52 protein-coding genes and 1 tRNA gene (2 of these 53 cut by a window edge) are annotated in these 56,738 nt (G+C 62.1%); 23 read left to right on the top strand and 30 right to left on the bottom strand.

Going from position 1 to position 56,738, the window contains the following annotated elements; translation table 11 throughout:
- The 9 genes from EGN72_RS10250 to EGN72_RS10210 all read right to left on the bottom strand — a co-directional run.
- Positions 1–313, bottom strand: the 5' portion of a protein-coding gene (locus EGN72_RS10250; protein ID WP_370323241.1) for an RNA pyrophosphohydrolase. Its footprint begins 176 nt before the window's first position; only the first 313 of its 489 coding nucleotides appear in the window; its start codon is at positions 311–313; its stop codon lies off the left edge, out of view.
- 64 nt (positions 314–377) lie between these two features.
- Positions 378–1,715: a S41 family peptidase gene (locus tag EGN72_RS10245; RefSeq protein WP_127047197.1), complete on the bottom strand. Its 1,338-nt coding sequence runs from the start codon at positions 1,713–1,715 to the stop codon at positions 378–380.
- An 8-nt stretch (positions 1,716–1,723) separates the two neighbouring features.
- Positions 1,724–2,842 carry a murein hydrolase activator EnvC gene (locus EGN72_RS10240; protein WP_127047195.1) on the bottom strand — a complete coding sequence of 373 codons (1,119 nt, stop codon included), beginning with the start codon at positions 2,840–2,842 and terminating at the stop codon, positions 1,724–1,726.
- Positions 2,839–4,356, bottom strand: coding sequence for a 2,3-bisphosphoglycerate-independent phosphoglycerate mutase (gene gpmI / locus EGN72_RS10235; protein WP_127047193.1), 1,518 nt, complete (start codon positions 4,354–4,356; stop codon positions 2,839–2,841). The genes EGN72_RS10240 and gpmI overlap by 4 nt, the downstream gene beginning before the upstream one ends.
- A gap of 108 nt (positions 4,357–4,464) precedes the next feature.
- Positions 4,465–5,445, bottom strand: a complete 981-nt coding sequence (locus tag EGN72_RS10230) for an Ldh family oxidoreductase (RefSeq protein WP_127047191.1) — start codon at positions 5,443–5,445, stop codon at positions 4,465–4,467.
- An 86-nt stretch (positions 5,446–5,531) separates the two neighbouring features.
- Complete coding sequence (gene rlmH, locus EGN72_RS10225) at positions 5,532–6,002, bottom strand: 23S rRNA (pseudouridine(1915)-N(3))-methyltransferase RlmH (protein WP_127047189.1); 471 nt, start codon at positions 6,000–6,002, stop codon at positions 5,532–5,534.
- Positions 6,002–6,487 (bottom strand): ribosome silencing factor, encoded by a 486-nt coding sequence (rsfS, locus tag EGN72_RS10220; RefSeq protein ID WP_199743731.1) that lies wholly within the window; start codon positions 6,485–6,487, stop codon positions 6,002–6,004. Before rsfS ends, rlmH begins: the two co-directional genes overlap by 1 nt.
- A 98-nt stretch (positions 6,488–6,585) precedes the next feature.
- Positions 6,586–6,930 carry a hypothetical protein gene (locus EGN72_RS10215; RefSeq protein ID WP_127047187.1) on the bottom strand — a complete coding sequence of 115 codons (345 nt, stop codon included), beginning with the start codon at positions 6,928–6,930 and terminating at the stop codon, positions 6,586–6,588.
- A complete protein-coding gene (locus EGN72_RS10210) occupies positions 6,840–7,160 on the bottom strand; it encodes a hypothetical protein (RefSeq protein ID WP_127047185.1) in 321 nt (106 codons plus the stop codon). The genes EGN72_RS10215 and EGN72_RS10210 overlap by 91 nt, the downstream gene beginning before the upstream one ends.
- 69 nt (positions 7,161–7,229) lie before the next feature.
- Here EGN72_RS10210 and EGN72_RS10205 point away from each other — a divergent pair, with 69 nt between their 5' ends.
- Positions 7,230–7,766, top strand: a complete 537-nt coding sequence (locus tag EGN72_RS10205; RefSeq protein ID WP_127047183.1) for a DUF2975 domain-containing protein — start codon at positions 7,230–7,232, stop codon at positions 7,764–7,766.
- Positions 7,766–7,981: a helix-turn-helix transcriptional regulator gene (locus EGN72_RS10200; RefSeq protein ID WP_127047181.1), complete on the top strand. Its 216-nt coding sequence runs from the start codon at positions 7,766–7,768 to the stop codon at positions 7,979–7,981. The genes EGN72_RS10205 and EGN72_RS10200 overlap by 1 nt, the downstream gene beginning before the upstream one ends.
- Positions 7,982–8,224: 243 nt before the next feature.
- Here EGN72_RS10200 and EGN72_RS10195 read toward each other — a convergent pair whose 3' ends face one another.
- Entirely contained in the window at positions 8,225–9,580 is a 1,356-nt protein-coding gene (locus tag EGN72_RS10195) for a mechanosensitive ion channel family protein (protein WP_127047179.1), read from the bottom strand.
- Positions 9,581–9,841: 261 nt separating this feature from the next.
- Between EGN72_RS10195 and leuC the strand changes: the two genes are divergently transcribed.
- The 6 genes from leuC (at position 9,842) to EGN72_RS10165 (ending at position 16,301) form a co-directional block, all read left to right on the top strand.
- Positions 9,842–11,245: a 3-isopropylmalate dehydratase large subunit gene (leuC, locus tag EGN72_RS10190; protein WP_127047177.1), complete on the top strand. Its 1,404-nt coding sequence runs from the start codon at positions 9,842–9,844 to the stop codon at positions 11,243–11,245.
- The gene (gene leuD / locus EGN72_RS10185) at positions 11,245–11,850 is read left to right on the top strand and encodes a 3-isopropylmalate dehydratase small subunit (RefSeq protein WP_127047175.1); all 606 of its coding nucleotides are present in this window, start codon (positions 11,245–11,247) and stop codon (positions 11,848–11,850) included. Before leuC ends, leuD begins: the two co-directional genes overlap by 1 nt.
- A 283-nt stretch (positions 11,851–12,133) precedes the next feature.
- The gene (locus EGN72_RS10180; protein ID WP_127047174.1) at positions 12,134–12,943 is read left to right on the top strand and encodes a hypothetical protein; all 810 of its coding nucleotides are present in this window, start codon (positions 12,134–12,136) and stop codon (positions 12,941–12,943) included.
- The gene (locus tag EGN72_RS10175; RefSeq protein ID WP_233587103.1) at positions 12,940–14,022 is read left to right on the top strand and encodes an endonuclease/exonuclease/phosphatase family protein; all 1,083 of its coding nucleotides are present in this window, start codon (positions 12,940–12,942) and stop codon (positions 14,020–14,022) included. The genes EGN72_RS10180 and EGN72_RS10175 overlap by 4 nt, the downstream gene beginning before the upstream one ends.
- Positions 14,023–14,100: 78 nt before the next feature.
- Complete coding sequence (leuB, locus tag EGN72_RS10170) at positions 14,101–15,210, top strand: 3-isopropylmalate dehydrogenase (protein WP_127047172.1); 1,110 nt, start codon at positions 14,101–14,103, stop codon at positions 15,208–15,210.
- 173 nt (positions 15,211–15,383) lie between these two features.
- Positions 15,384–16,301, top strand: coding sequence for a calcium/sodium antiporter (locus EGN72_RS10165; protein WP_127047170.1), 918 nt, complete (start codon positions 15,384–15,386; stop codon positions 16,299–16,301).
- A 16-nt stretch (positions 16,302–16,317) separates the two neighbouring features.
- On the opposite strand, the gene EGN72_RS10160 is transcribed toward EGN72_RS10165, so the two are convergent.
- The gene (locus tag EGN72_RS10160; protein WP_127047168.1) at positions 16,318–17,208 is read right to left on the bottom strand and encodes a DMT family transporter; all 891 of its coding nucleotides are present in this window, start codon (positions 17,206–17,208) and stop codon (positions 16,318–16,320) included.
- A 171-nt stretch (positions 17,209–17,379) separates the two neighbouring features.
- Here EGN72_RS10160 and EGN72_RS10155 point away from each other — a divergent pair, with 171 nt between their 5' ends.
- Positions 17,380–18,336 (top strand): DMT family transporter, encoded by a 957-nt coding sequence (locus EGN72_RS10155; protein WP_199743735.1) that lies wholly within the window; start codon positions 17,380–17,382, stop codon positions 18,334–18,336.
- 77 nt (positions 18,337–18,413) lie between these two features.
- A tRNA-Pro gene (locus tag EGN72_RS10150) sits at positions 18,414–18,490 on the top strand.
- Positions 18,491–18,773: 283 nt separating this feature from the next.
- On the opposite strand, the gene EGN72_RS10145 is transcribed toward EGN72_RS10150, so the two are convergent.
- Positions 18,774–19,187, bottom strand: a complete 414-nt coding sequence (locus tag EGN72_RS10145) for a hypothetical protein (protein WP_127047164.1) — start codon at positions 19,185–19,187, stop codon at positions 18,774–18,776.
- Positions 19,184–20,173 (bottom strand): asparaginase, encoded by a 990-nt coding sequence (locus EGN72_RS10140; RefSeq protein ID WP_127047162.1) that lies wholly within the window; start codon positions 20,171–20,173, stop codon positions 19,184–19,186. Before EGN72_RS10140 ends, EGN72_RS10145 begins: the two co-directional genes overlap by 4 nt.
- A 190-nt stretch (positions 20,174–20,363) precedes the next feature.
- Between EGN72_RS10140 and EGN72_RS10135 the strand changes: the two genes are divergently transcribed.
- From EGN72_RS10135 to EGN72_RS10090, 10 genes are all read left to right on the top strand, one after another.
- Positions 20,364–20,888 carry an invasion associated locus B family protein gene (locus EGN72_RS10135; RefSeq protein WP_127047160.1) on the top strand — a complete coding sequence of 175 codons (525 nt, stop codon included), beginning with the start codon at positions 20,364–20,366 and terminating at the stop codon, positions 20,886–20,888.
- A gap of 96 nt (positions 20,889–20,984) precedes the next feature.
- Positions 20,985–22,181: a 23S rRNA (adenine(2503)-C(2))-methyltransferase RlmN gene (gene rlmN / locus EGN72_RS10130; protein WP_127047158.1), complete on the top strand. Its 1,197-nt coding sequence runs from the start codon at positions 20,985–20,987 to the stop codon at positions 22,179–22,181.
- A 50-nt stretch (positions 22,182–22,231) separates the two neighbouring features.
- Positions 22,232–22,738 (top strand): ribbon-helix-helix protein, CopG family, encoded by a 507-nt coding sequence (locus tag EGN72_RS10125; protein ID WP_127047156.1) that lies wholly within the window; start codon positions 22,232–22,234, stop codon positions 22,736–22,738.
- 170 nt (positions 22,739–22,908) lie between these two features.
- Positions 22,909–24,114, top strand: a complete 1,206-nt coding sequence (locus tag EGN72_RS10120; RefSeq protein WP_127047154.1) for a winged helix-turn-helix domain-containing protein — start codon at positions 22,909–22,911, stop codon at positions 24,112–24,114.
- Between the two features lie 170 nt (positions 24,115–24,284).
- Positions 24,285–25,211 (top strand): AEC family transporter, encoded by a 927-nt coding sequence (locus tag EGN72_RS10115; RefSeq protein WP_127047152.1) that lies wholly within the window; start codon positions 24,285–24,287, stop codon positions 25,209–25,211.
- Positions 25,212–25,222: 11 nt separating this feature from the next.
- A complete protein-coding gene (gene fghA / locus EGN72_RS10110; protein ID WP_127047150.1) occupies positions 25,223–26,053 on the top strand; it encodes an S-formylglutathione hydrolase in 831 nt (276 codons plus the stop codon).
- Between the two features lie 6 nt (positions 26,054–26,059).
- Positions 26,060–26,512 carry a YaiI/YqxD family protein gene (locus EGN72_RS10105; RefSeq protein ID WP_127047148.1) on the top strand — a complete coding sequence of 151 codons (453 nt, stop codon included), beginning with the start codon at positions 26,060–26,062 and terminating at the stop codon, positions 26,510–26,512.
- Positions 26,513–26,561: 49 nt separating this feature from the next.
- Positions 26,562–27,575, top strand: coding sequence for a DMT family transporter (locus EGN72_RS10100; protein WP_127047146.1), 1,014 nt, complete (start codon positions 26,562–26,564; stop codon positions 27,573–27,575).
- Between the two features lies 1 nt (position 27,576).
- The gene (locus EGN72_RS10095) at positions 27,577–28,203 is read left to right on the top strand and encodes an HAD family phosphatase (protein WP_127047144.1); all 627 of its coding nucleotides are present in this window, start codon (positions 27,577–27,579) and stop codon (positions 28,201–28,203) included.
- Complete coding sequence (locus EGN72_RS10090; protein ID WP_127047142.1) at positions 28,200–29,114, top strand: ornithine cyclodeaminase family protein; 915 nt, start codon at positions 28,200–28,202, stop codon at positions 29,112–29,114. The genes EGN72_RS10095 and EGN72_RS10090 overlap by 4 nt, the downstream gene beginning before the upstream one ends.
- Positions 29,115–29,156: 42 nt before the next feature.
- Here the strand turns inward: EGN72_RS10090 and uvrC are convergent, their stop codons facing one another.
- The 5 genes from uvrC to EGN72_RS10065 form a co-directional block, all read right to left on the bottom strand.
- The gene (gene uvrC, locus EGN72_RS10085; protein ID WP_127047140.1) at positions 29,157–31,022 is read right to left on the bottom strand and encodes an excinuclease ABC subunit UvrC; all 1,866 of its coding nucleotides are present in this window, start codon (positions 31,020–31,022) and stop codon (positions 29,157–29,159) included.
- A gap of 311 nt (positions 31,023–31,333) precedes the next feature.
- Entirely contained in the window at positions 31,334–32,113 is a 780-nt protein-coding gene (locus EGN72_RS10080) for an SDR family oxidoreductase (RefSeq protein WP_127047138.1), read from the bottom strand.
- 1 nt (position 32,114) lies between these two features.
- A complete protein-coding gene (locus tag EGN72_RS10075) occupies positions 32,115–33,050 on the bottom strand; it encodes a calcium/sodium antiporter (RefSeq protein WP_127047433.1) in 936 nt (311 codons plus the stop codon).
- A gap of 13 nt (positions 33,051–33,063) precedes the next feature.
- Positions 33,064–33,264 carry a hypothetical protein gene (locus EGN72_RS10070; RefSeq protein ID WP_233587113.1) on the bottom strand — a complete coding sequence of 67 codons (201 nt, stop codon included), beginning with the start codon at positions 33,262–33,264 and terminating at the stop codon, positions 33,064–33,066.
- 2 nt (positions 33,265–33,266) lie between these two features.
- Positions 33,267–34,085 carry a S49 family peptidase gene (locus EGN72_RS10065; protein WP_127047431.1) on the bottom strand — a complete coding sequence of 273 codons (819 nt, stop codon included), beginning with the start codon at positions 34,083–34,085 and terminating at the stop codon, positions 33,267–33,269.
- A gap of 153 nt (positions 34,086–34,238) precedes the next feature.
- Between EGN72_RS10065 and EGN72_RS10060 the strand changes: the two genes are divergently transcribed.
- Positions 34,239–35,123, top strand: coding sequence for a LysR family transcriptional regulator (locus tag EGN72_RS10060; protein WP_127047134.1), 885 nt, complete (start codon positions 34,239–34,241; stop codon positions 35,121–35,123).
- A gap of 121 nt (positions 35,124–35,244) precedes the next feature.
- Here the strand turns inward: EGN72_RS10060 and EGN72_RS10055 are convergent, their stop codons facing one another.
- From EGN72_RS10055 to EGN72_RS10020, 8 genes are all read right to left on the bottom strand, one after another.
- Complete coding sequence (locus EGN72_RS10055; RefSeq protein ID WP_127047132.1) at positions 35,245–36,441, bottom strand: phenylacetate--CoA ligase family protein; 1,197 nt, start codon at positions 36,439–36,441, stop codon at positions 35,245–35,247.
- An 11-nt stretch (positions 36,442–36,452) separates the two neighbouring features.
- Complete coding sequence (locus EGN72_RS10050) at positions 36,453–37,277, bottom strand: ABC transporter ATP-binding protein (protein WP_127047130.1); 825 nt, start codon at positions 37,275–37,277, stop codon at positions 36,453–36,455.
- Positions 37,278–37,347: 70 nt separating this feature from the next.
- Positions 37,348–38,631: an ABC transporter substrate-binding protein gene (locus EGN72_RS10045; protein ID WP_127047128.1), complete on the bottom strand. Its 1,284-nt coding sequence runs from the start codon at positions 38,629–38,631 to the stop codon at positions 37,348–37,350.
- A gap of 49 nt (positions 38,632–38,680) precedes the next feature.
- Positions 38,681–39,757 (bottom strand): branched-chain amino acid ABC transporter permease, encoded by a 1,077-nt coding sequence (locus EGN72_RS10040; protein ID WP_127047126.1) that lies wholly within the window; start codon positions 39,755–39,757, stop codon positions 38,681–38,683.
- A complete protein-coding gene (locus EGN72_RS10035) occupies positions 39,757–40,035 on the bottom strand; it encodes a hypothetical protein (protein WP_127047124.1) in 279 nt (92 codons plus the stop codon). Before EGN72_RS10035 ends, EGN72_RS10040 begins: the two co-directional genes overlap by 1 nt.
- Position 40,036: 1 nt before the next feature.
- On the bottom strand, positions 40,037–41,023 hold the full coding sequence (locus tag EGN72_RS10030; RefSeq protein WP_199743730.1) for a branched-chain amino acid ABC transporter permease: 987 nt from the start codon (positions 41,021–41,023) through the stop codon (positions 40,037–40,039).
- Positions 41,024–41,059: 36 nt separating this feature from the next.
- Positions 41,060–41,884 (bottom strand): ABC transporter ATP-binding protein, encoded by an 825-nt coding sequence (locus EGN72_RS10025; protein WP_127047120.1) that lies wholly within the window; start codon positions 41,882–41,884, stop codon positions 41,060–41,062.
- Entirely contained in the window at positions 41,881–43,845 is a 1,965-nt protein-coding gene (locus EGN72_RS10020) for a long-chain fatty acid--CoA ligase (RefSeq protein ID WP_127047118.1), read from the bottom strand. Before EGN72_RS10020 ends, EGN72_RS10025 begins: the two co-directional genes overlap by 4 nt.
- Positions 43,846–44,047: 202 nt before the next feature.
- Between EGN72_RS10020 and EGN72_RS10015 the strand changes: the two genes are divergently transcribed.
- Positions 44,048–46,006 carry a PAS-domain containing protein gene (locus tag EGN72_RS10015; RefSeq protein ID WP_233587102.1) on the top strand — a complete coding sequence of 653 codons (1,959 nt, stop codon included), beginning with the start codon at positions 44,048–44,050 and terminating at the stop codon, positions 46,004–46,006.
- Positions 46,003–46,713, top strand: a complete 711-nt coding sequence (locus tag EGN72_RS10010; RefSeq protein ID WP_127047116.1) for a response regulator transcription factor — start codon at positions 46,003–46,005, stop codon at positions 46,711–46,713. Before EGN72_RS10015 ends, EGN72_RS10010 begins: the two co-directional genes overlap by 4 nt.
- 110 nt (positions 46,714–46,823) lie before the next feature.
- Here the strand turns inward: EGN72_RS10010 and EGN72_RS10005 are convergent, their stop codons facing one another.
- The 4 genes in view from EGN72_RS10005 to EGN72_RS09990 are tightly spaced (at most 4 nt apart) and all read right to left on the bottom strand, a layout consistent with a single transcriptional unit that may run on beyond the window.
- Positions 46,824–47,468: a 4'-phosphopantetheinyl transferase superfamily protein gene (locus tag EGN72_RS10005; RefSeq protein WP_233587101.1), complete on the bottom strand. Its 645-nt coding sequence runs from the start codon at positions 47,466–47,468 to the stop codon at positions 46,824–46,826.
- On the bottom strand, positions 47,468–52,018 hold the full coding sequence (locus EGN72_RS10000) for a MupA/Atu3671 family FMN-dependent luciferase-like monooxygenase (RefSeq protein ID WP_127047114.1): 4,551 nt from the start codon (positions 52,016–52,018) through the stop codon (positions 47,468–47,470). The genes EGN72_RS10005 and EGN72_RS10000 overlap by 1 nt, the downstream gene beginning before the upstream one ends.
- A 1-nt stretch (position 52,019) precedes the next feature.
- Entirely contained in the window at positions 52,020–53,021 is a 1,002-nt protein-coding gene (locus tag EGN72_RS09995) for a glycosyltransferase family 2 protein (protein WP_127047112.1), read from the bottom strand.
- A 4-nt stretch (positions 53,022–53,025) separates the two neighbouring features.
- Positions 53,026–56,738 carry the 3' portion of a type I polyketide synthase gene (locus EGN72_RS09990; RefSeq protein ID WP_127047110.1) on the bottom strand. The gene runs 2,641 nt beyond the window's last position, so the window shows 3,713 of its 6,354 coding nt (coding positions 2,642–6,354); its start codon lies beyond the right edge, outside the window; its stop codon occupies positions 53,026–53,028.

Genomic DNA, 56,738 nt, shown 5'->3' with positions numbered 1-56,738 from the left:
TTTGCCGCTGGCCGCGATATTTGCCGCCCCAAACCTTGCCCAGCAATTCGGGCGGCAGGTCATAAGTCACCCAGTCCTCGGTTTTGGCCAGCTTCTCCACCAGATCCGCCGTCACCCCGGTTTCTTCCCATAATTCGCGCAGCGCGGCCACGCGCGGCTTTTCGCCGGCATCAATCCCGCCTTGCGGCATTTGCCAAGCCGCCACCCCGGCAGGGGCATCCAGCCGCTGCCCGGCGAAAATCTGGCCTTGGGCATTGATCAACATCACACCCACACAGGGGCGGTAGGGAAGGTTGCTTGCTGTCGTCATCATTCCGCGTCCCGGTAAACAAAAGGGGCGCACGGTTGCGCGCCCCTTTGACGTGTTTCTGCCCCGATCAGGGTTTCACGGCCAAAGCGTTCAGGCCTTTCAGAATATCCACGGCATAGGCCAGTTGATAATCTTCTTCGCGCAGCTTGGCGGTTTCTTCCTCGCGGGCGCGATCTTCTTCCAGCTGCTTGCGCTCATCCTCCGACATCGAGTCGTTGTCCAAGGCCCCGCGCAAGGATGCCTCGGTCCGGGCCTGAACCGCGCTTGCGGCTTCCTCCTCTTCGGTCACGGGTTTGCGCGGCGGCTGGTTCACGATGATATCGGGGGCCACGCCCAGCGCCTGAATAGAGCGGCCCGACGGCGTGTAATAGCGCGCGGTGGTCAGGCGCATCGCCCCTTCGCCGCGCAGCGGGATGATGGTCTGCACCGAGCCTTTGCCAAAGCTTTTCGTCCCCACGATAATCGCGCGGCGATGGTCCTGCAAAGCGCCCGACACAATTTCCGATGCCGAGGCAGAGCCGCCATTGATCAGCACGACCAAAGGTTTACCCCCGGTCAGATCGCCCGGCGTTGCATTCACCCGCTCACCGTCGCTGGCCTCACGCCCACGGGTCGAAACAATCTCGCCTTTGTCCAGAAACGCATCCGACACCGCGATGGCCTGATTCAGCAAACCACCGGGGTTGTTGCGCAGGTCCAGCACAACGCCGCTGACATTGTCCCAGCCGCCCAGTTCCTCGGATGTTTTGGCAAGCCCCTCTTCCAGCCCCGGATAGGTCTGATCGTTGAAGGTGGTCATCCGCACCACGATGGTGCTGCCCACAGCGCGGGTGCGCACCGCCGTCAGCTTGATCGTGTCGCGGATGATCGACACGTCGAACGGCTCTGCCGTGCCTTCGCGCACAACGGTGATGATGATCTCGGACCCGACCGGGCCGCGCATCAGTTCCACCGCCGCATCCAACGTCAGGCCCAGAACCGACTCACCATTCACATGGGTGATGAAATCACCCGCCTCGATCCCGGCGGCATCCGCAGGCGTGTCATCCATCGGAGAGACGACCTTCACATAGCCTTCTTCCTGCGTCACCTCGATGCCAAGGCCGCCAAACTCGCCCCGCGTCTGCACGCGCATGTCGTCGAAATCCTTGGGCGCAAGGTAGCTGGAATGCGGATCAAGCGAGGTCAGCATGCCGTTGATCGCCGCCTCGATCAGCTTGTTGGTATCCACTTCCTCGACATATTGGCCGCGGATACGTTCAAAAATATCGCCGAACAGGTCAAGCTGCTCATAGACGGTGGCGCTTTTCTTGGTTTCCTGCGCCAAAAGCGGGCCTGCGATCTGCGTTGTCAGCAGAACGCCTGCAACGGTGCCGCCCAAAGCAGCCATAGCGAATCTCTTCATTGCCTGTCTCAATCCCTTGTTGCGGCGAACCATGGCGCCGGATCGACCGGCTCGGTGCCTTTTCTGATCTCAATATAAAGCGTTTCTGTCTCGCGAATACCACCCACATCGGCGGCACTGGCCAAAAACTCTTCGTTTATCTCATCGCTGCCACCGCCCATAAGGCCCAAAGGCGCACCGATTCCCACCACTTCCCCGACTTCGCCGTAGACTGTGCCCAGCCCGGCCATGATCATAAGATAGCCGCCTCCCGGCTCAAGGATAATCACATTTCCGTAGTCGAGCAGCGGACCGCGGTAGCGGATGGTCCCTGCCCAGGGTGCGGTGATCAGCGCGCGGGCGCGGGTGGACAGGGTGATACCGGGGCGGCGGGTGCCGCTGGCATCGGCTTCACCCGCGCGCAACAGCAAACTTCCCAGCGTCGGCAGCGCCAGTTTCCCCTCGGCCGAGGCAAAGCTGCGCAGGCTGTCGCTGCCTTCTGCGTCCAATTCCAACCCGTCGGCAAAGGCGGCCAGCGTGTCGGCGCTTTCCAGCAAGCTGCGCAGGGCTTCCGGGTCTTCGGTAAAGCGGCGCGGCAGGGTCGTGCGGTCTGAAATCGCTTGGCTCAGCGCGGTGCGCGCCGATTGCGCCACGGTCAGCCCATTCGCCAACACCTCGCCCGCTGCGACCTGCAAGGCGCGCAGATCGCGCAATTCGGTCAGTTCCGCCTGCAAGCGCGCCACTTCGGCCTGCAAGGCGGGTGTCACCTCGGAAATAATCATGCCCGACCGCGCAGTGCCCAAAGGCCCGGACGGGTGCAGCAACAGCAAGGGGCCGGGGGTTGCCTCCAACTGGCCCAGAACGCCCAGCAATTGCCCGACGCGGTTGCGCTCGGATTCGAATTGCAACAGCAGTGACGCCTCGCGCACCTTGGCTTGCCGCAACCCGTCGCGCAGCGCGCTTAACCCTTGTTCATAGGCCTGAATGGTGCTGGTCAGCGCCGATACCCGGTCGCGCGCGCTTTCCGCTTCTTCCATCCCCGCCACAGCCTTTGCCAAAGCGGCAGCGGCATCGGTGGCCTGCTGTGCCGCGGTCTGGGCCTCGGCGGCAGTGCAAAGCATGAGGGACAGAAGAGCGGCGCGGATCATTGGATCAGGCTTTGCCCCGTCATCTCGGCGGGTTGGTCCAGCCCCATCAATTGCAACACCGTGGGGGCCAGATCGGCCAGGCGACCGCTGCGCAAACGCGCACCCGCAGGCCCGCCATACAGGATCACCGGCACCAGATTGGTGGTATGCGCGGTATGCGGCCCGCCTGTCACCGGGTCCACCATGGTTTCGCAATTGCCATGATCGGCGGTCACGATCATCGCCCCGCCCACCTTTTCCAGCGCGGCCAAGGCCTGCCCCAAACCATTGTCCACCGCCTCACAAGCCTTGATCGCAGCGGCCAGATCGCCGGTGTGGCCCACCATATCGGGGTTGGCAAAATTCACCACGATCAGGTCATAGCCATGCTCGATGGCCCCAACCAGCTTTTCCGCGACCTCGGGTTCCGACATTTCGGGCTGCAGGTCATAGGTTGCCACCTTTGGCGATTTCGGCATCGCGCGGTCCTCGCCGGGGCTGGCTGCCTCTGCGCCACCATTCAGGAAAAACGTCACATGCGGGTATTTCTCTGTTTCCGCGAGGCGAAACTGCGTGCGCCCCTGCTTGGACACCCATTCACCCAACGTATTGTTCAGCACGGGCTTGGGATAGGCCGTCAGCATATAGGCATTGTGATGGGCCGAATAATCCACCATCCCCAGCATCGCCTCCCATTTCGGGCGGGCGCTGGCATCGAACCCGTCAAAGGCCGGATCACCCAATGCCGCCAGAATTTCGCGGGCACGGTCGGCGCGGAAATTCAGGCAATAGAAGCCGTCGCCTTGCTTGGCACCAGCATAGCCCGCCATCACCGTCGGCGCGATAAACTCATCGGTTTCACCGCGCGCATGGGCGGCGGCAATGGCGGCTTGCGGGTCGGCTGCGGCCTCACCCTTGCCGGCCACCATCGCGTCAAAGGCGCGGCCAACGCGGTCCCAGCGGTTGTCGCGGTCCATCGCCCAATAGCGGCCAATCACGGTGCCAATCTGCACCCCCGGCGCCAGACCTTCGATCAGCCGGGCCATATGCTCGGGTGCGGAACTGGGGGCGACATCGCGGCCATCGGTGATGGCATGGATGACCACCGGCACGCCTGCCCCGGCCACGGTATTGGCGGCGGCGATCACATGCGCCACATGGCCATGCACCCCCCCGTCCGAGATCACGCCCATCAGATGCGCCACCCCGCCACTGGCCTTCAGCCGCGCGATGAAATCCATAAGCTGCGGGTTTTTGCCAAAGGTGCCTTCCTCGATCGCCAGATCAATCGCGCCCAGATCCATCGCCACCACGCGGCCCGCGCCGATATTGGTATGGCCCACTTCGGAATTGCCCATCTGCCCGCGCGGCAAACCCACATCGGGGCCATGCGTCACCAGCGTTGCATGCGGGCAGCTTGCCATCAGCCGGTCAAAATGCGGGGTTTTCGCCAGAACCGGGGCATTTGCGCTGGTGTCTTCGTTCAGCCCCCAGCCATCCAGAATGCACAAAACAACGGGTTTCGGAACGGTCATAGCAAGGCGCCTCCTTTGAATTGCCCCCGGTTTACGCCTTGTGCAGACCGCGTTCAATCGGTTTCAGGCAGGCTTGCGCCCCGCCTACCCCCCCGTCAGCCCACCCCGTCAGCCCGCCGCCAGGCCCGTGACCAGTGACCACAGCGCATCGGGCACCTCCACCGGGTCCAGCCTGCGCGGGCGGCTTCCGGGCAGCCGCGCCTCCGGGTCCTCGGCCACCGCTGTTTGCAGCCGCTCCAACCGGTCGAAAAACCCTGCGTTCTGCGCCGGGTCGATCAGCAGATAGACCTGCCCCAGATCATGCGGCTTGCCCGTCGGTGCCTTCAGCGGGGCCACGTCGATGGAATTGAGCGACCCTGTCAGCCCCGCCACCAACACTTCGGCCATCAGGCCAAAGCCCCAGCCCTTATGCCCGCCCGCCCCGACCAATGCGCCTTTCAGCGCGGCATTCGGGTCGGTCGTGGGCTGGCCCTGCGCATCCACGGCCCAGCCCAGCGGTATGGATTGGCCTGCCGCCGCCGCCATGGTGATCTTGCCCAACGCCACCCCCGAGGTGGAAAAGTCGAAATGCAGCGCCCGCCCCCCGGCGCGGCCCGGCACTGAAAACGCTATCGGGTTGGTGCCGATCAGCCGCTTGGTGCCACCGGGGGCGGCGACAATGGGGGTCGCGTTGGTCATGCCAATGGCGACCAAGCCTTCGGCGGCAATCTGTTCGGTGAAATAGCCCAGCGAGGTGCAGGTATGCGCATGGCAAATCGCGTAAGTCGCAATGCCATTGGCCCGCGCCGCCGCAACCGCCGCAGCCAATCCGCGCCGAAAGGCCGCTTGGGCAAAACCGAACCCGGCATCCACCTGCACCACCCCCGGACGCGGGGCGGCGACAACAGGTTCCACCGCGCCTTGCACCCGACCGGAGCGTAACTGCACACAATAGCTTTCAAGGTAATACAGCCCGCAGATCACATTGCCGGTTTCCTCGGCCCGGCGCACGGCGCGGGCAACCTCTGCCGCGATCCAGTCTTCGGCCCCATGCGCGCGCAACGCCTGCACGGTTGTGGCTTCGATATCGTCCAAGGATACTGTGGTCATACGCGGCCCCCCCGTGGTTCGCGGGTAGCCTAGGCAGCGAAACCGCGCCCGACAAGTCTCATTCCCTCGCGCTTATTCCCCCGCGCCTATTCCCGGTGGTAGGGGCTGCCCGCCAGAATGGACGCCGCACGGTAAAGCTGTTCGGCCAACATCACCCGCACCAGCATATGCGGCCAGACCATCGCGCCAAAGGACAGCGCGAAATCGGCACTGTCCCGCAAGGACGGCGCCAGACCATCGGCCCCACCAATGCAAAAGGCCACATCCTGCCGCCCGGCATCGCGCCATTTCGCCAGTTGATCGGCAAATTCAGGGCTGGTCAGGCTGCGCCCGCGTTCATCCATCACCACGGTCAGCGCACCCGATGGCACCGCGCGGGCCAGCAGCGCCGCTTCGGCCTCCATCCCGCCACCTTTGCGGTCCTCGACCTCGGACAAAGCAAAAGGGCCAAGCCCCAAGGCCCGGCCCGTCCGGTTGAACCGGGTGACATAATCGTCGATCAGATCACGCTCGGGGCCGCCACGCAGCCGCCCCACAGCGCACAGATGCACCCGCATCAGTCGTCCTCGCGCACGCCTATGCCCATATGGCCGCCGGGCAGCCACATCTTTTCAAGGTCATAAAACTCGCGCACTTCGGGGCGGAAAACATGGACGATCACATCGCCCGTATCAATCAGCACCCAATCGCCGGTTTCCTTGCCTTCCATCTTGCAGATCAGGCCAAAATCCTGCTTCAGACGGTCCGCCAGCTTTTCGGAAATCGACGCCACCTGACGCGAGGACCGCCCCGAGGCGATCACCATGTAATCGGCCATATCGGACCGGCCGCGCAGGTCGATCTGCACGACCTCTTCGGCCTTGTCATCGTCCAGCGATGCCATGACAGCCGCCAGAAGCGTCTCTGAGGTCAGATCAGCGGAAGGGTTTGTCGGGGCCGTCATGCGCGCGGCCCGTGGTCCGACCGGAAGCCCGGTCGCAGGATCAGAATGAGACAGGACATTGTCCTCCAGAATATCACGCGCCAGACCATCCAAATGCATCGCACACCCCCGACGCCGGGTGTTGCGGACAGGGTAGCACCCTGCGGCGCAAACCTCAATCACAGCGGGCGCGGCTTCGCAACCCTTGACGACAGGTTTTACTTGGCACCGGGACAGGCCGGTATCTGCGCCATAACCTCCGGCCCCAAGACGGAGGTCAGCCGGGCACGGCGCAACAAGGGCCGGAACGCGCCAGCCGGATCGTTGCGGATGTAGAACGAGGCAACGGCATCCGGCGCGGGCCCTGCGCCCAGTTTGCAGGCATCCAGCCCAATCCCAAAGCTGCCTTCGCGCTTGCCTTTCAGGTCCGGCCCTTCCCATGCGCGCACGCGGTCTTGCAAAGCCCGCATCTTCACGACATCGGCTGGCCTGATGCCATAAAACCGTGCGCTGGCCCCGTCCTCGCCGCCAAAATCGGCGGCATTGGCGGGTGTTTCGGCCAATTGTAAATGCCGTGCAGCGCCTCGCCCGTATCAAAGCGTTTCACTGTCACCTCCAGCCGCGCGCCATCCTTTTGGGCGCGCAACCCTTCGGGCAGCACAAGCGCCACGGTCAGGGTCGCCGGATCGGCATCAATCGGGGACTGGCCCGCCAGCCATGCAACCGTGCTGGGCACAAGTGACGCGTAGGCAGACAGGGTCAAACCCATAAGCAAGGGGGCAAGAAGGCGCATAGCGAATCTCAAATTGACAGGTATTTTTTATTGTATTACATTAAATTATCATCTTGAAAAGAGGTTTTCATGTCAAGCCAAGCGCGCATCGCCAAAGTTTCCAACCGGCTTTATTGGCTGGTATCCGCCGTGCTATTGGCAGCGCCGGTTGGCGTGATCTGGGCGTTTGGCTATGCCTTTGCGCACCCGGATTTTCTGTTGACCACCTTCCCAAACCTGCCGCCCGAAACCCAAATCACCCCGCTGAAATCCGGTCTGGTGATCGCTTTGGGAGCGTTCACCTTCTTGCCCTTGCTCATGGCCTTTGTGCATATGCGCGGGCTGTTCGGGCGCTATCGCAGGGCCGAGATTCTGACCAATCCTTGCGCCCAACACATCACCCGTATCGGCCAATGGCTGATGGGGGCGGCGGGCATGGCGCTTGCGCTGCCGACGCTGCAAGGCTTGGCCCTGACCTTTGACAACCCGCCCGGCGCGCGGGTCTTGTCAATTTCGGCCTCCAGCAACACCGTGGCGGTTTTCCTGATCGCGGGGCTGCTGACGGTGATCGGCTGGGCGCTGCGCGATGCCGCCCGCATTGCCGATGAAAACGCAGGTTTTGTGTAATGGCGGTCGAGATCATTGTGCGGCTGGATGTGATGCTGGCCCTGCGTAAAATGCGGTCGCGGGAATTGGCCGAGGCGGTGGGGATCACCGAACAAAACATCAGCCTGCTGAAATCCGGCAAGGTCAAAGGCATCCGATTCGAAACACTGGCCCGGATTTGCGAGGTGCTGGATTGCCAACCCGGTGACATTCTGGAGGCGGTCAAGACCGGCTGACATGCGCGCCGTGCAACCCGGCTTGCCGTTTTTGGCGCTGGTCAAAGCCGCGCGACCAGCCCAGATAGCGCAAGGGGGGAAAGACATCACAAGACGGAGCGTATCCATGTCCTTTTTCGCCCAGCTTTTTCCACGCGGTATGACCCGGTCCGAAGCGGAACGCGCATATCTGAACGGCTCCGTCAGCCGCTATGATCTGGAATGCCGCGAGCGCGATATCGCCCGCGGAAAATTTGCCGGCTATTACGAACCCATGCCCTCGGCAGCCCCAAAGGCCGCGCGCCGCGACTCTGCCGGATCGTTGAGCAGCTTGACCTCGCGTTGGGGGAAGGGGATGGAAATGTTGTTTTCCTTGAAAATGTCCCACAGCGCCAAGTAAACATTGCCCTTGATATTGGTCAGACCATCGGTCGGGTCCTTGATCCAGAAGCGCAGGATATAGTCGACCGAGCTGTCGCCAAACCCAACGATATGGCACACCGAGGGGCGGTCTTTCAGGACGCGGTTCACGCGGCCCGCCGCCTCGATCGCCAGCTTGCGCACCAGATGCGGATCGTCGCTGTAGGCGGTGCCGAAAAACAGATCCAGCCGCACAAATTCGTCGGAATGGGACCAGTTCACCACTTGGCCCGTAATCAGGTCTTCGTTCGGGATCAGGTATTCCTTGCCATCCCGCGTGACGACCGAGACATAGCGCGCGCCAAGGCTTTCGATCCAGCCGAAGGTATCGCCAAGGCTGATCACATCGCCGGGCTTGATGGATTTATCCAGCAGGATGATGATGCCCGACACAAGGTTCGACACCACCTTTTGCAGGCCAAACCCAAGGCCCACACCAATCGCCCCCGACAAGACGGCAAGCCCCGTCAGATCGAATCCCACCGCTTTCAGCCCGATGAAAATCGCGCCGCCGAACAGGAACAACTGTATCCCCTTGATCGCCAGCACCTGCATCGAGGGGCTGATATCGGGGTTCTTCCTGATCCGGTTGGTGGCCCCCCGCGTCAGCAGCCGCGCCCCCGTCACCAAAATCCCGGTGACGATCAGCGCCTTGATCACCGTCAGCGCCGACAGCCGGAAATCGCCAAAGGTCACGGCAAGGCTGTCAAGGAAAGACAAGACACCTGTGTCGAACCCCAGAATCAGGGCAACGACCCAGATGCTCGCCCCCCAGGTCACAATCCGCCCGATAAAGCGGTTGCCAATCAGCCGCCCGGCAACACTCACGATCAGCAAGGCAATCCCGATGCTGGCCGCCACCTCAAACAACTGACTGCGCGAGGGCCATGTGACCCTCTGCATGACCCAGAACACCATCCAGTTCAGCAGCGTAAACAACAGCAAGGTCAGATTGCGGTCAAAGATGACGATGATCCGCAACTGCCATTTCTTCATGCCCTCTTGCGCCCGCGCCCACGCCATCAATCGGCGCGAGACAAAGCCCCGCATCACCCACGCCAGCACCAAAATCGTGATGATGCCGCCAAGCTGATACAACCGCCACGGCACGATCAACGACATGATGAAGGCTTCGGCCTGTGACAAAAGCCCCTGCGTGGCGTCCAATATCTCGGGGTTGATCTGGTTGATGGGGTCCATAGGGGGCCTTTGCCTTCTGCAATCGGGTCCCTGAGCATAGAGCCCGCGCCCCATGATGCAAATCACATTGCCCAATAGGCCTGAAACGCGTATGACAACGCGCATGATACGCTTTTTTGACATGGATGATCGCGCGCGCTTGCCCTGGCGGTTTTTCGGCCAGTGCCGAACCGTGCTTGCGCGCCTTTGATCCGGCGCGGATGCCTGCCGCCAGTTGCGCGGCCCTACCCCATAATCCTAGCTATATGAGAGATCAGAGCCATGAAAGCTCGCACGCTTTATGATAAAATCTGGGACGACCACGTCGTCCATCAAGCCGAAGACGGCACCTGCCTGCTGTATATTGATCGCCATCTGGTGCATGAAGTCACCAGCCCGCAGGCCTTTGAAGGGCTGCGCATGACGGGCCGCAAGGTGCGCGCGCCGGAAAAAACCATCGCCGTGCCGGACCATAACGTCCCCACCACGCTGGACCGCGCCAAAGGCATCGACAACGAAGAAAGCCGTATTCAGGTCGATGCGCTGGACAAGAACGCCAAGGATTTCGGCGTTCACTATTATCCGGTGTCCGATGTGCGCCAAGGCATCGTGCATATCGTCGGCCCCGAACAGGGCTGGACCCTGCCGGGCATGACCGTGGTTTGCGGCGACAGCCACACCGCCACCCATGGTGCCTTTGGTGCGCTGGCCCATGGCATCGGCACCTCGGAGGTGGAGCATGTTCTGGCAACCCAGACCCTGATCCAGAAGAAATCCAAGAACATGAAGGTGGAAATCACTGGCAAGCTGCGCCCCGGCGTCACCGCCAAGGATATCACCCTCTCCGTAATCGGGGCCACCGGCACCGCAGGCGGCACCGGTTACGTCATCGAATATTGCGGCGAGGCGATCCGCGATCTGTCGATGGAAGGCCGGATGACCGTGTGCAACATGGCCATCGAAGGCGGCGCCCGCGCGGGCCTGATCGCCCCGGATGAAAAGACTTACGACTATTGCAAAGGCCGCCCGCACGCCCCCAAAGGCGCCGCATGGGAAGCCGCCGTCGCCTATTGGAAAACCCTGTTCTCGGACGAAGGCGCGCATTTTGACAAGGTCATCACCTTGAAGGGCGAAGATATCGCGCCGGTCGTCACTTGGGGCACCTCGCCCGAGGATGTTCTGCCGATCACCGCCTCTGTACCTGCCCCCGAAAGCTTCAGCGGTGGCAAGGTCGAAGCAGCCAAGCGCGCGCTGGACTATATGGGCCTGACCGCGGGGCAAAAGCTGACCGATATTCAGATTGATACCGTGTTCATCGGCTCTTGCACCAATGGCCGGATCGAGGATCTGCGCGCCGCTGCCGCGATCCTGAAAGGCAAGAAGATCAAGGACGGGATGCGGGCAATGGTTGTCCCCGGTTCGGGCCTTGTGCGCGCGCAGGCCGAAGAAGAAGGTCTGGCCGATATCTTCAAGGAAGCGGGCTTTGAATGGCGGCTTGCGGGCTGTTCCATGTGCCTTGCCATGAACCCCGACCAATTGGCGGAAGGTGAGCGTTGCGCCTCGACCTCGAACCGGAACTTTGAAGGGCGGCAAGGCTACAAAGGGCGCACGCATCTTGTGTCGCCGGCCATGGCTGCCGCAGCAGCGATCACCGGTCATCTGACCGACGTGCGGGAGATGATGTAATGGAAAAGTTTACCACCGTCACCGGCATCGCCGCACCCATGCCCTTGGTCAATATCGACACCGATATGATCATCCCCAAGGTGTTTTTGAAAACCATCAAACGGTCGGGCCTTGGCGTGAACCTGTTTGACGAAATGCGCTATGACCGGCAGGGCAATGAAATCCCGGATTTCGTGCTGAACAAGCCCGCTTACCGCGATGCGCAGATCATCGTTGCGGGCGACAATTTCGGCTGCGGCTCCTCGCGCGAACATGCGCCTTGGGCGCTGGCCGATTTCGGGATTAAGTCGGTCATCTCCACCTCTTTTGCCGATATCTTTTACAACAACTGCTTCAAGAACGGCATCCTGCCGATCATCTTGCCGCAAGAGGCTGTGGATGTGTTGATGAAAGACGCCGAAAAAGGCGCCAATGCCCGGATGGAGATCAACCTTGAGGCACAGACCGTCACCGCATCGGACGGGCAGGTCTTTGCCTTCGAGGTGGACGCTTTCAAAAAGCACTGTCTGATGAATGGCTTGGACGATATCGGCCTGACGATGGAAAAGGCCGCCAGCATCGACAGCTATGAGGCCAAAGCAGGCACCCTGCGCCCTTGGGTCTGATTTCAGCCCAACACACAACATCTAGGGTCGCCCGCGTGGCGGCCCTTTTTTTAACCATAATTTGATGCAATCTAGCGACACATTTTCCGCTAAACGGCCATAAACTTTTGATTTCTTCACAGCAATGGTTGCTTGGGAAACCGAAAGAAGGCACAATTTGGGCAAGATTAAGGCAATCCGCCACAATTGGCGGGAAATTCTGGGGATAAAGGTTCGGCATCGTATCGAACCTGCCTCACATGAGGGTAGAGCAGCAGTGCTTTCACAATTCACGGGCGCGCTTATGCGGGCCTTTATGGTTATGGTGTTGATCGCGACGCCTTCGGTGCTTTTGCCGGGGGTAACGGCGGACGGCAAGCAAATGGTCGCCTTGGTGGCGCTGTTTGTCGGCGTGCTGACCTTTGTGGAATATAATGCAACCTATCCCGGCCTGATCGAATTCCGCGATGCCCCGCCCTATAACCGCACGCGCTTTCTGATGCTGCTGTCGATCGTGTTCTTCCTGTCCATCATGGCCCGCAGCGAGGTGATGCCCTCCACCCTTGCGCGGTTGTTTGAGGCGGTGGGCATTCTGATCGGCAAATCGCTGGATTTCCCCTATTCCCCCGTGCGCCTTGTCACCTTGACGCTGGCAGAGAACAGCACGCCCGCGCAGGTGATAGCGGTGCGGTCTGCGGCAGGGGTGGCCTATCTGTTTTCGCTGATCGCCCTGTCGATCTTTGCCCTCATCCTGCGCTTGCGCGACTGGCCGTCGACGAATGGCGCGTTCAATGTCTGGATCAACCTGCCCACCTTTGACCCGACAGCGGGCGGCGATGTGGTGACCCGGCTGGAACGCGACGCGCGTTTCAACCTTGCGATGGGCTTCTTGCTGCCCTTCCTTATTCCGGCGGTGGTCAAGCTGGGCGGTATGGGTCTGGGCGCGATTGATCTGAATTACGCCCCCACGCTGGTTTGGGTGATTGCAACCTGGGCCTTCTTGCCCGCCTCCTTGTTCATGCGCGGCATCGCCATGATCCGCATCGCCGGCATGATCCGCAACAAAAGAGAGCGCAGCACCGAACAAGGCGTGCCGGGCTATATCACCGCGTGAAGGTCTGGCTGACCATTGCCCTGCTGATGGCGATGGCGCAGCCCGGTTTCGCGCAAGACCCTGCAAGCCTGCGTATTGCCACCTATAACGCCGCGCTGGGGCGCAAAGGCCCCGGCCTGCTGCTGCGCGATATTCTGTCGGGCAAAGACGCACAGATCGCCGCCGTCGTCGAAACGCTGCGGGTGCTGGATGCCGATGTGCTGGTGCTGACGGATGTCGATTTCGACCATGATCTTGTCGCGCTGACGGCACTGGCGCAGGCGCTGGAACAGGCGGGCGCGCCCTATCCGCACCGCTTTGCCACCCGCCCCAATACCGGCATGGCCACCGGGCTGGATATGGATGGCGATGGCCGCAAGGGCGGGCCGGGGGATGCGCAGGGCTTTGGCTTTTTCGCAGGCTCGGCGGGTATGGCCCTGCTGTCCCGCCTGCCGATTGATGCGGCAAACGCCCGTGATTTCAGCGGTTTTCTGTGGCGCGACCTGCCCGAAAACCGCATCGGTGACAGCCTGACCGAACCCGCGCTGGCGATTCAACGCCTGTCTACCACCGCGCATTGGGATGTGCCTGTTCTTTTGCCCGATGGCGCGCCGCTGCACCTGTTGGTCTGGCACGCAACGCCCCCCGTCTTTGACGGGCCAAAGGATCGCAACGGCCGCCGCAACCATGATGAGGCCGCCTTCTGGCTGCGGATGCTGGACGGCACGCTGCCTTTCCCTGCCCCGCCTGCGCCCTTTGTGCTGCTGGGTGATGCCAATCTGGACCCCGTCGATGGCAATGGCCGCGCGCAGGCGATCACCGCCCTGCTGACCCACCCGGCGCTGCAAGACCCCGCCCCAAAGGGCCAGAACCCGCGCCAGGATGTGGGCCAAAGCGGTGATCCGGCGCTGGATACCGCGCTATATGATGACCCCGGCGGTTTGCGGGTGGAGTATATCCTGCCTTCTGCCGATCTGACGGTGCTGGCCGCAGGGGTGCTGTGGCCCGATGATGCGGACCCGATGGCCGCCACGCTGGCCCGCGCTTCGCGGCATCGCCCGGTCTGGGTGGATATCGCCTTGCCCCACCCGCCGCAATAACCCTGCGCAGCTTGACCTTACGCGCCTGAAACGCTAGGCCAACGCCAACCCATTTTCCTTAAAATGCAGGAGCGTTCCTTGGCCAATCCTTCCCTTCTCATCCTCGCCGGTGACGGCATCGGCCCCGAAGTCATGACCGAGGTCAAAAAGATCATCGCATGGTTCGGCGATAAGCGCGGCGTGCAGTTCGATGTGTCCGAAGATCTGGTCGGCGGTTGCGCCTATGATCAGCACGGCACCCCGCTGCATGACAAAACGATGGCCCGCGCGATGGAAGTGGATGCGGTGCTGCTGGGCGCGGTGGGCGGACCGAAGTATGACAACCTCGATTTCAGCGTAAAACCGGAACGCGGCCTGCTGCGTCTGCGCAAGGAAATGGACCTGTTTTCCAACCTGCGCCCCGCGCAATGTTTTGACGCGCTGGCCGATTTCTCAAGCCTGAAAAAGGATATCATCGCCGGTCTGGATATCATGATCGTGCGCGAACTGACCTCGGGTGTCTATTTCGGTGAACCGCGCGGGATTTTCCCGGATAACGAAGGTGGCCGCGTGGGCGTGAATACCCAGCGCTACACCACCGAGGAAATCCGCCGCGTCGCCCGCTCGGCCTTTGAACTGGCCAAGCGGCGCAATAACAAGGTCTGCTCGATGGAGAAGGCCAATGTGATGGAATCCGGCATCCTGTGGCGCGAAGAGGTGCAATGGGTGCATGACAATGAATACCCCGAGGTAGAGCTGTCGCATATGTATGCTGATAACGGCGCGATGCAGTTGGTGCGCTGGCCCAAGCAGTTTGACGTGATCGTCACCGATAACCTGTTCGGCGACCTGCTGTCGGATTGCGCCGCGATGCTGACGGGCAGCCTTGGGATGCTGCCTTCGGCTAGCCTTGGCGCGCCGCAGGCCAATGGCCGCCCGAAGGCCCTGTATGAACCCGTCCACGGCTCTGCCCCCGATATCGCGGGCACCGGCAAGGCGAACCCGATTGCCTGCATCCTCAGCTTTGCGATGGCGCTGCGCTATTCCTTCGATCTGGGGGATGAGGCGACGCGGGTTGAAAAAGCGGTCGAAAAAGTGCTGGCCGATGGCGCCCGCACCGCCGATCTGATGGGCAAGGATGGCGGCACCCCGATCAGCACGGCCCAGATGGGCGATGCGATCGTGGCGGCGCTGGACGCCTCACTTTAAGACCGGATTGAGACAGCACCAAAGGGGGGCCAAACGGCCCCCTTTTTCGTATTTGCCACAACCCGACCGGCCCGCATTTATTTACAAAAGCCCCGCAAGCCCCCCTTGCGGCGGACCACCGCTCACCACCATTTAATCCCCAAGGCGGAACAACCGCCCGAGGGAGAGTTTCATTGGATTACATCTATGTTGTCGCCGGGCTTATCGGCCTGTTTCTTGGCGGCGAAGGGCTGGTGCGGGGCAGCGTCGGGCTGGCGCGGCGCATGGCCATTTCGCCTTTGCTGATCGGGCTGACGGTGGTGGGTTTTGGCACCTCGACCCCCGAACTTCTGGTATCGGTTGAAGCGGCATGGCGCGGCGTGCCCGATATCGCCATTGGCAATATCATCGGGTCGAATATCGCGAATATTCTGTTGATCGTGGGGCTGACCTGCCTTGTCTGGCCCATCCGCGTTTCAGGCTCCACCCTGAAGCGGGATACGGCGGTGATGCTGGCCGCCGCTGCTGTGCTGATCCCGCTGTTCGCCATGGGGCAGATCGGGCGGTTGGCGGGCGTGTTGCTGGTGCTGGGCCTCGCGGGCTATCTGACATGGGCCTATCTGCAACCGGGCAGCGCCGCCGAGGAAGATCTGGACGCCGCCCCAAGCTCTGCGCTGGTATCGGCGCTTTGGGTTGCGGGGGGCTTTGTCGCGCTGATCTTTGGCGCGCGGTTTCTGGTTGAAGGTTCCGTTTCCATCGCGCGCGGTTTTGGCGTGTCAGAGGCGTTTATCGGGCTGACCATCGTGGCGGTGGGCACATCGCTGCCGGAACTCGCCACCTCGGTCATCGCGGCGTTTCGCAAGCAATCGGAAATCGCGATTGGCAATATCGTCGGCTCCAACATCTTCAACGTGCTGGGCATCCTTGGCCTGACCGCGTTGATAAGCCCTGTGCCCGTGGCCGACAGGTTCCTGACCTTTGATCTGCCGATCATGATCGCGGCTTCGGTGGCGCTGACGGGGTTGCTGCTGACCCGCAAGATCATCGGGCGCGGTATCGGCGTGGCTGCTTTGGCGCTTTATGCGGCCTATATCCTGACGGCGCAGGGCTAAAGCGCCGCAAGGCGCGTCACGCCACCCGCGCCTTGCGACCGCACCAGACAACCACGGCCACGGCTGCGGCAAAACCCAGCATGACCGGGGTGATCTGTTCCCCCAGCAACAGCGCGGCAATACCAAGCGTGACAAAGGTTTGCAGCAATTGCACCTGCCCCACGCGAGCAATGCCACCCATCGCCAGACCGGCATTCCAGAAGAAGAACCCGGCGAACATGGACCCGAAGGCCAGATAGGCCAAGGCCCAAAGCGCCGGGCCTTGTGGCGCATGCACCCCGCCTGCCCATGCCCACCATGTGCCCAGACCCGTCAGCGGCAGGCACAGCACCAGCGCCCATGCGATCACCTCCCACCCCGGCAATTCCCGCGCCAACTTGCCCGACACCACATAGCCCAGCGCCGATACCATCGCCGCGCAGCCCAGCCACAGATGGCCGATGCCCGGCACAAAGCCGCCCCCCCGCAGCGTGAAGCCCAGCACCAGCGCCGCCCCTGCCACACCCCAAGCCCAAAAGGCAGGGCCGGGCCGTTCTCCGCCGATGAGGGCCGCGAAAATGGCGGTCAGCAGCGGCAAAACCCCCAGCACGATCCCGCCATGCGCGGCGGGCACGGTTTGCATCGCCACATTCACCAGACCGGGAAAGCCAAAGACCAGCGTCACCCCGATCATCGCAAAGGCGGCAAGGTGGCGTTTGGGCAGGCGTTTACGGGCAACGACCAAGGCAATGGCCGAGGCAAGCCCCGCCAGAAACGCCCGTGCAAAGGTGATGAAGGCCGGGTCAAACCCCGTCAGCGCCACGCGGGTCACAGGCAGCGTGGCCCCGAAAATGACCACCCCGACAAAGCCCAGCACAAGCCCCGCCAAAGGGTGATGTTTCTTGGTTGGGGTGGGTGCTGTGGTCATAGCCTTGGCATAGCCGCTTCGCCCTGCGCTGCCAATCGGGTTTTGCGCCCCCGTGCCTTTGGGGGGCAAAGCGGGCGATATGGCGGAATTTACCCGCTCTGCCCTTGCGCTACAGCGCTAACAGGCGCAATACCAAAGCGAACCCAAGTGCTTCCGAGACTGTCGATGCCAATTGTGAAATCAAACCTGCGCGGGGCGCTGATGGCGCTGATCGCTTTTGCCATCTATGCGACGCATGATGTCTTTGTGAAGTTTCTGGGCGGGCATTATTCGCCCGTGCAGATCATTTTTTTCTCGGTCACGTTCAGCTTTCCGCTGGTGGCGATGATGCTGATCGGGGACCGCAATGATGGCAATCTGCGGCCGCGCCATCCGTGGTGGACAGCTTTGCGCACAGTCTCGGCGCTGATTACAGGCGTTGCGGCCTTCTACGCGTTTTCGGTGCTGCCGCTGGCCCAAACCTATGCGATCCTGTTTGCCACGCCGCTGCTGATCACCTTGCTGGCGATTCCCATTCTGGGTGAAAAGGTGGGCATCCGCCGCGGGCTTGCAATTGTGGTAGGCTTGGCCGGGGTGATGATCGTGCTGCGGCCAACCGGGGCAGAGCTGGGCCTGGGCCATGCGGCGGCCTTGCTGGCGGCGGTTTGTTCCTCGCTCGCCTCGGTCATCGTGCGCAAGATCGGGCAAGAGGAACGCTCGGTCGTGCTGCTGCTGTTCCCGATGATTGCCAATTTCCTGGTGTTGGGCGCGGCGCTGCCCTTGGTTTACAAACCCATGCCAATTGAACATCTGGGCATGATCGGCGTCATCGCCGCCTTTGGCTTCGTCGCCAGCCTGTTCATCATCAGCGCTTATAAGAACGCCGAAGCGGTGATCGTGGCCCCGATGCAATACAGCCAGATGATCTGGGCGATCATCTTTGGCCTGCTGATCTTTGACGAAACGCCGGACCAGATCACCCTGATCGGCGCGGCTGTCATCATGGCCAGCGGGCTTTATATTGTGCTGCGCGAAAGCCGGGCGAAAGTATCCAAGCACAGCCCGGTTCTGGAATCGCGCACCCGGCATGAAACCGGCACCCTGCCGCGCATCAGCCTGCTGCTGTCACGCGACAGGGGAAACAAGTAAGCGCGGCTTTTTTGCTCAAACGCGCCTTCTGCCCTATTGCAAAAGCGCCGCGATGGGTTTAACCCCCGCCTCACGGTCGGAGCGTAGCGCAGCCTGGTAGCGCACCTGCTTCGGGAGCAGGGGGTCGGAGGTTCGAATCCTCTCGCTCCGACCAATTTCCCGCCTTCATCACAGATACGAAATCCGGGCCTTCTGGCCGCCTTTCGGGGTGTGGCGTCTGGTTTCGGCGCGGCGGGTGGCGGCGTTTTGAAATCACCGCAACAATGCCCCACCCTTGCCCAGATCCTGACACGAATCCCCGGCATACAGGCTTCAGTAGCGATTGAGATTGGCTCGGTGGTTCGGACTTATTGCCCCCACCCAGACCGGATTGCCGGGTCAGTCCGCTACACCTAAAAGAACGCCGTCAGCACCGGGTAAGGGGCTGGCGGCGTTTCTTACTTTGGGGCGCGGGGCAGGAACCAGCGACCTGCGATCATCGCGGCTTGGTCGCGCCCCAGCATGATCCGCACATGGTTTGAAATCGCCCGGTTTGCGGCCAGATCAAGCTGCGACAAGAAGGCCTCCGCCTCGGCGCAGGGGCCGCTGACAATGCGCTGCAAATAGGTTTCCACCTCGGCCCGTGACAGGCGGCCCAATTGATGCGGATGGTGCAGCGCGGCCCAAAGGAAATGGCAGCGCTGTTCATCCGCGCAGAGCACCCGCGCCTGTTCCGCGCTGACCGCAAAGGCTAGCGACCAAGAGACGATGCCGCTTTCCACTGGCATCTGAAATTCAAACCCTGTCGCCGTTTGCACCAGTTTGGGGGCCCATGCCCCCAAATCAAGCAAGACCGTTTCGGCTGCTGTCATGCAAAGCCGGGGGCAGCCCGCAGCGTGCCGGTTTCGATGTTGCGGCGGTTTCGATCCACGGTGTTAAGATATTTGCGGGTGGCCGGGTGTTCCGGGTCCAGCACACCTAGCTTGACCAGCAAGGCACAGATCGCCAGTTCCGCCCCGCGCGTGCCGCCATCGGTCACTTTCAGCGCGATACCCTTTTGCAATTCGGGGATGATGGCGACAAACACCGCCTCTGCCCCCGTCTTGATCGCCACCTTGCCCCCCATGGCGCGCATCAATTCGGTGCAGGCGCGCCCCTCGCCCGCCACCATTTCCGGAAAGGCCATCATACCGCGCGACAGCTTATACGCCGCATCTTGCCGGGCATCGCCACCCTCTTTGGCGGTCGCGAAAAATGCCATCGCGCGGGCCAGACCGTGAACCGAGGTGGAATAATTCGGGGCCGAGCAGCCATCAATCCCGTAACCACGGCTGGTTTCGCCCGTCACTTCCTCAAAGCTGTTGCGAATGGCGATCTGAATCGGGTGGTCGGCCTCCACATATTCGGAATGGCCGCCCATGTGTTTGTTGAGCATCAGAAAGCCCGCATGTTTGCCCGAACAATTGTTGTGATACTGGCAGGGGCTTTCATCGGTCTTGATCAACCGGTTGCGCTCTGGCCGGTCAGCGGGTTCCTGAATACCGCAGCGCAGATCCGCCTCACCCAGCCCCAGATCGGCCAGCCACGCGGCGACCGCCTCGGTGTGAATGGCCGCCCCGTTATGGCTGGCGCAAACAAGGCCCAGTTGCTTCTGCGTCAAATTCCGCCCTGCCCCGCTTTCCATCAAAGGCAGCGCCTGCACCATCTTGCAACTGGACCGGGGAAAGATGATTGCGTTCGGATCGCCCCATGCCGCCTCGACAGAGCCATCGGCCCCGCAAATCACGGCATGACCCAGATGCGTGCTTTCCAACTGCCCACCGCGCCAAAGCTCTGCAAATGCGACTGGTTGCGCCATTTTCTTCATCCCTCTCCCGTTTTCCGCATCAAACATGCGCGATTTTCTGCGCATGGGGCTTTTACGGACTGCCCTTTTTGCGTTATGCATGGAATATCGAGTTGAAACCACCCGCGCTACAGGAAAAGCTAGCACAACTAGTGACGTGGCAAGGGCCAGAGGCATCAAACAGCTGGAGGCTGTGAACGACATGACATCACGCATCATCGGGGCGTTTTTCGGCGCTTTGCTTGGGATGGGGGCCTCCGCCGCCTTCGCACAATCAGAAACGGAATGTGTTTCCGCCAAAACGGACTGGAGCGTTTGTGTCTGGCAACAGCCCAAGGAATGCTGGGGTGTGTCCAAGCCCAAGGAAACCGTGAACAGCCGCGACGGCAAGGTTGTCTCGGCACGGCGCGGCGACATTCTGATGTTCGTCACCTTCCGCCCCGGTGGCGGTGCCAAGGGTGAGGTTTCCTTTACCGGTGGCTACCCTTTCGCCTCCGGCTCGACCGTCAATGTCAATATCGACGGCAAAGAGTTTGAGCTGTTTACCGATGGCGAATGGGCTTGGCCGGCAAACACCTCGGATGACGCTGGGCTGCTGGCAGCCATGAAGGCCGGTTCCTCCGCCATCGTGACCGCGCGTTCAGGCCGTGGCACGCAGACAAAAGACACGTTCTCGCTGCAAGGCTTCACCGCCGCGATGACCGAGGCTGAACAGCGCTGCAAATAAGCCGCTACCTTTCGTTTCAGAACGCCTCGGTGCCGCGCGCGCCGGGGCGTTTTCTTTTGCCCGCGAATCCGGTATAGACCCGGCTTGCACAACAGGATGCCTCTCATGACCACTGCCCCGATCACCCAAGATGTTCACACCATTCCGCGCAAACTGCCGGAAGGGGGCAAGATCAACATCATCGGCCTGACGCGGGACCAGTTGCGCGCGGCGCTGATTGCGGCGGGTTGCCCGGAAAAGCAGGCCAAGATGCGGGTCGGGCAAATCTGGCAATGGGTGTATTTCTTTGGCCTGCGCGATTTTGCCGAAATGACCAACCTGTCCAAGGATTTCCGCGCCCTGCTGGCCGAAAAGTTTGAACTGGTGCTGCCCGAAGTGGTGACGCGCCAGATATCCGAGGATGGCACGCGCAAGTATCTGGTGCGCATCCAAGGCGGGCATGAGGTAGAGGTGGTCTATATCCCCGAAACCGATCGCGGGACGCTGTGCATTTCCAGTCAGGTCGGTTGCACGCTCACCTGTTCCTTCTGCCATACGGGCACGCAGAAACTGGTGCGCAACCTGACCCCGGCGGAAATCGTGGGCCAGGTGATGCTGGCGCGGGATGATCTGGATGAATGGCCCGTCAAAGGCGCGTCCAACGCCGACCCGGCCGCGCGGCTGGTCAGCAATATCGTGCTGATGGGGATGGGCGAGCCGCTGTATAATTTTGAAAACGTGCGGGATGCGATGCATATCGTGATGGATGGCGAAGGCATTGCCCTTGGCCGCCGCCGCATCACCCTGTCCACCAGCGGCGTGGTGCCGGAAATTGCGCGCACCGCGCGGGAAATCGGTTGTCTGCTGGCGGTGTCCTTCCACGCCACCACCGATGAGGTGCGCGATGTGTTGGTGCCGATCAACAAGAAATGGAACATCGCCACCCTGCTGGATGCCCTGCGCGACTATCCGGGCCTCAGCAATTCTGAACGGATCACCTTTGAATATGTGATGCTGGACGGGGTGAATGACAGCAAGGAAGATGCCTACCGCCTGATCGAGTTGTTGCGCGGCATTCCGGCCAAGGTGAACCTGATCCCCTTTAACGAATGGCCGGGCGCGCCCTACAAACGCTCCTCCGGCAACCGGATTCACGCCTTTGCCGATATCATCAACGCGGCGGGCTATGCCTCGCCCATCCGCAAACCGCGCGGCGAAGATATCATGGCCGCCTGCGGGCAGTTGAAATCGGCGACCGAGCGCGCGCGCAAATCGCGCAAGGAGATAGAGGCCGAGGCGGGCTTGGGCGGGTAAGGCGGCCCGCGTTAACCTAGCCTTTACCATGGTGGCGCAAAGTGAAGGGTATGGAACCCTTTGACCTCAAACTCCCGGTTGAAACCATCGCTGCCCTGACCCGGATCGCGGTGCAGGAGGATGTGTCCGTGGGCCAGTTGATCCGCGAAGCTATCACCCGCGACCTGCGGCGGCGCGAACAAGCGAAGACGCCCATCAGGGCGGATGAGCAGCTCGTCACTCCCTTACGGGCGCTCCTCGCGGATGATTTTGCCTATGCCGCGCATTGGGGTGATCTGCAAAGGCGGCTTACCGCCAAAGGCTATCGTCTGGCGGAATCCGGTGGTGGGTTGATCTTGCAAAAGGCGGCAAATGGCGAACGTCTGTGCAAGGCGTCGGAGCTTGGTTATAGCTATTACGCGCTCATGCGCAAATTCAATGCTCCCTTTCCGAACCATAGCCATAGCTGGATAGCGGGCCGCGTTCTGGATCGGGCCGCTGCCACGACACGGGGGCCCGAACAGCCCCCCGACACAACAGCGTCTGAAGCGAATCCCTATCTACCGCGATTTCCTTGAAACTGGCCGGAAAGGTCATGGCACAGCCTTGCCCGACAACCGCGATGCAGACCTTAATTTTCGGTTAAAAATTTTAATGTATTCTATTATTATCAATAGCATATCAAAAGAATCGCGTGCGATTCCGCTGGCACTTTCGCGGCAGGTCTGCGCCTGCTAATCTGCCCTCCATGACCCCGCAAACCCTTTCCAACAGCCTCGCCCGCCGCCTGTTCCTGCATCGCCATGCTTTGGGCGACGCCCCCACAGGGCCGGGCAAAGGCGAAGACTTGGCAGGGCTGATTGACCGGATCGGATTTGTGCAGGTCGACAGTATCCGCACCGTGGCCCGCGCGCATGATATGATCCTGTTTTCGCGGCGGCAGGCTTACAGGCCCAAGGCGCTCAAAGACCTGCTGGAACGTGACCGGGCGCTGTTCGAACATTGGACCCATGACGCCTCGATCATCCCGGTGCATCAGTTTCCGCAGTGGCAGCACCGCTTTGACCGCGATGCCGCGCGGTTGCGGAACGGGTGGAAACGCTGGTTCCGCGATGGCTATGAAGCGCAGTTTGACACCATCCTGCGCCGGATCGAGGCGGAGGGACCTGTCACCTGTTCTGATGTCGGGGAGGGCGAGGCGCGGGGCAAGGGCGGCTGGTGGGACTGGCACCCATCCAAAACCGCGCTGGAATGGCTGTGGCGGACGGGTGTGCTGTCCATCACCCGGCGCGAGAATTTTCAGAAAGTCTATGACCTGACTGAGCGCGTGATCCCCGCCGCTCATCTGGACGCGCCGGTGGAGAAGGCCGCGCATCTGGATTGGGCCTGCCGCGCGGCACTGGACCGCCTTGGCTTTGCCACCGCCGGGGAGCTGGCTGCCTATTGGGCCGCCGTGCCCAATGCAGAGGCGCGTGATTGGTGCGCGGCGGCGCTTCGGCGGGGAGAGATCATCGAGATCGCGGTCGAGGCCGCCGATGGCAGCCAGCGCCGCAGCTTTGCCCGCCCGGATGTGGTGACGGAAGCGGCGAACCTGCCGCCTGCCCCTGCCCGCCTGCGGGTCTTGTCCCCCTTTGATCCCGCGCTGCGCGACCGGGCGCGGGCCGAGCGGTTGTTCGGGTTTTTCTACCGGATCGAGGTTTTCGTGCCCGAGGCCAAGCGCCAGTATGGCTATTACGTTTTTCCGGTGCTGGAAGGCGAGCGCTTGATCGGGCGGGTCGATGCCAAGGCGTTCCGCGACGAAAGCTGTTTGCGCGTGACCGCCTTCTGGCCGGAAGCGGGCGTGCGAATGGGCCCGGGCCGCGTGGCACGGCTGGAGGCCGCCTTGGGCAAGCTGGCGCGGTTTGCGGAGTGTGACCGGGTGGCCTTTGCCGACGACTGGCTGCGGGACGGGTGACCGGGCGCGGGGGCTGTCTGCCCCCGAAGTCGCTTTGCTGCGCAAAGCGACACCCCCGAGGATATTTTTGCCGAAAAGAAAGCGCTGGGGCCTTGGAATTCCGGGGGTTGTCTTGCATCTGGGGCCGAGCCGTGGAAGCTAGAGCATGATCAACTGAAAGAGCCTGCTTGATGCTGCCCATCTTGTTCAAGACCTTGCCCTTTTTTGCGCTGATCGGGCTTGGCTATTGGGCGGGGCGGGTGCGGTTTTTCACGCCTGAGGCGACGGGCTGGCTGACGAAGTTTGTGTTTTATTTCGCGCTGTCGGCGATGCTGTTCCGCTTTGCCTCGAACCTGTCTTTGGCCGAGATTTGGGACGGGCGCTTTGTTGCGGCCTATCTTTGGGGCTGTGGCGTGGTTTATGCAATTGCCATGGGGGTTGCCTTTTGGCGCGGGATTTCGACCGAGGAAGCCGCGATCGAGGCGCAATGTGCGGTGATTGGCAACACAGGTTTTCTGGGCGTGCCGATGCTGGTGGTCTTGATGGGGCCACAGGCGGCGGGGCCGGTGTTGATGGTGCTTGCGATTGATCTGATTGTGTTTTCCACGATCATCACGCTGGTCATCACAGGCGTTCGCGAAGGGCGGATGAGCCTTGGTGTGTTGCGTGTGTTGGGGGTGGGGTTGCTGAAGAACCCGATGATCGTTTCGATGGTCTTGGGGCTTGGCTGGTCTGCCACCGGGTTTGCGGTGCCTGCCCCGATCAATGATTTCATGGCGTTGCTGGGCGGGGCTGCGACGCCGGGTGCCCTGTTCGCGATTGGGGCGTCGCTTGCCACCAAATCGGCGGAGCGGTTGGCGGTGGCGGGGTGGCTGTCGTTTTGCAAGCTGGTGTTGCACCCTGCCGCCGTGGCCTTTGCCGCGCTTGTGCTGTTCAAGGTGGAGCCCGGCCCTGCTGGTGTAATGATTGCCGCCGCCGCCTTGCCAGTGGCGGGCAATGTCTACATTCTGGCGCAGCATTTCGGGGTGGCCCCGCAGCGGGTTTCGGCCTCGATCCTGATATCAACCGCGATCAGCATCGTGACGGTGACGATTGTTATGGCCCTTGTCATGGGCTGAAGGGGAAGACGATGAAGACCATTTCTGAAAACCGGGCCTTTGGCGGTGTGCAAGGTGTGTATAGCCACGCCTCCGAGGTCTGTGGCTGTGATATGACCTTTGGTCTGTTCCTGCCCGAGGAGGCCGAGCATGAGGCGGTGCCGGTGATCTGGTATCTGTCGGGGCTGACCTGCACGCATGAAAACGCCATGACCAAGGCGGGCGCGCAAGGCTGGGCCGCCGAAAATGGTGTCGCGCTGATCTTTCCCGATACCAGCCCGCGCGGCGATCATGTGCCGGATGATGAGGCCTTTGATCTGGGCAAAGGCGCCGGGTTTTATGTGAACGCCACCGAAGGGAAATGGGCGCGGCATTTCAAGATGTGGGATTACCTGACCGAGGAATTGCCGCATCTGCTGTTCAGCGCCTATCCGTTGGACGAGGGCCGCCAAGCCATCATGGGCCATTCCATGGGGGGGCATGGGGCGCTGACGATTGCGATGTCTTTTCCCGGTCGCTTCCGCTCTGTTTCCGCCTTTGCGCCGATTGCCAACCCTTCGGCAAGTGACTGGGGGCGCAAGCAGTTCACCGCCTATCTGGGCGAGGATGAGGCGAAATGGGCGCCGCATGATGCGACCTTGCTGATGAAGAAGCGCGGCTTTGACGGGCCTATTCTGATTGATCAGGGCGCGGCGGATCAGTTTCTGGATCTGTTGAAGCCCGAAGCCTTGGCCGAGGCGATGATGGCCAGCCGGCAAAATGCGATGGTCCGCATGCAAAAGGGCTATGACCACAGCTATTACTTCGTCTCCAGCTTCATGGAGGATCATATCGCCTTTCACACCGAGGCGCTGTATGCGTAGCCGCGCATGACGGTGATCTATATCGACGCCGATGCCTGCCCGGTGAAGGCCGAGGCCGAAAAGGTGGCCACGCGGCATGGGTTGCGGATGATCCTTGTGTCGAACGGGGGCATTCGCCCGTCGCAGAACCCTTTGGTGGAAAGTGTGTTCGTTTCGGACGGGCCGGATGTGGCGGATATGTGGATTGCCGAACGCGCGGGTCTTGGTGATGTGGTCATCACGGGCGATATCCCCTTGGCCGCGAAATGCGTGGAGGCGGGGGCCAAGGTGTTGAAACACAATGGCGAGGAATTGCATGCCCGCAACATCGGGCAAGTGCTGGCCACGCGCGATCTGATGCAGGACCTGCGCAGCGCTGACCCGTTCCGGCAAGGCGGCGGCAAGCCGTTTTCCAAGGCCGACCGCTCGCGGTTTTCCGAAGCGCTGGAGCGGGTGACGCGCGCGGCAAAAGCGCTGTGATGTCGCGCAGGGAACAGACAGGGCCGCTTGTGCCGTGTTGCCTTGCCGGATGACCGATCATTCCGCCACTGACCGCCGTATCCTGCTGCTGGGCATTGCCTCGGCCATGGGGGCCTCGTGTTTCTTTTCCATCAATGACAGTTCGATCAAGTTCTTGTCGGGCGGCTATGCCTTGCATGAGATTGTGCTGATCCGGTCTTTGATCGGGCTGACGGTGATGATGGTTTTGGTGCTGCCCACGCGCGGCGGATTGGCGGCGTTTCGGACGCGGCGTCTGGGCCTGCATCTGCTGCGCGGTGGCTTTGTTGTCACCTCTAACTTCTGTTTCTTTCTGGGGCTGGCGGCGATGCCGATTGCCGATGCGGTGGCGTTGTTCTTTGTTGCGCCCTTGCTGATTACGGCGCTGTCGGTGCCGATGCTGGGCGAAAAGGTGGGCCCGCGCCGTTGGGCCGCTGTGGGGGTTGGGCTGATCGGTGTGATCATCATGCTGCGGCCGGGGATGGGGATATTCCACCCCGCCATGTTGCTGCCGCTGTTTGCTGCCTTTTGCTATGCGATGCTGCATATGCTGACGCGCCGCATGGGGGCCACGGAAAGTGCGGTCACGCTGACGCTTTATGTGCAGATGACCTTTGTCGCGGTCTGTATCCTGAGCGGGTTGGTGCTGGGCGGCGGGGCCTTTTACTCTGAGGCGAACGCCTCATTGGCCTTTCTGACGCGCCCTTGGGTCTGGCCCACGCCCGGCGACTGGCCGATTTTGGCACTGATCGGGCTGTCGTCGGCGATTGGGGCGCTGTTGATCACCCATGCCTACCGGTCTTGTGAGGCGGCGGTGGTGGCGCCGTTCGAATATATCTCCATGCCGTTGGCGATTGTGTTCGGGCTGGTGATTTTTGGCGAATGGCCGGACCCGATTGCATGGCTGGGCATCGCGCTGATTTGTGGCGCGGGGCTGTATGTGGTGTGGCGTGAAACCCGTGCCAATCCGGTGGATCCGCCCCTTGCATCCGCCCCCGGAAACCTGCGATCTTCGGCGCTTGGTGGGACGGAAACGGATAGCTGAGATGCAGACCCCAGAGGCGGTGATCTTTGACATCGGCAATGTGCTGATCGAATGGCAGCCGGAACGCTATTACGATGCCCGCATTGGCGAAGCGCGCCGCCGCGCCTTGTTTGCCGAGGTGGACCTGCACGGCATGAACGAACGCGTCGATGCAGGCGGGCTGTTCCGCGATACGATCTATGACACTGCCGCCGCCCATCCGAAATGGGAAGCCGAGATCCGCTGGTGGTATGACCATTGGATCAACCTTGCCTCTCCCCGGATTGAACTGTCGATCACCTTGCTGCGGCGGTTGCGGGCCAAGGGCATCCCGGTTTTCGCGCTGACGAATTTTGGCGATGATGCCTTTGCCTATGCGCAAACCCAGTATGAGTTTCTGAATGAGTTTGATCGCGCCTATGTCTCGGGCCGGATGAAAGTGACCAAACCCAGCCCCCGGATCTATGAGATGCTGGAGGCGGATTGCGGCATCAGCCCCGCGGCGCTTTTGTTTACCGATGACCGCGCGGAAAACATCGCCGCCGCCGCCGCGCGCGGGTGGCAAACCCATCTTTTCACCGGCCCGCAAGGCTGGGCCGATTGCCTGCACACCGCAGGACTGCTTACCCCACAGGAGGCCATGCCATGACCATTGAAATCGTCCCCGCCGAGGCGGAAACCCTGCTGAGCTGGCACAGCCTGACCGATGCGCTGGAGGCGGGGCACCGCTTGCCGCGCGCCGAGGTGGCCGACAGCTTGCTGTATCGGGGCAATGATACATTGCTGAACCGTGCGGCATGGATTGATGGCTTGGGCCAGTTGGTGAAATGCGCGACGGTATTTCCCGGCAATGGCGCGCATGGGCTGGCCTCGGTCAATGGGGCTGTCACGCTTTACGCCGATCAAACCGGCGTGCTGGAGGCGTTGGTGGATTTTCACCTTGTCACCAAATGGAAAACCGCCGGGGACAGCCTGCTTTCGGCCAAGAAACTGGCGCGGCCGGATAGTCGGAACATCTTGCTGGTGGGCGCGGGCACGGTTGCGGCGTCGATGATCAGCGCCTATTCCAGCCTGATCCCGGATGCGCGCTTCACCGTCTGGGGCCGCAATCCGGTGGCGGCCAAGGCCTTTGCCGACAGCCACGGCGTGCAGGTCGCCACAGAGCTTGAGGCCGCAACCCGCGCCGCCGATATCATCTGCACGGCCACCATGTCGAAAGAGCCGCTGATCATGGGCGAATGGTTGCAGCCCGGCCAGCACCTTGACCTGATCGGGGCCTATAGGCCCGACATGCGCGAGGTGGATGATGCCGCCATGGCCCGCGCCCGCGTCTTTGTCGATGCCCGCGCCACCACGCTGCACCATATTGGTGAGTTGATGAAACCACTGGCCTCTGGCGCGATTACCGAAGGCGATATCGAGGCGGATTTCTACGATCTGTCCAAGGGCACCTATGCCCGCCGCAGCGAGGATGAGATTACCATCGCCAAGAACGGCGGCGGCGCGCATCTGGACCTGATGACGGCCTCCTACATTCTGGCGGCGTGGAAAGGGCGGTAAAGGCGGCGGCTTGCGCCTGATATCAGGTGCAGGCAGGCGGCCTTAGCCCTTGGCGTTGAAGAAATCGCTGATCTTTTGCGCCAAGGGCTCGGAAATTCCGTCCACGGCCATCAGGTCAGGAATGGCCGCGCGGCTGACCGCCTTGGCCGAGCCGAAATGCGCCAGAAGCGCGCGTTTGCGGGCCGCGCCAACACCCGGAATATCATCCAAAGGCGTGGCGCTGACGGCTTTGGCGCGCTTGGCCCGATGCGCGCCAATGGCCCAGCGATGCGCCTCATCGCGCAGACGTTGCACGAAATACAGCACGGGGTCATTCATCCGCAGAGCAAAGGGGCGCTGGCCGGGGCGGTGGAATTCTTCCTTACCGTGATCACGGTCCACCCCTTTGGCGACACCGATCATGGCAATATCATCGACGCCGAGTTCGGCCATGATCCCTTCTACCGCCGAAACCTGCCCCGCCCCGCCGTCGATCAGCAACAGGTCCGGCCAGGCATCGGTTTTCCGATCGGGGTCTTCTTTCAGCAGGCGTTCAAAGCGGCGGGTCAGCACCTCTTTCATCATGCCGAAATCGTCGCTGTTGGCGCCCGCATCGGATTTGATGTTGAACTTGCGGTATTGCGATTTCAGGAACCCTTCGGCCCCCGCCACGATCATGCCGCCCACAGCATTGGTGCCCTGAATGTGGGAGTTGTCGTAAACCTCGATCCGTTTGGGCGGGGCGTCCAGATCAAAGGCTTCGGCCAGACCGGACAGCAGTTTGTTCTGCGTGGCACTTTCCGACATTTTCCGCGCAAGGCTTTCGCGGGCGTTGCGGGCGGCGTTTTCCACCAGCTCGGCCTTTTCGCCGCGTTGGGGCACGGACATTTCCACCTTGCGGCCCGCGCGTTCCGACAAGGCCTGCGCGACAAGGTCATCATTATCGACAGGATGCGACAGCAACAGCAGGCGCGGCGGTTCCTTGTCGTCATAGAACTGGGTCAGGAAGGCTTCCAGAATCTCCGGCTCCTCGGCCCCGGCCGGGGTGCGGGGGTAGAAATCGCGGTTGCCCCAGCTTTGATTGGCGCGGATGAAGAACACCTGCACACAGGCCTGCCCGTTTTCCAGATGCAGCGCGATCACATCCGCCTCGGCCACGCCACGCGGGTTGATCCCTTGCGCCGATTGCACCTGCGTCAGCGCCTTGATCCGGTCGCGCAGCGCGGCGGCGCGTTCAAACTCCATCTCCTCGGATGCCCGCGACATTTCAGCGGCCAGATTGGCCTGCACATCGGTGGTCTTGCCTTCCAGAAAGCGCTTGGAATCGGCCACGAGGCGCCCGTAATCCTCGGCGCTGATCTTGTCGACGCAAGGCCCGGCGCAGCGCTTGATCTGATATTGCAGGCACGGGCGGGTGCGGCTGGCAAACATCGCGTCTGAGCAGTTGCGCAGCAAAAACACGCGCTGCAACTGGTTCAGCGTCCGGTTCACCGCGCCTGCACTGGCGAAGGGGCCAAAGTAATGCCCCTTTTCCGACCGTTTGCCGCGATGCTTCTTGATCATCGGGAAAGGGTGATCGGTCGGGATCAGGATATTGGGAAACGATTTGTCATCGCGCAGCAGCACGTTATAGCGCGGTTTCAGCTGCTTGATCAGGTTCTGTTCCAGCAGCAGCGCCTCGGTTTCGGTGCGCGTGGTCAGGAACATCATCGACGCGGTTTCCGAGATCATTCGCGCAATCCGGCCCGAATGTCCCGAAGGCCGTGCATAGTTGGAAACCCGGTTCCGCAGGTTGCGCGCCTTGCCGACGTAAAGCACCTCGGACGCCGCATTCAACATCCGGTAGACCCCCGGAGAGCCATCTATCGTTTTAAGATAGGCCTGAATGACGCCATGCCCGGTCGGGATTTCTGCTCCGTCTTCTGTCACGCGCTAAACTTCCGTCTGAGATACGTTGATTCCCCTGATCGCTGCAATGAACCACGGGCCGGGGCAAGAGGAAACCTATCCCCGGTTTCTGTGGATAACTCTGTTAGGAATAATCTGCCAGTCCGGAATTTCCCTTGTATTTGGCCCCTTTCCAAGCATTGCCTAAAAAATGGGCATATTTGCAAATATCTGATTTCAAACAATATTTTATTATACGCATGGCAAATAACTGAAAAGAAAGGAGAAATAGTAACGATTCTGTAACGAACCCGTGTGCGGTGCACAACTTGTCGCAGGGTCAAGGCCGAAACCTACTGATCGCCGATAATATCCGGTGTTTTCCAGCTGAGATGTTGGCCGCCATCGACGCAAAGCACCTGCCCGGTAACGGCGGGCGCATCGAGGAAAAACCCGAGAGCGGCGGTGATATCCGACGGGTTCGCGCCCCGTTGCAGCGGGCTGTTGGCGCGCTGGCTGGAAAAGTGGTCTTGCGTCTGGCGGGTGCCGATCATGGTGGTGCCGGGGCCAATGCCATTGACGCGGATCTGCGGTGCAAGCCCCTGTGCGGCGGTTTGGGTTAGCGCCCACAGCCCCATTTTCGCCAGCGTATAGGTCATGAATTCGGGCGTCAGTTTGCGGATGCGTTGGTCCAGCATATTGACGATCAGCGACGGGGCAAGCGCCTCTCCGTTTTCGTCAAGGGTCGCGGGCAGGGCCTGGGCCGCGAAAGCCTGCGTCAGCAGAAAGGGCGCGCGCAGGTTAGAGCCGATATGCCGGTCCCAACTGCTGCGGGTGGCGCTGCGGATGCTGTCATATTCAAAGATCGACGCATTGTTGACCAACACGGTCAGCGGCCCGCCCAGTGCCTCTGTCGCGCGGGGGATAAGGGATGCGGTTTCATCCTCGTCCAGCAGATCGGCTTGCAGGGCGACGGCGCGGCGACCCATCGCCTCAATCTCGGCCACTGTCGCATCGGCATCGGCGGCGGAACTGGCGTAATGGATGGCGACATCATGGCCCCGTTTGGCCAAATACAGGGCCATCGCCCGGCCCAATCTGCGTGCAGCCCCGGTGACAAGTGCGCGTGCCATATTACACCACCAATGAAACGGTATAGACGGCATAGGCCGCCACAAAAAGCGCACCGACGGTGCGAGTGATATCATGCCGCATCAGGATAAACGGGATCAGCAGCAACGAGGTCGCCGCCATCACCCACAGGTCCGATTGCAGCATCGACGCAGGCACCGGGATCGGGCCGACAAAGCCCGCCACCCCGATAATGCCCAAAAGGTTGAACACGTTAGAGCCGATCACATTGCCCATCGCCACATCGGCCTGTTTCTTGAACGCCGCGATCACCGAGGTTGCCAGTTCCGGCAGCGAGGTGCCAACGGCGACCAGCGTCAAGCCGATCACGGTTTCCGAAATCCCAAAGATGCGGGCGATATTGGCGGCCCCTTCCACCAGAAAATCTGCGCCAAGGGGCAGGCCGATGATGCCAGCCAGCAGAAAGGCGATGATCTTCCACCACGGGGCGGACAGGTCTGCGCCTTCCAGATCATCGACCGAGGCAGCCGTGCGCGCCCCGCGGGCGCTGCGGATGTTGTCCAGGATCATCAGCGCCAAGCCAACCAGCAAAATCGCGGCATGCCACCAGGTGATTGGCCCCATGAAGCACAGCACGATGAACAATGCCGTTGCGGCCAGCATGGTGATAAACCCGCGCGACACGCCCAAGGTGCTGGAATGAATGGTCGTGATCATCGCGGGGACGCCCAGCACCAGCAGGATATTGGCGATGTTGGACCCCACGACATTGCCCAGCGCGATGCCCGGCACACCGTCCAGAATGGCGCTGACCGACACCAGCAATTCGGGCGCCGAGGTGCCAAAGGCCACCACCGTCAGGCCCACGATCAGCGGCGGAATCCCCAGCCGCAAGCTGAGATTGACCGAGCCGCGCACCAAGGCATCACCGGCCAGCACCAGCAGCACAAGCCCTGCAATCACATATACAACATCCATCAGCACAGCGCGGCTATCCCTTGTTTCCGGTGGATTTTTGGCAGTCACAGCCATGGGAGCCGATGATATGGCGGCCGCATTTCAGGCAGGTCACGGGCTTGCGCCGGGTGGCGTCGCGCATCCGCTTTGGCGCAAGGCTGCCCAGCCACCCCAGTTTGCCAAACATCGCCAAGACCACGATCACGACCAGAAAAAGAGAGACGAATTTAACCACGATCAAAGCCCGAACCGGGACCAGAGCGCGCGCTCTTCCACCTCGGCCATTGTTGCGGCGGCGATATCTGCGCCCATCTGGCCAAGGCCAAAGCGGCTAAGGAAGGGTTTGCGCTGCCCCATCGGGCGCAGGGCCACCTTATCGCCGTAAAGCGCCTTCATCTTTGGCACCAGATGCGCCACGCCATCGGCCAGCCCCAGTTCCACCGCGCCCTGCCCCACCCAGATATCGGCGTTGAACAGGTCGGTGGTGGTGCTGAGCCGTTGGCCGCGCCGGGCCTTCACATGGGCGATAAACGCCTCATGGATCGGTGCTTGCAGCGCCTTCAGGCGGGCGACATCTTCGGGCTTTTCGGGCAGGAACGGATCGGCCAGCGACTTAGAGGTGCCTGCCGTATGCACGCGCCGCTCTACCCCGTGTTTGGCCATCAGACCGGGGAAACCGAAACTGGCAAAAATAACCCCGATGGACCCGACGATAGAGCTGTTATCGACCCAGATATTATCGGCGGCGCAGGCCAGCCAATAGCCCCCCGAGGCGGCGACATCTTCGACAAAGGCATGCACGGGGATGCCCTTTTCATCCGCCAACCTGCGGATACGCGCGGCGATCAGGCTGGATTGCACCGCCGACCCGCCGGGGGAATTGATGACCAAGGCCACGGCGGTGGGTTTGCCACGCGAAAACGCGCGTTCGATCAGCGGGGCAAGGGCCGCATCGCTGAGGGCGGGGCTGAAACGGCTGCCGCCGCCGATGGCGCCGGACAGGCGGATCACCGGGACGAAGGCCGGCTTGTTCAGAAAGGGGATGTGTTTGCGCATGTGGCCGATGTAAGCTGCACTGCCCTGCCCGACAAGGCGGCTTGCGCTGGAAGTTGCGGATTTCTTGCGCTGCGTGGCATTTCCTGCAAGGTATCGCGCAGGTCTGGCGCGCAAAAGCCCTGCCAGCACAGGGGCGAAAACCGGGGGGCCGTGATGATCGACAAGCTGGAGATGTTTCTCGCCCTTGCGGCAGAGGCGCATTTTGGCCGCGCCGCTTTGCGCTGCGGCGTCACGCAACCCACGCTGTCTTCGGCAATCCGGCAGTTGGAGGATCAGCTTGGCGTGCAACTGGTGTTTCGCGGCTCTCGCTTTCAGGGGCTGACGCCGGAAGGGCAGCGCGCGCTGGATTGGGCGCGGCGGATCGTGGCCGATGCCCGTGCGCTGCGGGCTGAAATGCGCGCCGCCAAAGAGGGGCTGACGGGCGTGTTGCGCCTTGGCGTCATTCCCACCGCCCTGCCGGTGATCGCCGATCTGACCGGACCGTTTGCGCAAAAGCACCCCGGTGTGCGCTTGCAGATCACCTCGCACACCTCCACCGAGATTTTGGCGGGGATTGAGGCGTTGGAGCTGGATGCGGGCCTGACCTATCTGGACAATGAACCTTTGGGCCGGGTGATCTCTGCCCCGGTTTACACCGAGTTTTACCGACTGCTATGTGCCAAGGGGTCGCCCCTGTCGGGGCAGCGCCAAGTGACCTGGGCCGAGGTTGCGGCACAGCCTTTGTGCCTGCTGACCAGTGACATGCAGAACCGCCGCATCATCAACCAGCATCTGGCCGAGGCCGGAACCCGGGTTGAGGCACAGGTGGAAAGCAATTCCTCCATCGCGCTGATCTCGCATGTGCGCACCGGGTTCTGGGCCTCGGTCGTGCCGATGGGGCTGGCGCAGATGGTGACGGAAGGCGATCTGGTCGCCATTCCAATTGTGGAGCCAGAGGCAGAGCATCAAGTCGGCCTTGTCGCCGCCCCGCGTGACCCGCTGACCCCGATGGTCGAGGCGCTGTTTACGCTCGCGCGCCGCAGGGCGCGGCCGGGCTGAACCCGCCCGGCCTGACGATCCAACGCCAAGCGGTTGCCCGCTGCTGTCTGTGGCGGCGGGTGGTATCCGCCCCTTTGTTGTGCGGCAAAACCATGGCCCCTACCGTGCCGGGGGCGTGCGGTTAGTCGTATTGGCGCAGGTCTTCGATCACCTTGCCGTCATTGGGCAGCGAGCCCGGCGGAACCAGTTCAACCTTGCCCCGAAGCTTCAGCGTTTCAAGGACGGTCCCTTCATATAACGCCGGATTTGCCGCGCGGGTTTCAACCTTTATTGTCATTTCGTCCATTTCGCCGTTCCGGGTGGCAATAACCCGCGCACGGCTCACCTCTTCATGGGCGGCGACGAAGGCGGCCACTTGTTCGGGGCGCACGAACATGCCCTTGATCTTGGTGGTCTGGTCGGCGCGGCCCATCCAGCCCTTGATGCGGGTGTTGGTGCGCCCGCAAGGGCTGGTGCCTTCCATGATCGCAGACAGATCGCCGGTGGCAAAGCGGATCAGCGGGTAATCGGGGTTCAGCGTGGTGACGATCACCTCGCCCACCTCGCCCGGCGCGACCGGGTCGCCGGTGCCGGGGCGCACGATTTCAACGATCACGCCTTCGTCCAGAATCATCCCCTCCATCGCGGGGGATTCGTAGGCGATATTGCCAAGATCGGCCGTGGCATAGCATTGCAGCGTCTGGATGCCCCTGTCCGCGTATTCCTTGCGCAAAGACGGGAACAGCGCACCGCCGCCCACCGCCGCGCGGGTGATCTTCAACCGCTCGCCCGTGGCGTCGGCCTTGTCCAGAATGATCTTCAGGTAATCCGGTGTGCCCGCATAAGCGGTAGAACCGATATCCACCGCCGCGCGCACCTGCAATTCGGTTTGCCCGGTCCCTGCGGGGATCACCTTTGCCCCCACGGCCCGCGCGCCGGAATCGAAAATCATGCCCGCTGGCGTCAGGTGATAGCCAAAGCAGTTCTGCACGATATCCGCAGCACCAATGCCGCAGGCGTGCAGGAACCGGCCCATGCGCCACCAGTCATGGCTGGTGCCGCCGGGTTCATAGATCGGCCCCGGCGATTGAAAGATGTGGTGGATATTGGCGGTGGGGATGCCGCCAAAGGGCGGGTTTTCCTTTTGCCAAGTGCTCAGGTCCGATTTGCGCAGCACCGGCAGCTTGGCCAGATCGGCGAGCGTTTGCGGTTGCACATCGGTGATGCGGCAGGCCCCCGGCGCGGTCGCGACCCGCGCGATCTGGGCGCAAAGCTGGCGCAACTGATCGGCTTCGCGCTGATCCTGACTGCGGGTTTCCAAGGCGTCGAAATGGGTCATGGCTAAATCCTTCATGCCAGCCACCGCTTGCGGCGGCGATAGCTGCGGACATCCCGAAAGCTTTTGCGGCCCTTGTCGGACATGCCGAGGTAAAACTCTTTCACATCCGGGTTTTCGCGCAATTCTTGCGCGGTGCCTTCCATCACCACGCGGCCCGATTCCAGAATGTAACCGGTATGGGCATAGCGCAGGGCAACGTTGGTATTCTGTTCCGCCAGAAGGAAGGTCACGCCTTCGTTTTCATTCACGGCTTTCACAATCTCAAAAATCTGTTCGACGAGTTGCGGCGCAAGGCCCATCGACGGCTCATCCAGCAAGATCATCGACGGGCGGCTCATCAATGCGCGACCGATGGCGCACATCTGCTGCTCCCCGCCCGAGGTATAGCCAGCCTGCGATTTGCGGCGTTCGCGCAGGCGTGGGAAGTAGTTATACACCATCTCCAGATCGGCGCTGATCGCCCCTGCCCCTTGCGTGCGGGTATAGGCGCCCGTCAGCAAGTTTTCCTCAACCGTCAGATGCTCAAAGCAGTGGCGGCCTTCCATCACCTGAATGACGCCGTTGCGCACCATTTCGGCGGGGTCACGGTTGGCGATATTCTGGCCGCTGAAAGAGATGGAGCCCTTCGTCACCTCGCCGCGTTCGGAATGCAGCAGGTTGGAAATCGCCTTGAGCGTGGTGGTCTTGCCCGCGCCATTGCCCCCCAAAAGGGCGGTGATCCGGCCTTTCGGCACGGTCAGGCTGACACCCTTCAACACGAGGATGACGTGGTTATAAATCACCTCGATATTGTTGACTTCAAGCAGCGTTTCCGGCGTTTGGGGTGCGTCCAGCATGGGCTTCATCTTTGCAAAAATATTCGGAATCTCCGGCCGCCACGGGTGCAGCGGCCGAAGGGTTGCGCGCTTAGTTGCAGCGTGCGGTGATGTTGTTTTCCTTGGCGAAAGCTTCGGAATCCTCCATGATAAGCGGCTTGATCACGTCCATGTCCGGCTCAATCCAGCCGGTGATCAGGTTCCACTTCTTCGCGGCGGCATCCCACTGCTGCAAGCGGGCCATGCCGGGGCCGCCGTGATCTTCGCAGGTGGATTTGAAGGCTTGGCCAAAGTCCGGCAGACCAAGTTCGGCCATGCGGGCCTCGGTGATTTCAAGGTTTTCGAAACCAGCCAGTGCCTGCTGTGCGTTGATGGCCGATGTACCTGCAATGCCTTGCGCGGTGCGCAGCGCCTCGGCGATGACCATGGCTGCATACATGCCGCGCGAATACAGCACGGTGCCAACCTGATCGCCTGCGCCAGCACCTTTGCCCGCATCAGCGACATATTTCTTCAGGTCGGCATAGACGGGGTAATCCATCCCGGTGCCGTGCATCGTCAGCGCCTTGTAGCCATTCGCGCCATCACCTGCGGGCAGCACGTCATGTTCTGCGCCCGACCACCAGATGCCGATGAACTGGTCCATCGGGTATTTGATGTTGACCGCTTCCTGAATCGCCACGGCGTTCATCACGCCCCAGCCATACATGATGACGTTATCCGGCTTTTCGCGACGGATTTGCAGCCATTGCGATTTCTGTTCCTGGCCGGGGTGGTCGACGGGCAGCAGGCTCAGCTCAAACCCGTGCTTCTTGGCCAGTTCTTCCAGCGTGCGGATCGGTTCCTTGCCATAGGCCGAGTTGTGGTAGACCAGCGCGATTTTCTTGCCCTTCAGGTCGCCGCCGTTTTCATCCAGCAGATATTTGATCGCCACAGAAGCCGCCGTCCAATAGTTCGCCGGATAGTTGAACACATTGGAAAACACCTTGCCGTTGGACGCCGAGGTGCGGCCATAGCCGGGGGTATACAGCGCGATGCCATCAGCCGTGACCTTGGGGATCAGCTGATAGGTGATGCCGGTGGACAAGGGGTTGTAAACCAGCGCGCCCTGACCCTTGGTCGCCTCATAGCATTCCACGCCTTTTTCGGTGTTATAGGCGGTTTCGCATTCCGGCACGACGACCTTTTCGCCGCCGATGCCGCCGTCACGCTCGTTCAGCAGGGTGAAATAGTCCTGAAAGCCGTCAGCATAGGGAATGCCACCCGGGGCATAGGGGCCTGTGCGATACGACAGGCTGGGCACGACCAGATCGGCCATTGCCGGGGCTGCGGCCATCATGGCGGCTGCAACCAAAGCGGTGAATTTCATTTTCATTTTCAAGTCTCCTCCCAAAGATTGATTGTCTTGTTGATGTGCCAAGGCCCTAATGCGGGAAGGGCCAGAGGCGTAGTTTCTCTTTCGCCAAGCGCCAAAGCTGGGCAATGCCATGCGGTTCGGCGATCAGGAATGTGATGATAAGCCCACCGATGATCATCAGTTCGATATGGGCGGCAAGGTCGGTCGGCCAGCCCAGCATGCCAACCAAGACGTTCTTGAGGAACACCGGCAGCAGCACCAGAAACGCCGCGCCCGCAAGGCTGCCAAAGATCGAGCCAAGCCCCCCGATGATGACCATGAACAGGATCAGAAAGGATTTCTGGATGCCAAAGCTTTCGCCCACCTCTGCGGCCCCCAGATAGACCGCAAAGAACAGCGCCCCGGCCACGCCGATAAAGAAGCTGGAGATGGCAAAGGCCGAGAGTTTGGCCGCCAGCGGGTTCACCCCGATGATCTCGGCGGCGATATCCATGTCGCGGATCGCCATCCATTTGCGGCCCACAGCGCCCCGCGTCAGGTTGCGGGCCAGCCATGCCAGCGCCAACAGAATGACCGCGCAGAACAGGTATTTGGCCGAGGCTGTGGTGTTGGGACCGGTGATGATGATGCCAAGGATATCGCGTTCCGGCGCGGAAATCTGGCCGGAGGCGGAGTAGTTGTAAAACCACGGCACCTTGTTGAACAGCCAGACCAGAAAGAACTGCGCCGCCAGCGTGGCCACCGCCAGATAGAACCCTTTGATCCGCAGGCTGGGCAGGCCGAACAGCACGCCGACCAGCGCCGTGATGCCACCCGCCAGCAGCACATGGATCAGAATGGACACCTCGGGGAACGCGGTCATCAGCTTGTAGACCGCATAGGCCCCCACAGCCATGAACCCGCCCGTGCCAAGGCTGACTTGCCCGCAATAGCCGACCAGAATGTTCAAGCCGATGGCAGCGATGGAATAGATCAGGAAGGGCACAAAGACCGCATTGGCCCAGTAGTCATTGATGAAAAACGGGATGACACCAAAGGCCACCGCCAGCACGGCATAATAGCGGATGCGATCAAACTTGATCGGAAAGGTTTGGCTGTCTTCGCTATAGGTGGTCTTGAAATCACCGGCTTCACGGTAAAACATTAGCCATTCCCTTCTGACGCTTGAAATTCCGCCTCAAGATGCGACCGGTCGGCGCGTTTTGGGGCCGGGGCGTAACCGCTTTCCTCGCTATAGCGCACCAGCCGCAGATAGGCCCAAAGCCCCAAGCCACCGCCCAGTGCCGCCAAGATCAGGGCGGTGACGGTTTGGGCGGTATTGGTCCAATCGGCGGACAGCGCGAGGTAGCCAAAGGCCCAGAACCCGGCCCATGCGACCACATTCGTGACTGCGATGATCTTTTGAACGGGGGATGCCGCCATGTCAGACCCTTTCGATGATTTTTTCGCCAAACAGGCCCTGTGGCCGAAAGACGAGGAACAAAAGCGCCAGCACATAGGCGAACCAGTTTTCAGTCGCGCCGCCGATCATCGGGCCGATGGCGAATTCAAACAGCTTTTCGCCCATGCCGATGATCAAGCCTCCGACAATCGCTCCGGGGATAGAGGTAAAGCCGCCCAGCATCAGCACCGGCAGCGCCTTGAGCGCGATCAGCGAGAGCGAGAACTGCACCCCGGATTTGGAGCCCCACATGATGCCTGCGACCAGCGCCACAAAGCCCGCGATAGACCAGACCAGCACCCAGATAAACCGCAGGCTGATGCCAACGGACAGGGCGGCCTGATGGTCATCGGCTACCGCCCGCAGCGCGCGGCCATATTTGGTATATTGGGAAAACAGCGTCAGCGCGATCACCAGCGCCGCCGCAACAAGGGCCGCAACGATATCCAGCTTGTCGATAAAGAATCCATAGCCGAACCAGTTATAGGTCACTTCCTCGATCGTGTCGGAAATGCCTTGCGGCAGACCTACGTCCAGCTTCTTGATATCCGAACCCCACATCACATCACCCAGACCTTCAAGGAAATAGGCAAGGCCGATGGTGGCCATGAACAGGATGATCGGTTCCTGATTGACCAGATGTTTAAGGATATAGCGTTCGATGACAATCGCGATGCCAACCATCACCAAAGCCGTCAGCGCAATGGCGACCACCGCGGGCAGCGTCCAGCCGAAATGGTGCAGGTCGGTGCCGAATATGGCGTTGATGATATGGGCAAAGGGTATTTGCCCTTCCTGCAACCCCACCAACGTCAGCGCAGCAAACAGCGCCAGCACGCCTTGGGCATAGTTGAAAATGCCCGATGCCTTGAAGATCAGCACAAAGCCAAGGGCGACAAGGGAATACATTACCCCGGCCATCAGCCCGTTCAGCATCACCTCGGCGGCGTAAAAGAAGGTATCTGGCATCAAAGCATCCCCTTGGTGAAACCGGTTGCGGGTGCGTTATTCATCATGGCTGACCCCCAGATAAGCATCAATCACGGCTTGGTTGTTGCGCACCTCATCGGGGGTGCCGTCACCGATTTTCTTGCCGTAATCCATCACGACCACGCGGTCAGACAGGTCCATCACCACGCCCATGTCATGCTCGATCAGGGCGATGGTGGTGCCAAATTCATCGTTCACATCGAGTATGAAGCGGGACATATCCTCTTTTTCCTCGACGTTCATGCCGGCCATGGGTTCATCCAGCAGCAAAAGCTTTGGTTCCGCCGCCAGCGCGCGGGCCAGTTCCACCCGCTTTTTCAACCCATAGGGCAAACGACCCACGGGCGTTTTGCGGATATGCTGGATTTCCAGAAAGTCGATGATCTTCTCGACCTTTTCGCGGTGCGCGGTTTCTTCGGCCTGTGCGCGGCCCCACCAGACCGCCTGCGACAGCAAGCTGGATTTCATCTGCGTGAGGCGACCTGTCATGATATTGTCCAGCACCGACATGCCTTCGAACAAGGCGATGTTCTGGAAGGTGCGGGCAATGCCTTGGGTTGCCACCTGATAGGGTTTCATCGGCGGGCGCTTGGCCCCTCGGAACCAGACCTCGCCTTCCTGCGGCACATAGAAACCGGAAATGACGTTGAGCATCGAGGATTTGCCCGCGCCATTCGGGCCGATGATCGCGCGGATCTCACCTTCGCGGATATCGAAAGAGATATTGGTAATCGCCGCCACACCGCCGAAACGCAGGGTGATGTTTTTCATCTCCATCATCACGCCGCCGATCTGGCGGCCGTCTGCGGTGGTATAGCCTTCGGTTACTTGCACAGTCATTCTGCGGCCATCCTTTGCGCGGGTGCCACGGCGGCATCGGCCAGCGTCAGCGTTGCCTTGATCGCGCCTTTGCGACCATCCTCATAGGTGACTTCGGTTTCGGTATAGATTTCGGATTTGCCACCATAGAGCGCCGCGATCAGGTCGGCGAATTTCTCTTCGATCACCTTGCGGCGAACCTTGCGGGTGCGGGTCATCTCGCCGTCATCGGCATCCAACTCCTTGTGCAGGATCAGGAAGCGGTGAATCTGGCAGCCTGCCAGCATCGGGTCGGCGGCAACGGATTGGTTCACCTCGGCCACATGGCCGCGGATCATTTCCAGCACGCGCGGGTGCTGCGACAATTCCTGATAGCTGGAATAGGCGATGTTGTTGCGTTCTGCCCAATTGCCTACCGCTGTCAGGTCGATGTTGATGAAGGCGGTGCAGAAATCACGGCTGGCGCCAAACACCACGGCCTCCAGAATGGCAGGATAGAATTTCAGCTTGTTCTCGACATATTTCGGGGCGAACAAGCTGCCATCGGCCATTTTGCCGACATCCTTGGCGCGGTCGATGATGCGCAGATGGCCGGTGCCTTCCTCAAAGAAACCGGCATCGCCTGTGGCAACCCAGCCTTCGGCATCTTTGGTGGACGCCGTGCTTTCGGGGTTCTTGTAGTAGGATTCGAAGGTGCCGGGGCTGCGGTAGAACACCTCGCCATTGTCGGCAATCTTCACCTCTACCCCCGGGCTTGGCACGCCCACGGTATCCGCCCGCACCTGCCCATCGGGCTGCTGGGTGATGAACACCGATGCCTCTGTCTGGCCGTAAAGCTGTTTCAGGTTAATCCCGAGCGAGCGGTAAAAGCTGAAAATCTCGGGGCCGATTGCCTCACCGGCGGTATAGCCGACGCGGACGCGGGAAAAGCCGAGGGTGTTTTTCAGCGGGCCATAAACAAGGATATTGCCCAGCCAATAGGAGAACCGGTCGGCACCCGACACGGGTTTGCCATCCAGAATATCGGGGCCAACGCGGCGGGCCACGGCCATGTATTTATCAAACAGCCATTTCTTGAAACGGCCCGCATCCTCCATGCGGATCATCACATTGGTCAACTGGCCTTCAAACACGCGCGGCGGGGCGAAGTAATAGGTTGGCCCGATCTCGCGCAGGTCGGTCATCATCGTGGTCGGGCTTTCGGGGCAATTCACGCAAAAGCCTGTCCACATCGCCTGCCCGATGGAAAAGATGAAATCGCCAACCCATGCCATCGGCAGATAGGCCAGAACCTCCTCCCCCGGGCGCAGATGGTCGAATTCTGACGAATTCTTGGAGGTTTCGATGATGTTGCGGTTCGACAGCACCACGCCTTTCGGCTTGCCTGTCGTGCCTGATGTATAAAGCATCACGCAGGTCGAATTGTAATCCAGCGCGGCGGTGCGCTTTGCCAGCTCTGCCTCAAACCGGTGATGGCCCGCGCGGCCTTCGGCCACCACATCCGCCATCGCGTTCATGCGGGAATGGTCGTATTTCCGCATCCCGCGCTTGTCGACATAGATCACCTGCTCGATATGCGGCACCTTGCCTTCGATTTCGAGGATCTTGTCGACCTGTTCCTGATCGCCGCAGACCACGAACCGGCTGCCGCAATGGTCCAGCACATAGGCCATCTCTTCGGACACCGCGTCTTGATACAGCGGCACCGGAATGGCCCCGCACATCTGGGCGGCCACCATCGACCAGTAAAGCTGCGGGCGGTTGCGGCCGATGATGGCCACATGGTCGCCGGGCGCCAGCCCCAAGGCCAGAAAGCCCATCGCCATGGCGTTGATCTCATCCGCGGCCTGCGCCCAGGTCCAGGTTTGCCAGATGCCGAATTCTTTTTCGCGATATGCTGGTTTGTCGCCATGATTGGCCACATTGCGCGCCAGCAGCGCAGGGATGGAGGCCGGGCCGGAGGGCGCCTCTGATACTGTCATTCGATCCTCCCCGATCGAGGCCATCTTGGCCCGGTCATTTCCCATCCCGGCGATTCTGTTGTCGCCGCGTTGGTTCTGACCTTAGTGGTGGTTGGCAATGCTTGCGTGACTTTTTCGCAATTCTTTCGAATTGTAACAGGCCCCGATTGCGCCTTTTCACCGCCGCCCCATGGGTGATAGCCAAGACAGCGAGGAGACGCAGATGGCCCCGACCCAAGACGCCCGCCCCGCGATGACCGCCGCCATGACTGCCGCCGGGCTGAACCTTATTCAGCAGGCGCTGTCGATCTATGACAGCGATTTGCGGCTGGCCGTCTGCAATCGCCGCTTTTCGGAAATGTTCAGCTTGCCGCCGGAACTGTCTGAACCCGGTGCGGCCTTCGAAGATACGATACGGTTTCTGGTGGCGCGCGGCGAATATGGCACGGTAGAGGATGTAGAGGCCGCCGTGGCCGCACGGGTAGAGGCCGCCCGCGCCTTTCAGCCGCATTACATGGAACGGATGCGCCCCGGCGGGCGCTGGATTTCGGTGGAAGGCGCGCCGCTGGCCCAAGGTGGTTGGGTCACGGTTTACACCGATATCACCGAAATCAAGCTGCAAGAGGGGCTGTTGCGCGCCCGGTCCGAGGAGTTGTCAGAGCAGGTTCTGGCCAATGCCGAACGGCTGAGCCAAGCCAACCGACAGCTTGCCGCGACCAATGCCGCGCTGGAAGAAACCAAGCGCGAATTGACCGAGATGGAGGCCCGCACCCGCCTGACCACCGAAATGATGCCCGCCCATATCGCCCATGTGGGCCGCGATCTGCGCTACACCTATTCCAACCGCAGGCTGTCTTCGGTGATGCCCGGTCCGGGGCGGCCGCAAAGCATTCTGGGCCTGACCGGGCGCGAGGCGCTGGGTGCAGCCACCTTTGAGAAAATCGCGGCCTATCTGCATCGCGCACTGGAGGGCGAAGCCTCGGTTTTCGAATTTGCCGATGATGAAAGCGGGCGGCGCATCCGGGCGGCCTTTACCCCCGATCAGACCGATGGCGGGCCGATCAACGGTGTTTACATCTTGTCAATGGATGTGACCGAGGAGGTGCAGGCGCGGTCAGCACTGATGCAAACCCGCAAGCGGGAGTTGGCAGCACAACTGACCAGCGGGCTGGCGCATGATTTCGCCAATCTTCTGACCATCATTCTGGGCCTGCAAGGGCGGCTGGAACGGCTGGCCCTGCCCGAAGGCGCGCAAGGTCTGGTGGCCGCCACCCTTGCCGCCGCGCGGCGGGGCGGCACGTTGCTGGACCGGATCGCCGGGATTTCGGGCAAGCGCGAATTGAAACCGGTCGTCACCGCGATGCCGCAGTTTCTGGCCGATCTGGCGGCGCTGTCAGAACCGATCTTGCCCGATCACATCCAGCTATGGATGCAGCGCGAAGGGCTGGAGGCGCCATTGCGGCTGGATGCGGGCATGTTGCAGGATGCGCTGGTCAACCTGATCCTGAATGCCCGCGATGCGATGGTGGGCCAAGCCGGGGGCGCTCGGCCCGGCAAGATTACCCTGACCGCGCGCAACCTGCGCGACACCTGGCTGGAGATTGTGGTCGAAGATGATGGCCCCGGCTTTAGCGAAGAAGCACTGGCGCATGGGTTGGACCCGTTTTTCACCACCAAAGGCGGCGAAGGGTCCGGCCTTGGGCTGGCGATGGTTTATGATCAGGTGACGCTTGCGGGTGGCACGGTGCGGCTGGCCAATCGTGATGCAGGCGGCGGGCGGGTGACGCTGCGCCTGCCCTTGCGCCGGGCGACCCCGGATGCCACGCCAAAGATGGTGCTGCTGGTCGAGGACAATCCCGACATCCGCGAAAACGTGCGCGAAATGCTGCGCGGTCTGGGCCATTCGGTGATCGAGGCCGCCAGCACCGATGAAGGGCTGAGCCTTGCCACGCTGCCGGGGGTTGAGATCGTGCTGAGCGATATTTCCTTGCCGGGCCAAATGAACGGGGTCGAAATGCTGGAAAAACTGGCGACAAGCCATCCGCCGCTGCGTGGGTTTCTGATGACCTCGCTGCCTGCCTCGGCGCCGCTGCGCTTGCGGGGGGAGGCGCGATTTCCCCTGTTGGCCAAACCCTTTGACGCAAGCCAGCTTGCGGCCTTTTTGATGCGTGGACAAACATGAGTGTAAAGCCCCCCCTGATCGCCATTCTGGATGATGAGCCGGAAATCCGCCGCATGTTGCAGGACGCGCTGGAGGAGGCGGGCTTTCGCTGTGCGGCCTTTGCGCGGGCGACAGAGTTTGAAGCGGCGCTGAACCGGGTGACGCCGGATGTGTGTCTGGTTGATCTGGGGCTGCCGGACCGCGATGGGCTGGCGGTGGTGCATCGCCTGGCGCTGGAGTCCGGGGCGGCTATCATCATCATTTCGGGTCGCGCGCAGGTGCAGGACCGGGTGACGGGGCTGGAGCTTGGGGCCGATGACTACATCATCAAGCCCTTTGATCCGGCCGAAGTGGTGGCCCGGGTGCGCGCACGGCTGCGCAAGGGCCGCAGCGGGGCGGAACGTCAGGCACAGGTGGCGCGATTCAATGGCTGGACCGCGCTTTTCGACCGCTATCTATTGGTGGATGAGGCAGGCCATGAGGTGCCGTTTTCCCATGCCGAGGGTGAGGTCTTGCGCCTGTTTCTGGACGCGCCCAAGCGGCTGATTTCGCGGGCACAGATGCAAACGAGCCTTGGGGGTGCTGCGGGGGACAGTTTTGACCGGGCGATGGATGTGCGCATCAGCCGCTTGCGCACCAAGCTGGGCGAGGACCCGAAAAACCCGTTGCTGATCAAGACGATCTATGGTGCGGGCTATATCTTTTTGGGCGATGTCATCTGGGAATAGGCCAGTGCTGTGCCCGTGCCGGGCGCGGGGGCTGTCTGCCCCCGAAGTCGCCTTGCTGCGCAAAGCGACACCCCCGAGGATATTTGTGCCGAAAAGAAAGCGGTGCCGGATCAGGCGATGGCGAGGGCGAGGATATGGCCTTGGGCCTCGCAGATATGCCCGTGAAGCTGCGCATCTTTGGCAAAGCCCGGCACTGATTGGGTGAAGCCGGCGGTGAAGGTGGTTTCACGAAAGGTGACTTCCAGCGCGTGGAAATCAAACAGGGTTTGGGAGCGTTGGTATTGCGCCTTATAGGCGGCTTCCTTGGCGGAAAAAATGTGTTTGGCCAGCAGGCCGGGGCTGGGGCTGGACAGAAGGTTCGCCTGTTCGGCGGGCAGCAGCACGGTTTCCCACAGGTCGGGTGCGAGTGGGGTGTTAGGCTCTAGGTCGATGCCGATCAAGCGTGGCACAGGGGTGACAGCGGCAAGGCAGGCGCTGGCGCTATGGGTCAGGCTGCCGCTGATGCCCTGCGGCCAGACCGGCGCGCGGTCGGGGCCGTGCGGGATGGCGGCAAGGGGCGCGCCCAAGGCAGCAAGGGCTTCGCGGGCGGCGGCGCGGCCTGCGGCGAATTCCATGGCGCGGGCAGGAACGGCTTTGCCGATGTCTTCCCCCGGCCAAAGGGGCGGCGCGGGTGCGGTTGGGTCTGCCACCGCCCAAGCGATGCCCGCCGGGGCAAGGCGGCGGGCGGCGGCAAGCAGGGCCGGGAGGTTGGTCACTAGCTTGCCGCGCGCCCGGCCCGCATGGCGCGGCGGCGGGCCATGGCATCCGCGCGGGCCTCGGCACGGTCATTCCCAGCATTGGTGGCGGGTGCAGTTGTCGCGGTTGAGGTCGCGGTTGCGGTTGCAGGGGCGGCGAGTGCCGTGCCGCCCGATTTCTCGATATGGGCGGCGAGCGCCTCGAGCACCGGGAAGCGGAAAATGTCGGTGATCGAGAGTTTCGCGGCCCCCAGTTCTGCCCGGATTTCGCGATGCGCCTGCACCGCCAGCAAGGAATGACCGCCCAGCGCGAAGAAGTTATCCTTGGCCCCAACTTTCGGCACGCCCAAAACGCGCGACCAGACCACCGCCAGCGCCTCGGCCACGCCTTTTGGAGCGACATAGGATTCCACTTGCGGTGCCTTGACCGAGGTGGGCGCGGGCAGCGCCTTGCGGTCCACTTTGCGGTTGGGGGTCAGGGGGAACGCCGCAACTGTCACGAAATGCTGCGGGACCATATGGGCGGGCAAGGCGGCCTCCAGCGCCGGGCGCAAACTGGCCTCGGCGGCAGTGCCGCGCAGATAGGCGACAAGGCGCAGATCGCCGGGGCTATCTTCGCGCGCCAAGACGACGGCTTGCGCGACGCCGGGTTGCGCCTCCAGCACGGTTTCAATCTCGCCCAACTCGATCCGGTAGCCGCGCAGTTTGACCTGATGATCGGCGCGGCCAAGGAAATCGAGCCGACCATCGGGCCGCCAGCGCACCAGATCGCCGGTGCGATACATGCGGCCCGGATGGAAGGGGTTGTCGCGGAAGCGGTCCGCCGTCAGGTCATCGCGCTGCCAATAGCCGCGCGTCACGCCATCGCCGCCAATCCAGAGTTCGCCTGCCACGCCCAAGGGCACGGGGGCCAGCGCCTCATCGAGCACATAGACCTGCGTATTGGCGATGGGGGTGCCGATGTTCACCACACCCTGCCCCGCTGTTGCGGTTTCGGTGGTGGACCAGATCGTCGTTTCCGTGGGGCCATACATGTTTTCAATGCGCGCCGTGGTCGCTTTGTTCAGGTCTTCGACAAGGGCGGAGGGCAGCGCCTCGCCGCCCAGCATCAGGGTTTTCACCCCGGCCAGCGCGGCGCGGCTGTCATCGTTCATCGCGATCATCCGTGCCATCGAGGGTGTGCATTGCAGATGCGTGACCTTGTGCCGGATCAGTTGCGCCGCGATGGAGAAATCATGCGCCTCTGGCCCGGATTGGTTGGAGCGGCGCAGCACCTCGGCCAGCGGGTAAAGCCCTTCCATCACCGTTTCGGTCGCGATGCCATAGTCGATCAGGCAGGCCACCTCGGTCACGCCAATGCGCTTCAGGCTTTCGACACGGGCCAAGCAATCCTCGACCGTGCCGAACAGGCCGGAGTCTTCGAAATACCGCTTGAAGGCGAAATCGAGGATGGCCTCATTCTCTTCATCCGAGAGGGATTGCAGATCAATCTGCATGGGGTTTTCCACCCCTGCCGGTTTCTTGAACGCCGGAAAGGCCCATGCGTATTGCTTGATCAGCCCTGCCGCCGAGCGCAGGTAGTTTTTCATCGGTTCCCGGGCTATTTCGCGCGAAAGCTCTCGGTCCCGCGCGATATAGGTGTGCAGCATCAAGGTGACGGTGAAATGCGCCGGGTCATGGCCTGCCTTGCGCAAAGCCTCGTGGTAAATCTTGATCTTGTCGCCCACCTCTTCGACCGATTGGCCCAGCAGGTGCGTCAGCACATTCGCGCCAATCTCGCCGGCTTCGCGCCATGTGGCGGGATTGCCGGCGGTGGTGACCCAGATCGGCAATTCGCGCGACACCGGGCGCGGTTGCGTGGCCACGCCAAAGCTGCCGCCCTTGGCAGTGGGGAAATCAACCGTTTCGCCGCGCCACAGGCGGCGCACCTGATCGATGGATTGGAACATCGCATCGCGGTTGTTGGGTGGTGTGTTTTCCGGGCGCAGCACGAAATCATCGGGGTGCCAGCCGCTGGCAATCGCAAGGCCCGCGCGCCCGTTGGTCAGGTTGTCGATCACTGCCCATTCTTCGGCGATACGGGCCGGATGGTGCAAGGGGGCCACGCAGGAGCCTGCCCGCACGCCAATGTTTTTCGTCACGGCCGCCACGGCAGCACCCGTCACAGACGGGTTCGGATAGGGGCCACCAAAGGCGTGGAAGTGGCGCTCGGGCGTCCAGACCGCGCAGAAGCCATGGGCATCGGCGAATTTCGCGCCTTCCAGCAGCATTTCGTATTTCTTGGGGCCTGCGCCATCGTCATTGCCCCAGTAATAGATCGAAAATTCCATCCCCTTGTCAGAGGTAATGGTGCCCGAGGATACCAGCGCCCGGTTTTCATCCGAAGACAGCACCAGCTTGAAGCCGCGCGCCAAGGTCCAGAACAGTTCCAGCACCGAAATGTCGAAGGACAGCGAGGTAACAGCCAGCCAGACTGCGCCTGCGGAATGGTCGATCCGGTCATCCATGCCCGCAAAGAAATTGGCGACATTGCGATGTTCGACCATCACGCCCTTGGGCCGCCCGGTAGAGCCGGAGGTATAGATCATATAGGCCAGATCGGCGCTGGTGACGCCGCTGTCGGGGTTGGTGTCCGGCGCTTGGGCAATGCGCGGGTCTGTATCAATGCACAGGGTTTGGGCGCTGCCCGTGGGCAGGCCATCGGCCAACGCGCTTTGGGTCACGATCACCGGGGCGGCGCTGTCTTCGATGAACAGGGCGATCCGGTCGGCCGGATAGGCCGGGTCCATCGGGACGTAAGCGCCGCCTGCCTTGAAGATCGCCAAGGCGCCGATCAAAAGGTCAAGCGAGCGGGTGGCGCAAAGGCCGACCAGCGTGCCGGGCGCCACCCCCATGCCCATCAGCACATGGGCGGCGCGGTTGGCGCGGGTGTTCAGTTGCGCATAGGTCAGGGCCTTGCCTTCAAACACCACGGCGGGGGCGTCCGGGGTTTTGGCGACCTGCGCTTCAAAGGCCTGATGCACGGTCAGCGCGCGGTCATAGTCTTTAGCGGTCGCGTTCCATTGGTTCAGGATCAGGTCACGCTCTGCCGCAGGCAGGATGGGCAAAGCGGCGCAGGTGCTTTGCGGGTCGGCGGTGGCGAGGGCTTTGGCAAGCGTTGCCAGCCGCGCGACAAAGGCGGCGGCATCGGTTGCGGTGATGCGGGCGGCGTCAAAATGCAAGGCGTCTGCGGTCAGGGTGATCGCGGTGCCCGTCACCGGGCCAGTGGTGGACAACCCGATCGCAGGCGTGCGCAAGCCTGCCAAAGCCGGGTCGCGGCGCGGCAGGTCAATGGCGAAACCGGGCGCGGTTTCGGCTTTGGCCCATGCGGCGGTGAATTGCTCTTGCGCCTTGGCCAGCGTGGCATCCGCTGCCAGATGCAGCGGCGACCAGCCCGAAAGATAGGGCGATTGCTGCGGCGATTTCACCGCCAGATCAACCGATGGCTGCCCCAAGGCGCGTGCCACGCCCAAGGCATGGGCAAAGGGGCTGGCGCTATGTGGCAGCGGTAGGCTGTGCCAATCCGGGTCAGCGCCTGTCGGCGTTTCCAACAGGTCAAGCGGGGTAAGCGCGGCCAAGGCCCGGCGCATCGCGCCTTCCACGGGGGCCGCGGCGGCGATGGCAGCACTGATCGCTTGGCCCTGCCCGCCGGGGCTGGGCAGATGCGTGGCCCCAAGCGATTTCGGGCAAACCGCCGCGCCATCCAGCGCCTGCAACCCAGCCAGACGCAGCGCACCGCTGGCACAGGCCACGACCAGCCCGGCCTCTGTCGTCTCCAGCACAGCACCCGGCACGCCATTGGCATCGCGCAGGATTTCGGCCTCTGTGACCAGCAGGATACGGCCTTCAACCTCGATCTTGGGCAGGGCGAGCGGGTTGGCATAGCTGCCATGATCCAAGCCCCGCACCAAGGCGGCCCCCTGTTCGGCACTTTGGGTGAAATCCAACCGCGCGGCGGCGGCGGGACGGTCTGCGCGGCGATATTCGCTGCGCAGCGACAGGTCTTGTGCCACCCCCGGTGCGTTGGTTTCCAGCGCTGTCAGAACGGCGGGGAAACTGTCAATCGCGGCTTCAAAGCATTTGGTGTTCAGCGTCAGCGCCGTCTCGGTCGGCGCGATATCAAACAGGCGCTGTTCCAGAATGGCCCCTTCATCCACACCCGCCACCATGCGGTGCCAGGTGATACCGTGCTGCGCCTCACCGTTCAGTATGGCCCAGATCGGGGCGTTCAGACCCGCATAGCGCGGCAGCGGGCCATCATGGAAGTTCACCGCCTGATCGGCCAGTGACAGCACCTCTGCCGGGATCACATTGAGGTTGGCGATGGACAGCACCCAATCCACCCGCAGCCCGGCCAAACGGTCGGCCAGCCCTTGGTCCTGCGCCTCCACCCGCAGGCCCTTGCCCTGCCCCCATGCCCGCACATCCGCATTCCGCGTGACCAACGCCGCAATGCTGTGGCCGCGCGCCAGCAGCGCCTCGGCGCATTGGATGGTCAGGGATTCATTGCCGATAATCAGGGCGTTGGACATCTTACACTCCTTCCCGCTGCGGCGCGGGGGTCACTTTATGTTGCGGGCCGCGGCCAGACACGCTGCGGACATAATGCACGATCAGATCGCGAAGAAAGCGCGGCGGGTCGCCCCTGTCCTTGCGCTGGATCAACAAGCGCGCACGCCAGAGCATAGACCCGAACACAAGCGCGATTGTGGCAAGCGCGGCATAGGCCGGGCCATGCACCTTGGTGAAATAATGCAGCCGGCTGTCGAACCAATAGCCCGGCATCCGCGCCCAGGTTTTCATACCGGTGGAAACCGAACCGATATGCGTCACTTCACTTTCGCGCACATAATCGGTGGGATAGCCCGCCGCTGCGGCGCGGTGGCACAGCTCGGTTTCTTCAAAATACAGAAAGAACGTTTCATCAAAGAGGCCGATTTCATCCAACACATCCTGCCGCATCATCAAGCTGGCCCCGGCCAGCCAATCCACGCGGGTCGTGGCCTGTGGAATGGGCTGGGCGACGATATGACGGGCCAGCAAGCGGCTGATGGGGCCAAAGCGGATGGAGGCTTCAAACTCCCCCAGAACCGAGGGAAAGCGGAAGGCGGTGCGGTGCGGCGCACCATCATCGCCGTGGATGAAGCTGCCCGCAAACCCCGTGGCGGGGTGGGCGTTCAGATGGTCGCGCAGCGCGCGGATGGCGCCGGGGTCGGGAAAGGCGTCCGAGTTCAGGATATAGACGTAATCGGGCCGCGCGCCATCCGGCAGGCCCGCCCGTATCCCCACATTATTGCCCGCACCAAAGCCGCCATTGCGCCCGGACTGGATCACCCGCACAGGGGTTTCGCCCTTGTCCCAGCCGCGCGCGGCCACTTCGGCGCAAAGCGTTTCATACGAGCCGTCGCCGCTGTCATTATCCACGATGGTCAGCGCGCCGGGGATGCCCGCCATTTCCCGCAAGGCGGCTTCGGCCGATTGCAGGGTCATGGCGGCGGTGCGCCAGTTCAGGATCACGGTGAGAAGGGTTTTCATGCGCCTACTCCGCCGCTGTCGCAAGGGCGGGGCGGGTGTCCGGCTCTGCCTCGGCGATGACTTTGCGCAAGGCCCCGGCCAAGACGCGCACATTGGGTTCCAGCACCATGCTGTCATGGTCGCCCGGCACCTCGATCACCTCCAGCGCGGGGGCGAAACGGGTCAGATCATTGTCGGGGAACACATATTCCTTGGCACTGCTGACCCATTTGCCATTGCTGACCTGCCAGCGCAGATCCAGCGGCGGCCGGAACAGCGCCGTGCGCCCGGTATGAAGCGGCAGCGGATACAGCGGCAAAGCGGCGCGGAACGCAGCCTCAATCGCGGCATTGTGGAAGGCCCCTTCGGCATCCGTGGCGGGGGCGTTGTGCTTGCTCCGCTCCCACTCCCAGCGTGCGCGGGCCCAATCAACCAGATAGCGCGGCCCTTTGGCGCGTATTTCGGCCAGTTTGATATGGGCCTTGTCCAGACGCGACAGGCTGGGCCGCAGCGGCAAGGGCGTATCCAGCAGCACCAGCAAGGAAACCTCCTCCCCCGCCTTTTCCAACTGCTTTGCCATTTCCCACGCGGTCAGGCCACCCCCCGAAAAGCCGCCCAGAAGATAGGGGCCATGCGGCTGCACCTGCCGCAATTCGGCGATGTAATCCGCTGCCGCTTCGGGGATGGTGGTATGGGGCGGCGCGTCGCCATAGAGCCCGCGCGCCTGCAAGCCATAGAAAGGCCGGTCGCCCCCGATAAGCTGGGCCAGATGCCGCAGGTTCAGCACATTGCCGAACATGCCTGCCACAAGGAAGAACGGCGTTTTCGGCCCGCCTTCGCGTTCATGCATCGCGACCAGATGGGTAAAGCGGCGTTTTGGCACCTTCGGGGCCGCCACAGCGCTGTCTTGCGGGCCGAGGCGCTCTTCGATCAGGGCGGCGCAGGCGGCAATCGTCGGGGCCTCAAACAGAACCGAGATCGGGAAATCGACGCGGTAGGTTTTGCGCACCATCGCGAACAGACGCACGGCGATCAGCGAATGGCCGCCCAGCGCGAAAAAGTCATCCTCTACCCCCACTTGGCCCACGCCCAACAGGTCTTGCCAGAACCCGGTCAGCACCCGCTCAATATCATTGCGCGGGGCGATATAATCGCTGTCCAGATCGGGGCGGGCAAAGCTTTGGCCGCTGTTGGGTTTCGGGTCGGCCTGATTGGCCTGCGCGATCAGATCGGGCAAGGGCAGCGACGACACGATCACCTGCGGCGCCTCAAGGCCAAGCGCGCGGGCAAAGGCCGCGGCCCCTTCGGCGGGGCGGATACCTTGCGACAGGCTATGGGCAAAGCGTTCCTCGGCGGCGGAAAGCTGTTTCGGGCCGTCATCGTCAAAGGCCAGGTCGCGCGCATCCGGCGCGGTGAAGGCCAGCGCGCCCTCTAGCCTGCGGATGGTAAAGCCTTCGATTTCCACGCAAACCTTGCCGGTGGCATCGGCCAGCGTGATATCAAACACCGCTGTCGGATCACTGGCGCGGTTCGGGGCGGCGTTGCGCACCCAAGAGGTGATGCTTGCCCCAAGCGGCGCATGCACCCGCATCCGCGCATAGGACATCGGCACCCAAAGATGGGTCGGCTGATAACCGGAAATCAGGCCCATGGCCCAACCGGTTGCAAGGTCCATCAAGGCCGGATGCAGCCGCCAATCCTGTGCCTCGGCTTGGAACTGCGGCGGCAGCGCCAATTGTGCCAAGCCTTCGCCCTGCCCGTAAGCGCGGGTGTTCAGCACCCGCCAGCGCGGCCCGAAATTCAGATGCGCCTCTTGCGGCGAGGGCAGGCCCTGCCCGGTTTCCGGCGCGGCACAGCGCGCGGCAATTGCTGCAAGGTCGATCTGCGGGGCCTCTGCCGCCATCGGGATCAGCCGCGCCTGCGCGTTCAACTGCCACCCCTTGCGGCCCCGGCTGTCCACGGCAGAGCGCAGCTCAAACCCGTAGCCTTCGTCGGTACGGGTCAGCGTGGCGCGGATTTCGGGCACATCAAGCGGGCGGAAGAAATAGAGGTCGCGCATCTCAAACCCCTGCACGCCTTCATGCTGCATCGCCTCGGCCATCATCTCCAGATAGCCGGTGCCGGGGATCAGCGCGTGGCCCGATTTGGTGCGATGACCATCCAGAACCCAACGATCCAGCCCATAAGTGGCGGTGAACTGGCGGTTGCCTGCGGCGTCAAAGCCCGCCTCGTCCAGCATTGGCGCATCTATCGCCACGCGCGGCGCGGCGGGGCGTTGGCCCGTGCGGTCAGCCAAAACTTCGGCTGCCATGCCAACATCGGCCCAGATGCCCCAGTTCAGCGCGGTGACATGGGTTTTGCCCCCCCGGCGGCTTTGGGCGAAGGCGTTCAGGTATTCATTCGCCGCCACATAATCCACCTGCCCCGCAGGCCCGGTGATGGTGGAGGTGGAGGAAAACAGCACCAGCCGTTCAATACTGCCATCGGGGAACAGATCGGCCAGAACCTTGGTGCCGTGCAGCTTGGGGGCAAACACCTCCTCTACCGCGGCGGGGGATTTGGACAGCAGCGGGCCATCATCAATCACGCCGGCGGCATGGATCACCGTATGGATCGGGCCAAGCGTAGCTTTCACCTGCGCGACCGCCTCTGCCATTTCGGTGGCATTGGTCACATCGGCGGTGACGACAAACACCTGACCGCCCAAGGATTCCAAGCGTTGCAGCGCAAGGATACGGCGGCTGGTGGCATCCGCCGGGCTGTGCGCGGCCAGATGCGCCGCCCATTTGGCGCGCGCAGGCAAGGGGCGGCGGGCGATCAGCGCGATTTTGGCAGCGTGGCTGGTGATATACGCCTCGGCCAGTGTCAGGCCAATGCCACCAAAACCACCCGTCAGCAGGATGGTGGCCCCTTCGGGCGTATCCACCGGCGTTTCGGGCAGCGCCACCTGTTTCACGCCCCGTTCCAGCCGTTTGGTGCCGCGCAGCGCGGCGGCGGTATTGGCGGGGGCGGCGAACAAATCCTCCAGCACTTGGGCCGCCAAAGGCGCAAGGTCCGGTTTGCCGCGCCGCACCTGTGGCAGCACCACATCCAAGGTCGCACAAGTCACCCCCGGCACTTCGCGCGGGATCACTTTGGCCGGGCCTGCGATGGTGGCTTTTTCGGGATAGGGCAGCGCCTCAGCCCGCACCTGCGCGGCACCGCTGGTCACAACGGTGATATGCGGCGGCGTGGCAAGGTTTTCCTCGGCCAGGGCCTGCCCCAAGAACATCAGGGAATAGAAACCCTGTTCGATGTTGCGGTGGAAAAAGCTGGAACCGGGACGGAAGCTTTCGCCTGCTGTGACCAGCCAGAAATGCGCGATACGGTCGGGGCTTTGACCCTTCGCTACCAGATCGCGCAGCAGTTGGTCATAGCCTTCGCGCCCGCGTTCAGGCGAAAGCTGATAGCCGCCTTTGCCATCGGCGCGGAAGGCATCGCCGGGGCGCACGGGAATAACGTTGTGCCCTGCGGCACGCAGCGGGGCGGCTGTGGCCTCGGCCAGACCCGCGTCATCCATGAACATCAGCCATGTTTGCGGCGCGGTGCCATCCAGCCCGGCCTCTATATCCACTTCCGTCTCGGCGGCGCGGGGCCGCCAGACGGGTTGCCAGCCCCATTGCGCCAGATCATCCACCCGCATTGGCAGGTCGGGCTGGGTGGCGGCGGCTTGGCCCGGTTCGATGTAATATTGCTTGC

The sequence above is a fragment of the Pseudorhodobacter sp. E13 genome (assembly GCF_003991405.1).
Lineage (GTDB): Bacteria > Pseudomonadota > Alphaproteobacteria > Rhodobacterales > Rhodobacteraceae > Pseudorhodobacter.
Note: the sequence above shows the minus strand (reverse complement) of the source record. Positions and strands in the feature narration are given on the sequence as shown.

Excerpts from the sequence above, each read along its gene's own strand:
- fghA (WP_127047150.1), top strand. The coding sequence starts at position 25,223 with ATGAAGACCATTTCTGAAAACCGGGCCTTTGGCGGTGTGCAAGGTGTG.
- EGN72_RS10210 (WP_127047185.1), bottom strand. The coding sequence starts at position 7,160 with ATGCGCCTTCTTGCCCCCTTGCTTATGGGTTTGACCCTGTCTGCCTAC.
- rlmH (WP_127047189.1), bottom strand. The coding sequence starts at position 6,002 with ATGCGGGTGCATCTGTGCGCTGTGGGGCGGCTGCGTGGCGGCCCCGAG.
- EGN72_RS10045 (WP_127047128.1), bottom strand. The coding sequence starts at position 38,631 with ATGAAAATGAAATTCACCGCTTTGGTTGCAGCCGCCATGATGGCCGCA.
- EGN72_RS10080 (WP_127047138.1), bottom strand. The coding sequence starts at position 32,113 with ATGGCACGCGCACTTGTCACCGGGGCTGCACGCAGATTGGGCCGGGCG.
- EGN72_RS10105 (WP_127047148.1), top strand. The coding sequence starts at position 26,060 with ATGACGGTGATCTATATCGACGCCGATGCCTGCCCGGTGAAGGCCGAG.
- EGN72_RS10120 (WP_127047154.1), top strand. The coding sequence starts at position 22,909 with ATGACCCCGCAAACCCTTTCCAACAGCCTCGCCCGCCGCCTGTTCCTG.
- EGN72_RS10075 (WP_127047433.1), bottom strand. The coding sequence starts at position 33,050 with ATGGATGTTGTATATGTGATTGCAGGGCTTGTGCTGCTGGTGCTGGCC.
- EGN72_RS10160 (WP_127047168.1), bottom strand. The coding sequence starts at position 17,208 with ATGACCACAGCACCCACCCCAACCAAGAAACATCACCCTTTGGCGGGG.
- EGN72_RS10135 (WP_127047160.1), top strand. The coding sequence starts at position 20,364 with ATGACATCACGCATCATCGGGGCGTTTTTCGGCGCTTTGCTTGGGATG.
- EGN72_RS10040 (WP_127047126.1), bottom strand. The coding sequence starts at position 39,757 with ATGTTTTACCGTGAAGCCGGTGATTTCAAGACCACCTATAGCGAAGAC.
- EGN72_RS10065 (WP_127047431.1), bottom strand. The coding sequence starts at position 34,085 with ATGCGCAAACACATCCCCTTTCTGAACAAGCCGGCCTTCGTCCCGGTG.
- EGN72_RS10245 (WP_127047197.1), bottom strand. The coding sequence starts at position 1,715 with ATGAAGAGATTCGCTATGGCTGCTTTGGGCGGCACCGTTGCAGGCGTT.
- EGN72_RS10050 (WP_127047130.1), bottom strand. The coding sequence starts at position 37,277 with ATGCTGGACGCACCCCAAACGCCGGAAACGCTGCTTGAAGTCAACAAT.
- EGN72_RS10090 (WP_127047142.1), top strand. The coding sequence starts at position 28,200 with ATGACCATTGAAATCGTCCCCGCCGAGGCGGAAACCCTGCTGAGCTGG.
- EGN72_RS10025 (WP_127047120.1), bottom strand. The coding sequence starts at position 41,884 with ATGACTGTGCAAGTAACCGAAGGCTATACCACCGCAGACGGCCGCCAG.
- EGN72_RS10055 (WP_127047132.1), bottom strand. The coding sequence starts at position 36,441 with ATGACCCATTTCGACGCCTTGGAAACCCGCAGTCAGGATCAGCGCGAA.
- EGN72_RS10020 (WP_127047118.1), bottom strand. The coding sequence starts at position 43,845 with ATGACAGTATCAGAGGCGCCCTCCGGCCCGGCCTCCATCCCTGCGCTG.
- EGN72_RS10205 (WP_127047183.1), top strand. The coding sequence starts at position 7,230 with ATGTCAAGCCAAGCGCGCATCGCCAAAGTTTCCAACCGGCTTTATTGG.
- EGN72_RS10195 (WP_127047179.1), bottom strand. The coding sequence starts at position 9,580 with ATGGACCCCATCAACCAGATCAACCCCGAGATATTGGACGCCACGCAG.
- rlmN (WP_127047158.1), top strand. The coding sequence starts at position 20,985 with ATGCCTCTCATGACCACTGCCCCGATCACCCAAGATGTTCACACCATT.
- rsfS (WP_199743731.1), bottom strand. The coding sequence starts at position 6,487 with ATGCATTTGGATGGTCTGGCGCGTGATATTCTGGAGGACAATGTCCTG.
- EGN72_RS10015 (WP_233587102.1), top strand. The coding sequence starts at position 44,048 with ATGGCCCCGACCCAAGACGCCCGCCCCGCGATGACCGCCGCCATGACT.
- EGN72_RS10100 (WP_127047146.1), top strand. The coding sequence starts at position 26,562 with ATGACCGATCATTCCGCCACTGACCGCCGTATCCTGCTGCTGGGCATT.
- EGN72_RS10000 (WP_127047114.1), bottom strand. The coding sequence starts at position 52,018 with ATGTCCAACGCCCTGATTATCGGCAATGAATCCCTGACCATCCAATGC.
- leuD (WP_127047175.1), top strand. The coding sequence starts at position 11,245 with ATGGAAAAGTTTACCACCGTCACCGGCATCGCCGCACCCATGCCCTTG.
- EGN72_RS10180 (WP_127047174.1), top strand. The coding sequence starts at position 12,134 with ATGCGGGCCTTTATGGTTATGGTGTTGATCGCGACGCCTTCGGTGCTT.
- EGN72_RS10095 (WP_127047144.1), top strand. The coding sequence starts at position 27,577 with ATGCAGACCCCAGAGGCGGTGATCTTTGACATCGGCAATGTGCTGATC.
- EGN72_RS10230 (WP_127047191.1), bottom strand. The coding sequence starts at position 5,445 with ATGACCACAGTATCCTTGGACGATATCGAAGCCACAACCGTGCAGGCG.
- leuC (WP_127047177.1), top strand. The coding sequence starts at position 9,842 with ATGAAAGCTCGCACGCTTTATGATAAAATCTGGGACGACCACGTCGTC.
- gpmI (WP_127047193.1), bottom strand. The coding sequence starts at position 4,356 with ATGACCGTTCCGAAACCCGTTGTTTTGTGCATTCTGGATGGCTGGGGG.
- EGN72_RS10240 (WP_127047195.1), bottom strand. The coding sequence starts at position 2,842 with ATGATCCGCGCCGCTCTTCTGTCCCTCATGCTTTGCACTGCCGCCGAG.
- EGN72_RS10125 (WP_127047156.1), top strand. The coding sequence starts at position 22,232 with ATGGAACCCTTTGACCTCAAACTCCCGGTTGAAACCATCGCTGCCCTG.
- EGN72_RS10030 (WP_199743730.1), bottom strand. The coding sequence starts at position 41,023 with ATGCCAGATACCTTCTTTTACGCCGCCGAGGTGATGCTGAACGGGCTG.
- EGN72_RS10200 (WP_127047181.1), top strand. The coding sequence starts at position 7,766 with ATGGCGGTCGAGATCATTGTGCGGCTGGATGTGATGCTGGCCCTGCGT.
- EGN72_RS10035 (WP_127047124.1), bottom strand. The coding sequence starts at position 40,035 with ATGGCGGCATCCCCCGTTCAAAAGATCATCGCAGTCACGAATGTGGTC.
- EGN72_RS10145 (WP_127047164.1), bottom strand. The coding sequence starts at position 19,187 with ATGACAGCAGCCGAAACGGTCTTGCTTGATTTGGGGGCATGGGCCCCC.
- EGN72_RS10010 (WP_127047116.1), top strand. The coding sequence starts at position 46,003 with ATGAGTGTAAAGCCCCCCCTGATCGCCATTCTGGATGATGAGCCGGAA.
- EGN72_RS10060 (WP_127047134.1), top strand. The coding sequence starts at position 34,239 with ATGATCGACAAGCTGGAGATGTTTCTCGCCCTTGCGGCAGAGGCGCAT.
- EGN72_RS10140 (WP_127047162.1), bottom strand. The coding sequence starts at position 20,173 with ATGGCGCAACCAGTCGCATTTGCAGAGCTTTGGCGCGGTGGGCAGTTG.
- EGN72_RS09995 (WP_127047112.1), bottom strand. The coding sequence starts at position 53,021 with ATGAAAACCCTTCTCACCGTGATCCTGAACTGGCGCACCGCCGCCATG.
- EGN72_RS10115 (WP_127047152.1), top strand. The coding sequence starts at position 24,285 with ATGCTGCCCATCTTGTTCAAGACCTTGCCCTTTTTTGCGCTGATCGGG.